The 40,732-nt window shown below is 63.0% G+C and carries 38 protein-coding genes and 1 tRNA gene (1 of these 39 only partly in view); 27 read left to right on the top strand and 12 right to left on the bottom strand.

Features of this window, described 5'->3' with window-relative positions; genetic code table 11:
- The coding region (locus ACDC66_RS12205) for a hypothetical protein (RefSeq protein ID WP_376697006.1) at positions 1-193 on the top strand (193 nt) is incomplete at its 5' end.
- On the opposite strand, the gene ACDC66_RS12200 is transcribed toward ACDC66_RS12205, so the two are convergent.
- From ACDC66_RS12200 to purM, 3 genes are read right to left on the bottom strand one after another with little or no spacing between them, the layout of a single operon-like run.
- The gene (locus tag ACDC66_RS12200; protein ID WP_376697005.1) at positions 190-876 is read right to left on the bottom strand and encodes a DUF3108 domain-containing protein; all 687 of its coding nucleotides are present in this window, start codon (positions 874-876) and stop codon (positions 190-192) included. The two genes, ACDC66_RS12205 and ACDC66_RS12200, sit on opposite strands and share 4 nt — an antisense overlap.
- Positions 866-1,564 (bottom strand): phosphoribosylglycinamide formyltransferase, encoded by a 699-nt coding sequence (gene purN, locus ACDC66_RS12195; protein ID WP_376697004.1) that lies wholly within the window; start codon positions 1,562-1,564, stop codon positions 866-868. Before purN ends, ACDC66_RS12200 begins: the two co-directional genes overlap by 11 nt.
- Before the next feature lies 1 nt (position 1,565).
- Positions 1,566-2,597 carry a phosphoribosylformylglycinamidine cyclo-ligase gene (gene purM / locus ACDC66_RS12190; protein WP_376697003.1) on the bottom strand — a complete coding sequence of 344 codons (1,032 nt, stop codon included), beginning with the start codon at positions 2,595-2,597 and terminating at the stop codon, positions 1,566-1,568.
- Positions 2,598-2,760: 163 nt separating this feature from the next.
- Here purM and ACDC66_RS12185 point away from each other — a divergent pair, with 163 nt between their 5' ends.
- The 5 genes from ACDC66_RS12185 to ACDC66_RS12165 are packed head-to-tail and all read left to right on the top strand — an operon-like array spanning position 2,761 to position 7,377.
- Positions 2,761-4,488, top strand: a complete 1,728-nt coding sequence (locus ACDC66_RS12185) for an OPT family oligopeptide transporter (protein WP_376697002.1) — start codon at positions 2,761-2,763, stop codon at positions 4,486-4,488.
- Positions 4,488-5,018 (top strand): hypothetical protein, encoded by a 531-nt coding sequence (locus ACDC66_RS12180; protein ID WP_376697001.1) that lies wholly within the window; start codon positions 4,488-4,490, stop codon positions 5,016-5,018. The genes ACDC66_RS12185 and ACDC66_RS12180 overlap by 1 nt, the downstream gene beginning before the upstream one ends.
- Positions 5,019-5,073: 55 nt before the next feature.
- Positions 5,074-6,108: a DUF2066 domain-containing protein gene (locus ACDC66_RS12175; RefSeq protein WP_376697000.1), complete on the top strand. Its 1,035-nt coding sequence runs from the start codon at positions 5,074-5,076 to the stop codon at positions 6,106-6,108.
- A complete protein-coding gene (locus ACDC66_RS12170; protein WP_376696999.1) occupies positions 6,105-6,686 on the top strand; it encodes a CDP-alcohol phosphatidyltransferase family protein in 582 nt (193 codons plus the stop codon). Before ACDC66_RS12175 ends, ACDC66_RS12170 begins: the two co-directional genes overlap by 4 nt.
- Before the next feature lie 10 nt (positions 6,687-6,696).
- Positions 6,697-7,377, top strand: coding sequence for a hypothetical protein (locus ACDC66_RS12165; protein WP_376696998.1), 681 nt, complete (start codon positions 6,697-6,699; stop codon positions 7,375-7,377).
- A gap of 67 nt (positions 7,378-7,444) precedes the next feature.
- Here ACDC66_RS12165 and ACDC66_RS12160 read toward each other — a convergent pair whose 3' ends face one another.
- The gene (locus ACDC66_RS12160) at positions 7,445-9,154 is read right to left on the bottom strand and encodes a hypothetical protein (RefSeq protein ID WP_376696997.1); all 1,710 of its coding nucleotides are present in this window, start codon (positions 9,152-9,154) and stop codon (positions 7,445-7,447) included.
- A gap of 276 nt (positions 9,155-9,430) precedes the next feature.
- Here ACDC66_RS12160 and ACDC66_RS12155 point away from each other — a divergent pair, with 276 nt between their 5' ends.
- A complete protein-coding gene (locus tag ACDC66_RS12155) occupies positions 9,431-11,014 on the top strand; it encodes an alkaline phosphatase (protein ID WP_376696996.1) in 1,584 nt (527 codons plus the stop codon).
- Here the strand turns inward: ACDC66_RS12155 and murU are convergent.
- Positions 10,987-11,658: an N-acetylmuramate alpha-1-phosphate uridylyltransferase MurU gene (gene murU, locus ACDC66_RS12150; protein ID WP_376696995.1), complete on the bottom strand. Its 672-nt coding sequence runs from the start codon at positions 11,656-11,658 to the stop codon at positions 10,987-10,989. The two genes, ACDC66_RS12155 and murU, sit on opposite strands and share 28 nt — an antisense overlap.
- 213 nt (positions 11,659-11,871) lie before the next feature.
- On the opposite strand from murU, the gene ACDC66_RS12145 reads away from it, so the two are divergent.
- Positions 11,872-13,047 (top strand): GGDEF domain-containing protein, encoded by a 1,176-nt coding sequence (locus tag ACDC66_RS12145; protein ID WP_376696994.1) that lies wholly within the window; start codon positions 11,872-11,874, stop codon positions 13,045-13,047.
- Between the two features lie 3 nt (positions 13,048-13,050).
- Here the strand turns inward: ACDC66_RS12145 and ACDC66_RS12140 are convergent, their stop codons facing one another.
- Together ACDC66_RS12140 and ACDC66_RS12135 are read right to left on the bottom strand one after the other, a co-directional pair.
- A complete protein-coding gene (locus tag ACDC66_RS12140) occupies positions 13,051-14,052 on the bottom strand; it encodes an aminoglycoside phosphotransferase family protein (RefSeq protein WP_376696993.1) in 1,002 nt (333 codons plus the stop codon).
- Positions 14,045-15,883: a glycosyltransferase family protein gene (locus ACDC66_RS12135; protein WP_376696992.1), complete on the bottom strand. Its 1,839-nt coding sequence runs from the start codon at positions 15,881-15,883 to the stop codon at positions 14,045-14,047. Before ACDC66_RS12135 ends, ACDC66_RS12140 begins: the two co-directional genes overlap by 8 nt.
- A 145-nt stretch (positions 15,884-16,028) precedes the next feature.
- On the opposite strand from ACDC66_RS12135, the gene ACDC66_RS12130 reads away from it, so the two are divergent.
- The 6 genes from ACDC66_RS12130 (at position 16,029) to sufU (ending at position 21,990) form a co-directional block, all read left to right on the top strand.
- Complete coding sequence (locus ACDC66_RS12130) at positions 16,029-16,490, top strand: SUF system Fe-S cluster assembly regulator (RefSeq protein ID WP_376696991.1); 462 nt, start codon at positions 16,029-16,031, stop codon at positions 16,488-16,490.
- Positions 16,487-17,932 (top strand): Fe-S cluster assembly protein SufB, encoded by a 1,446-nt coding sequence (sufB, locus tag ACDC66_RS12125; RefSeq protein WP_376696990.1) that lies wholly within the window; start codon positions 16,487-16,489, stop codon positions 17,930-17,932. The genes ACDC66_RS12130 and sufB overlap by 4 nt, the downstream gene beginning before the upstream one ends.
- Before the next feature lie 193 nt (positions 17,933-18,125).
- Positions 18,126-18,881 carry a Fe-S cluster assembly ATPase SufC gene (sufC, locus tag ACDC66_RS12120; RefSeq protein ID WP_376696989.1) on the top strand — a complete coding sequence of 252 codons (756 nt, stop codon included), beginning with the start codon at positions 18,126-18,128 and terminating at the stop codon, positions 18,879-18,881.
- Positions 18,882-18,885: 4 nt separating this feature from the next.
- Positions 18,886-20,088 (top strand): Fe-S cluster assembly protein SufD, encoded by a 1,203-nt coding sequence (gene sufD, locus ACDC66_RS12115; RefSeq protein ID WP_376696988.1) that lies wholly within the window; start codon positions 18,886-18,888, stop codon positions 20,086-20,088.
- A gap of 185 nt (positions 20,089-20,273) precedes the next feature.
- Positions 20,274-21,524, top strand: a complete 1,251-nt coding sequence (locus ACDC66_RS12110) for a cysteine desulfurase (RefSeq protein ID WP_376696987.1) — start codon at positions 20,274-20,276, stop codon at positions 21,522-21,524.
- A gap of 37 nt (positions 21,525-21,561) precedes the next feature.
- Complete coding sequence (sufU, locus tag ACDC66_RS12105) at positions 21,562-21,990, top strand: Fe-S cluster assembly sulfur transfer protein SufU (protein ID WP_376696986.1); 429 nt, start codon at positions 21,562-21,564, stop codon at positions 21,988-21,990.
- A 93-nt stretch (positions 21,991-22,083) separates the two neighbouring features.
- Here sufU and ACDC66_RS12100 read toward each other — a convergent pair whose 3' ends face one another.
- The 3 genes from ACDC66_RS12100 to ACDC66_RS12090 form a co-directional block, all read right to left on the bottom strand.
- Positions 22,084-23,094 carry a hypothetical protein gene (locus tag ACDC66_RS12100; protein ID WP_376696985.1) on the bottom strand — a complete coding sequence of 337 codons (1,011 nt, stop codon included), beginning with the start codon at positions 23,092-23,094 and terminating at the stop codon, positions 22,084-22,086.
- Positions 23,095-23,315: 221 nt separating this feature from the next.
- Entirely contained in the window at positions 23,316-24,029 is a 714-nt protein-coding gene (locus tag ACDC66_RS12095) for an SDR family NAD(P)-dependent oxidoreductase (RefSeq protein ID WP_376696984.1), read from the bottom strand.
- Positions 24,030-24,035: 6 nt separating this feature from the next.
- Positions 24,036-26,402 (bottom strand): S9 family peptidase, encoded by a 2,367-nt coding sequence (locus tag ACDC66_RS12090; protein ID WP_376696983.1) that lies wholly within the window; start codon positions 26,400-26,402, stop codon positions 24,036-24,038.
- A 197-nt stretch (positions 26,403-26,599) separates the two neighbouring features.
- Here ACDC66_RS12090 and ACDC66_RS12085 point away from each other — a divergent pair.
- From ACDC66_RS12085 to ACDC66_RS12050, 8 genes are all read left to right on the top strand, one after another.
- Positions 26,600-26,676 (top strand) — tRNA-Met (locus ACDC66_RS12085).
- A gap of 74 nt (positions 26,677-26,750) precedes the next feature.
- Positions 26,751-27,227 carry a ribosome maturation factor RimP gene (gene rimP / locus ACDC66_RS12080; RefSeq protein WP_376696982.1) on the top strand — a complete coding sequence of 159 codons (477 nt, stop codon included), beginning with the start codon at positions 26,751-26,753 and terminating at the stop codon, positions 27,225-27,227.
- A gap of 36 nt (positions 27,228-27,263) precedes the next feature.
- A complete protein-coding gene (gene nusA / locus ACDC66_RS12075; protein ID WP_376696981.1) occupies positions 27,264-28,772 on the top strand; it encodes a transcription termination factor NusA in 1,509 nt (502 codons plus the stop codon).
- Between the two features lie 20 nt (positions 28,773-28,792).
- Positions 28,793-31,366, top strand: coding sequence for a translation initiation factor IF-2 (infB, locus tag ACDC66_RS12070; protein WP_376696980.1), 2,574 nt, complete (start codon positions 28,793-28,795; stop codon positions 31,364-31,366).
- Between the two features lie 278 nt (positions 31,367-31,644).
- A complete protein-coding gene (gene rbfA / locus ACDC66_RS12065) occupies positions 31,645-31,989 on the top strand; it encodes a 30S ribosome-binding factor RbfA (RefSeq protein ID WP_376696979.1) in 345 nt (114 codons plus the stop codon).
- A 105-nt stretch (positions 31,990-32,094) separates the two neighbouring features.
- Positions 32,095-32,973: a tRNA pseudouridine(55) synthase TruB gene (gene truB / locus ACDC66_RS12060; protein ID WP_376696978.1), complete on the top strand. Its 879-nt coding sequence runs from the start codon at positions 32,095-32,097 to the stop codon at positions 32,971-32,973.
- A gap of 8 nt (positions 32,974-32,981) precedes the next feature.
- Entirely contained in the window at positions 32,982-34,196 is a 1,215-nt protein-coding gene (locus ACDC66_RS12055) for a BaiN/RdsA family NAD(P)/FAD-dependent oxidoreductase (protein WP_376696977.1), read from the top strand.
- Positions 34,197-34,335: 139 nt separating this feature from the next.
- Positions 34,336-35,766, top strand: coding sequence for a hypothetical protein (locus ACDC66_RS12050; protein WP_376696976.1), 1,431 nt, complete (start codon positions 34,336-34,338; stop codon positions 35,764-35,766).
- A 35-nt stretch (positions 35,767-35,801) separates the two neighbouring features.
- Here ACDC66_RS12050 and ACDC66_RS12045 read toward each other — a convergent pair whose 3' ends face one another.
- A complete protein-coding gene (locus tag ACDC66_RS12045; RefSeq protein ID WP_376696975.1) occupies positions 35,802-36,632 on the bottom strand; it encodes an inositol monophosphatase family protein in 831 nt (276 codons plus the stop codon).
- A 64-nt stretch (positions 36,633-36,696) separates the two neighbouring features.
- On the opposite strand from ACDC66_RS12045, the gene ACDC66_RS12040 reads away from it, so the two are divergent.
- Positions 36,697-37,461 carry an RNA methyltransferase gene (locus tag ACDC66_RS12040; RefSeq protein WP_376696974.1) on the top strand — a complete coding sequence of 255 codons (765 nt, stop codon included), beginning with the start codon at positions 36,697-36,699 and terminating at the stop codon, positions 37,459-37,461.
- Positions 37,433-37,813: an MGMT family protein gene (locus ACDC66_RS12035; RefSeq protein WP_376696973.1), complete on the top strand. Its 381-nt coding sequence runs from the start codon at positions 37,433-37,435 to the stop codon at positions 37,811-37,813. Before ACDC66_RS12040 ends, ACDC66_RS12035 begins: the two co-directional genes overlap by 29 nt.
- Before the next feature lie 260 nt (positions 37,814-38,073).
- Here ACDC66_RS12035 and ACDC66_RS12030 read toward each other — a convergent pair whose 3' ends face one another.
- On the bottom strand, positions 38,074-38,829 hold the full coding sequence (locus ACDC66_RS12030) for a M90 family metallopeptidase (RefSeq protein WP_376696972.1): 756 nt from the start codon (positions 38,827-38,829) through the stop codon (positions 38,074-38,076).
- A gap of 157 nt (positions 38,830-38,986) precedes the next feature.
- Here ACDC66_RS12030 and dapE point away from each other — a divergent pair, with 157 nt between their 5' ends.
- The 3 genes in view from dapE to ACDC66_RS12010 are tightly spaced (each overlapping or abutting the next) and all read left to right on the top strand, a layout consistent with a single transcriptional unit that may run on beyond the window.
- On the top strand, positions 38,987-40,165 hold the full coding sequence (gene dapE, locus ACDC66_RS12020) for a succinyl-diaminopimelate desuccinylase (RefSeq protein WP_459117386.1): 1,179 nt from the start codon (positions 38,987-38,989) through the stop codon (positions 40,163-40,165).
- Positions 40,156-40,440 carry a septum formation initiator family protein gene (locus tag ACDC66_RS12015; protein ID WP_376696971.1) on the top strand — a complete coding sequence of 95 codons (285 nt, stop codon included), beginning with the start codon at positions 40,156-40,158 and terminating at the stop codon, positions 40,438-40,440. The genes dapE and ACDC66_RS12015 overlap by 10 nt, the downstream gene beginning before the upstream one ends.
- Positions 40,440-40,732, top strand: the start of a protein-coding gene (locus tag ACDC66_RS12010) for a winged helix-turn-helix domain-containing protein (RefSeq protein ID WP_376696970.1). Its footprint extends 595 nt past the window's final position; 293 of the gene's 888 nt are visible here — the first part of the coding sequence; its start codon is at positions 40,440-40,442; its stop codon lies beyond the right edge, outside the window. Before ACDC66_RS12015 ends, ACDC66_RS12010 begins: the two co-directional genes overlap by 1 nt.

Below are 40,732 nucleotides of genomic sequence, written 5' to 3'. Positions count from 1 at the left end.
AGTGGAAGGCCGCGCTGAACCAATTTATTATCCAATTCGAAGATCGGGTCACCGATCAACTATGAAGGCGGGCGGTTACACAGAAATCGGGACAGGCTCCACGGATATCATTGGCCAACAAGCCAACAAGCCAACAAGCCAACAAGCCAACAAGCCAACAAGCCAACAAGCCAACAAGCCAACCCAGGTCTAGCAACCGTTCAGCGGCAGGTCGGTCTCCAGTAACCGGATATCGAGCTTGTCCTTGCCTTCCTCCTGGCGAAGGATTCGCACCGGCATCCAGTAAAAGTCGGCGGAATGCCAGGACAGGTTGTTCTTGTCCGAGCCCGGCTTCTCGATGCGGCGTATGCGTATGGCATCGAAGCAGCCGGCCGGTACGTCGATATTCTCCTCACCGTCGAAGCTGTATTGCTTGTGCTTGACCTCCTCGCGGTCGAGCAGAGTGAATTCATGCGTGCCCCGGCGCTTGGATTCGTCCGCCAGGTTGACCGCCAGCTGCAGGCGCAGGCTCAGCGGGTCGACCATGTTGTCGACCAGTTCGACCGTCTGGCTGCCTTCTTCGGTACGCACCCGGGTAGTGCCGGCTTCCCAGTCGGTGCGGTGCTGGAAGAACCGGTTGTTGGCCGGGGCATGCTGGGCGTGGTGATAGGTGAGCATCATGATGCGGTCGCCGCGCCAGACGAAGTGGGCCGCTTCCTCGGCGGCCATGTTCAGTGCCTTGACCCACCAGGCCGTTGCCCGGGTGTCGGAGCGGTAATGCCAGACGCCGGTCTCGAGCTGCTCCAGGCTGACCGTCAGTTCGCCCACCTTCTTGCCGTGGCGCAGGACTTCGTAGGTCGCTTCGTGGGCGGGAAGCGGGGCTTCCTCAGCTGCCATGGCGTTGATCGAGCAGGCGGCCGTCAAGACCAAGGTCGCGGCCGAGCTCCAGCGGCTGAGCAAGTGTCTGGTCATTAATCCGAATGCATTCATGGCGTAGTTCGACCCGTTGATTGAGCAAAAGTGCCAGTGTGGCTGGATAGAGGCGGTGCTCCAGCGGCAGCAGGCGATCGGCCAGCGAATTCGCATCGTCGCCGTCGCCAACGTCGATGGTCACGCGGCTGATGACGGGGCCGGCGTCGAGTGCCGGGGTAACGAAATGCACGCTCGCACCGTGCTCGCGTTCGCCCGCATCAAGCACGCGCTGGTGCGTGTTCAGCCCGCGGTGGCGCGGCAAAAGCGAAGGATGAATATTGATCAGCCGCCCCAGGTGCCGGTTGACGAAGTCTGCCCCGAGCACCCGCATGAAACCGGCGAGGACGATGTAGCTCGGCTCGAAACCCGCGATCGCTCTCGTCAGGGTCTGCTCGAACGCCGCTCGATCCGCGAAGCGGGTCGGGTCGAGGCTGACGGTGTCGATGCCGAGCTCGGCGGCGAGCGCCAGCCCCCGCGCGTTTGGGCGGTCGGAGACGACCGCGGTGATCTGCCCTGCGAGCCGCCCGGCTTCGACCGCCTCGTGGATCGCGTGAAAATTGCTGCCGCGCCCGGACAGCAGCAGCACCAGGCGCGGAAGATCGCTGGCCGCCACGTCAGAGATAGCGCACGCGATCGCCGTTGTCGTGGCGGATCACGCGGCCGATGACCGGCGCCGGCTCGCCCAGCGTTGCGGCAACGGCGTCGGCCTGGTCTGCGGGCACGATCAGGGCGAAACCGATGCCCATGTTGAAGGTGCGGCGCATTTCGGCGTCGTCGATCCCGCCCTTTTCCTGGAGCCATTCGAACACTGTGGGCGCCTGCCAGGCGCCGGTGTCGAGCTCGATGCCGAAACCGTCGGGCAGGACGCGGATGATGTTCTCGGTCAGGCCGCCGCCGGTGATGTGGGCCATGCCGCGTATCTCGTGCCGTCCGGCCAGCTTGCGCAGCTGTGGTGCGTAGATGCGGGTGGGTGCGAGCAGGGCTTTGCCGAGGCTGGTGCCATCGAAGCTGCTTTCGAGGGAGGCGCCACTGAGTTCGATGACCTTGCGAATGAGCGAATAGCCGTTGCTGTGTGGCCCGCTGGAAGCCAGGCCGAGCACGACACAGTCGGTGTCGATGTCCGAGCCGTCGATGATGTCCTGGCGCTCGATCGCGCCGACGGCAAATCCGGCCAGGTCGTATTCGCCCTCGCCATACATGCCTGGCATTTCCGCCGTCTCGCCGCCGATCAGGGCGCAACCGGCCTGCTGGCAGCCTTCGGCGATCCCGGCAACAACGTCGGCGGCGGCGTCGACATCGAGCTTGCCGCAGGCGAAGTAGTCGAGGAAGAACAGCGGCTCGGCCCCGCAGACGAGGATGTCGTTGACGCACATCGCCACCAGGTCGATGCCGATGGTGTCGTGTTTTGCCAGTTGCCGGGCCAGCAGCAACTTGGTGCCGACACCGTCGGTGCCGGAGACGAGTACGGGATCGCGGTACTTCCCGCCCAGATGAAACAGGCCGCCGAAGCCGCCAAGGCCACCCAGCACTTCCGGGCGCGAGGTGGCCGCCACCAGGGGCTTGATGCGATCGACCAGGGCGTTGCCGGCGTCGATGTCGACACCTGCATCGCGGTAGCTCAGGGACGGAGATTTGCGCTCGCTCATCGCGTGTCGCCGGGTTGCTTGAATGAAGCTGCGTATTATGACGGATCGAAACGGCGACTGATACCGTCGTTGAGCCGGGGCGCCAGATGCGCTAGTGTACTCCGGCGCCGACGGGCGGGGACTCGTCATCGATCGGCCGCATCCAGCAAGCGGAGAATAACCAGTGAATGCCAAAGCTGAACCCTTCGTTCGTCACGGGCCTTATCCCGAACTGACCGTCACAGCGGTCCTGGTGGGCTATTTTCTCGGCGCCATCATCGCGGTCAGCATCGGTTATGCCGCGCTGATTCTCGGCTTCTCGATCGAGGGGTCGGAATTGGCCGCCATTCTCGGCTTCGCCATCCTGCGCGGCCTGCTGCGGCGCAATTCAATCATCGAGAACAATATCGTCCAGACCGTCGCCAGCGCGGTCAACGGTGCCGCCTCCGGGCTGATGTTCTCCGTGCCGGCCTTCTTCATTCTGGGCGAGACGAACTTCGATCCCTACCTGCTGACTTTCGGCTGCATCGCCGGTGCTTTCCTCGGTATCGCTTTCATCATCCCGCTGAGGAAGCAGATGATCGACTACGAGCGCCTGACCTATCCGGGCGGGGTGGCCGTGGCCACCATTCTCAAGTCGCCCGGTGCCGGCATGCGCAAGGCGATGTACTTGATCGGCGCGGCGCTGTTCGCCGCGGGCATCCACAGCATCGTCCAGCTCAGCGGCACCAGCTACTACGACCTCGGCAGTCGCATTGGCATGCCCGAGTACATGAACGGTGTCTGGTACCTGTCGCTGCTGACCGTGGGCGTGGCCTACATCGCGGGCAAGGGCGGGGTGGCTTTCATCATCGGCGGCTTCCTGTGTTACTGGATTTTGTCGCCCTTCCTCGACGTCAGCGGACTGATGCCGCTCAATCCCGACACCGGCCAGGCCCTGAGTGATCCGGGAAACCTCCAGGGGCTGCTCTATCGTCCCGTCGGCATCGGTATGCTCATTGGCGGCGCGGTGGCCGGCGTGCTCATGGCGCTGCCGCTGATCGTCACGGCGGTCAAGAGCATGCAGAATGCCGCCAAGAGTGAAGCCGCGCTTGCAAAGGACGAAATGCCGATCAAGCTGCTCTATTTCGCCATCGGCGGCGCGGCCTTGCTGCTGACCTTCATGGCCGTGACCTCAACCGATCAGACCGGATGGCTGCGCGGTATCACCATGGCGATCGTGGGCACGCTGTGGATCTGGATTGCCGGGGTGATCCTGGCCGAAGCCATCGGCCGCACCAACTGGTCGCCGCTGTCGGGCATGACGTTGATCGCGGTGACGATCCTGATTTTCATTACCCGCGGCATGGACGATTCGGAAGCCATCATCGCCGCCATCATGGTCGGCGCGGCGGTGTGCGTGGCCATGAGCCAGGCCACCGACCTGATGCTCGACCTCAAGACCGGCTACCTGATCGGCGCAACGCCCCGGGTCCAGCAGATGGGACAGTTCCTGGGCGCCTGGCTCGGCCCGATCCTGATCGTGTCGCTGATCTTCATCCTGCACGAGGCCTACGGTATCGGCAGCGAGGAGTTGCCGGCACCTCAGGGCGCAGCCCTGGCCAGCATGGTGTCGGGAATTCTCGGCGGTGAAGTGCCGCTGGACAAATATATGGCCGGGGCCGGCCTGGGTGCGCTGCTCAGCGTGGCCTCTCCCGGCCTGGGTATTACTGCCGGACTGGGCTTCTACCTGCCGTTTGCCATCGTGCTGACTTATGCCATCGGCACGCTGGTCCGGGTCATTAGCGATTGGCGTCTCGGACATCGTTTTGCCGACGACGTAGGTATTCCGGTGGCCGCCGGCCTGATCGTCGGTGAGGCACTGGTCGGCGTTGGATTCGCGCTGGGCAAGATTTACCAGGGGATGGGCTGATGAAGGCTGTAGCGATCGTTCTGATTACCGCCGGCTTCGTGCTGGGCGCACTTTTCGCCGTCCTCTCGGTCGAGACCGTCGCGTGGCTGCCGTATCTGTTTGCGGTAGGGCTGGGTTTTAGCGGCATCTTCATGCTCAAGCGCACCCATCACGCCGGGGCGAGCGATGAACACCATGTCGAAGGCAATATCAGCACGCTCGAGACGGCACTGGAGAGCATCTGCCGCAATCTCGACGAACTCGTCGGCCGCCGGCGCGACATTCCGCCGCACGAGTTTCGCTTCGAGATCGACCGACATTTTCGCGATGACCTGTTCGCGTTCGCCGAGGCGCGCGAGTCGATGCAGCATGCCTTCGGGCTGCAGGCCTACGCCGACATCATGAGCACATTTGCCGCCGGCGAGCGCTACATCAACCGCGTATGGACCGCGTCGGCCGACGGCTATGTCGATGAGGTGATGGCCTACCTCGAGAAGGCGCAGCGCCAGTTCGCCGAGGCACGCGAGGCCTTCGCGGCGCAGCGCCGCTGAGCCCGCGAGCCTTCGTTCCACTCCGCGCAAATTGCTGTGCTATCTTTGCCGCGTGATGCCTCGAATACTGCCGTTTCTTGCCCTGTGTTTCCTGCTGGCCGCACCGACCGCCGGCGCCTCCCTGTATACCGGTGAGGTCGAGGTCGAAGCCGATACCCGGACGAGCGACGCCGAGCAGCTCGAAGCCCTCGACCGGGTGCTGGCGCGTCTGACCGGCCGTTTCGACGCGTCACTGGTCTCCGAGTTGGGCCTGGGGTCTGCCGATCTGGATGACCTGGTGCTGTCCCGGCAGCTCGTTCAACGGACGGTCGTCGACGAGGAGGGTGAGCCTGCCGAATCCCTCCGCCTGCAGGTGGACTTTGACGAGCCTTCCATCAATGAATTGCTCCAGGACAACGATCTGCCACGCTGGGGAAGGGAGCGCCCGGCGGTGTTGTTGTGGGCGGTCGTCGAAGACGAGATCGGTACGCGGTTCCTGGAAGATCCGAGACTGGAATACGTCATACGCAACCAGGCCGAGCGCGTGGGCCTCGAAGTGCTTCGCCCGCTGGGAGATGCCATGGATCTCACTGAAATCTCCCTGCAGGACGTGCGAGGCGGCTTTCTTGGGTCGGCCGCGGCGAGTGCGCGGCGATACGGCGCCGGCGTGATCGCCATGCTTGACCTGCGGCTACTCGAGGTCGAAGCGCCACGTTGGACGGGGCGCTGGCGCTGGCGCATCGATGGCCAGGATTCGGGGCTCAACCACAGCGGCGAGTCACCCGAGGGGCTGATCCGAAGCGGTCTCGAGCGCCTGGCTTCGGCACTTGCCGCGCGCTACGCGGTGGTGGATATGGAGGGCGAAGCGTCAACCTGGCTGGTCACGGTCCACGGTGTTGTCGACGAAGTGCAGTATGCCGAAGTGCTGCGCTACATCGCCAATCTCAGTGTGGTCGAAGACGTTCGCGTGGTTGCCGCGCAAGGCCGGCAGATCACGTTTGAAATCCAGTCCGGACGCCAGGATATCGAGACTTACCTCGGCATGGGCGGTCTGCTGGAACCGGAGCGCCGTGCAAGCGACGGGCAACTGCATTTCAGGCTGGCGCGTTGAACCTGAGCTTCATTCCCAATCTTCTGACGGTTGCCCGCATGGTGGTCGTGCCGCCGATGGTCTGGCTGCTGCTGGTCGGTCAGTTCCAGTGGGCGCTGGCACTGGCTGTGTTCGCCGGCGTGTCCGACCTGCTCGACGGCTGGCTGGCACGACGCTTTGCCTGGCAGTCTCGCTGGGGCGGCATCTTCGATCCCCTGGCCGACAAGTTTTTGATGATGGCCGGGTACCTGACCCTGGGCTGGCTGGCTGAATTGCCATGGTGGCTGATCGCACTGGTCATCCTGCGCGACCTGGTCATCGTTGTCGGCGGTTATGTCTACTACACACGCTTCGAGCGTTTCAGCGCCGAGCCGACACAGTTGTCCCGTTTCAATACTTTCTGCCAGGTTTTTCTGATGTGGTTCGTGCTGGTTCGCCTGGCCGGTTTTCCGCTGCCCAGGGAAGCGCAGATCGGGCTGGTCTGGTTTGTCGGCGTCATGGCGGTTCTGACCCTGGCCCAGTACGTCTGGATCTGGACCGGCCGAGCGCTGGAAGTGAGTCGGTCGCGCCGCGAAGGCGGTGACGACTCACCGCATTGAGGTTTTTGCCGTGAGCCGTGCCCAGCTTCCACTGGCGCTCAAGCCGCCGCGAAGACCCCGCTTCGACAACTTCATAGCCGGTTCGAACCAGGCCGTGATCGCTACGTTGTCGCGGGGCGTCGAGGCAGGCAACTGGTATTTCCTTGCGGGTCCGGCTGGTTCCGGGCGCACGCACCTGCTCTCGGCTTTCTTTTCTGATCGTTGCCGACGGGGGGAACAGGCGCATTTCATCGCCCTGGGCGTTCCGCAGCAGCGCAGGCTGCTCGAGCATGCCGGGGGCGACTGGGTGGTTATCGATGATGTCGGTGTGCTTGCCGGTGATGATCAAGGCGAGCGCGCCCTGTTCAATGCCCTCAACGCCTGGCGCGCAGAGCGAACGGGCGTCGTGATGAGCGGCGTGGGGCGCGAGGATTTCGTGCTGCCAGACCTGCGCTCGCGTTTGGGTCAGGCCACACGCCTGACGCTCAAGCCGCTCGAGGAGGCCGAATTGGCCGAATTGGTCCGAACCCTTGCGGCCGAGCACGAGGTTGTGCTGGGCCGGGGTGTGGTCGACTACATTCTCAGCCGGGCCCCCAGAAATGCCGGGCGAATTGCCGAGCTGGTCGTATCCGGCGCCCATCGGGCGCTGACCGAGCGGCGCACGCTGTCGGTGCCGCTGGTGCGCGATCTGCTCAACGATCGACCCGACTGAAAACGAGAAGAGCCCGCAGTCCTCGATGGACTGCGGGCTCTTCGGCAAACGCGAATCGAGTGATTCTCTACTCTTTCAGCGTCACCGTGCTGCGGAACTCGATGCCGCGCTCGGTCAGGTGCATGCTGGCCTCGGTGTACTCGTATAGTTCGGCCATTGCCGTCATGGCATCGGACGGATCGCTCTCGGTTGCATCCTCGCCCATGGCTTCAAGTTCCTTCTGCATGTTGTCGAGCAGGCCGCCGAGCACTTCGGCATAACGGCCAAAGTTGATGCCGTAGCTGAGGATGGCGCTACCGCCGTCGCCCGGATTCATAGCTTCTTCGAGCCGGTCCTTCTGGTTTTCGCCGACGGTCAGGCCGAGTGCGGCCTCGCCCAGGCCCATGAATACTGGCACGCCTTCGGGCAGGTTGGGAATCACGCCGGCCGGCACGGGCTGCGGCTCACCGCCGGGCTCGAGCTGCAGGGACGCGAGTTCAGGGGAGAACATCTGGGCCATGCCCAGCATCATTTGCGGATTGCGCATGAACAGCGCCAGGGAGCCTTCGGCCGACTCCACGTTCGAGCCTTCGCCCAGCGTGATGTCATCGAGATTCAGGCGCAGGCCGTGAAAGTTCGTGACTACCGGCGGGATGGGCTGGTTGAGCGCCAGCTGCCAGTCTTCGGCCTTCTCACGCACGTTCTCGAAAATCTGGCACTCGGGCGGTGTCTCAACCCAGCCGGCGACGATGTCGCGGGCAAAATCGCGGGCGCCAACGATGTTGAGCGCGAGGCCGAACTCCACGAGGCCGGCGTCGGCCTTGTCCAGGTCGACCGGCGTATCAGCGATGACCTGCATGCGCTCGGCGAAGGCCGGGTCGGCCTCGACCATCATGTTGAACGCCATGAAATTATCGTCGATGTCCGTGTAGCCGAGGCTGGCACGCGGGAAGAGGTTCACGAGAGCGCCCAGCTCCGAGCGGCAGGCTTCGCTGCCGGCAATTTCCTTGAGCGGATTGGATTCGTGCCCGGCGGCCAGCGTGGCATCGTCGCTGTCGAGCAACTGGTCGACCATGCGCCCGAAGTCGACGTAACCGCCGCCGTAGGGCATGTAATCACGCTCCTCGGAAAATTCGCGCAGGGATGAGGGGTCGTAGGCGTTGGCCGGCTGGTCCAGGTTGGCAACGCGGCGCAACAGGGCGCCGTCGTCGGGCACAAGGGCGAAGGTTACGAAATTTTCGTCGTAGGAAAGCGCCAGGCCCAGCTGTTCCATTTCAGCCCAGAGGATTTCGGCGTCGTCGACGCTACGCCAGTTCAACTCGGCCTCGGCTTCCTCAGCGATCCGATCCAGCGTCGCGCGGAAGGCTTCCGGATCGGACAGCTCCCAGTGGACGAAGGGATACAGCGAAACCGCATGGATCGCCCAGTGGCCGTTGGGCGCGAGGCCCCGCTCGATGAAGGCTTCGCGGCTGTCGATTTCGGCGAACTCGCGCAGCACGGCGGCCACGACCGGCGACTCGTCGAGTTCGTCGGCAACCGTGTTGTAGGTCTGGCGATTGAGTTCGGACATCGATGCCAGCGGTGCCCAGAGCTTCTCGTTGAGCTCTTCCGGCATCGTGTCGAGGTTGGCGACCAGCCAGGCGGTGTCGGCGTCGATGCGCTGGAACAGTGCGCTGGCGCCGTCGCTCTGGCCGGTCCCGGACTCGGCGCCGGTCTGCGATTCGGTTTCCGTCTCGTCGCGGCCGCAGCCGGCGACGAGCAGGGTACAAAAGCCGATCAAGGCAATCTTGCGGATCATGATTCAGGTCCCTCCCGGGGGTAGTCTGTCTATGTGGTACTAGTGTTATACAACACCAACACACTTGTCAAGTTTCTGGGGTCGGCTGGTTCGCCAGTTGCGCGACAGCTGTACGCCTTGGTTTCTGCCCTTTGGCGATGTGCCCTGGGCGAGTGACGCATTCCCTCGAATGACTGATGAGTTTAGCCGGTCACAAGCAACTCGTTCAATTGAGATTGGAATTCAATCGACCGAGTTGCAACCCTGGCGTCATGGGGATGAATTAAAATCAGCAGGATGAACCCGACCAATCTCTTCCGCATTTCTTTAACGCTTGCCGCCCTGCTTGTCGCCATCGACGCTGTTGCCGACGAGAGCCCGGTCCAGTGGTACCAGGACGGAGAAACCCTGATCGCCGAACGTCGTGCAGCCATGGACGACCCCGGCGAGGCACGCAACGTCATCCTTTTCGTGGGTGACGGTCTGAGCCTTGCCACGGTGGCCGCCACCCGCATCCTCGAGGGGCAGCTGCGCGGCGAAACAGGCGAGGAAAACATGCTCCATTTCGAGCGCTTCCGCCACACCGGGCTGGCCAAGACCTACAACACCAACCGTCAGACGCCCGATTCAGCCGGAACGATGACCGCGATGGTCACCGGCGTGAAGAGCTACGCGGGTGCAATTTCGGTCGACCAGGACGCCACCCGCGGGGACTGCGCCTCGATGGCTGGCAGCGAGCGTGTCTCCCTGCTTGATCTGGCCGTTGCCGGTGGGCTCAAGACCGGTATCGTGACGACGACCCGGATTACACACGCCACGCCGGCCGCGCTGTATTCGCGCTCGGTCGATCGCGACTGGGAAACAGACCGGGGCATTCCGCCGTCGCAGCGCGACGCCGGATGCCACGATATCGCGCGCCAGTTGATCGAATACCCGCTCGGGACCATCGACGTGATCTTCGGCGGTGGCCGCCGCGCCTTCCTGCCCTCCAGCGAGACCGATCCGGAAGACCCTGAGCAGCGCGGCCATCGCGGCGACGGCCGCAACCTGATCGAAGAATGGCGGGCCAGGCACGAAAACGGTCACTATGTCTGGAACCTGGACGGTTTCGAAGCCTTGCCCGAAACCAGCGAAGGCCCGGTGCTCGGCCTGTTCCAGCCCAGTCACATGCAGTACGAGCATGACCGGCCCGAGGACGTCGCCGGAGAGCCGTCCCTGGCGGAAATGACAGCCAGCTCGCTGGACCTGCTGTCCGACGAGCAACGCGGCTTCTTCCTGATGGTGGAGGGTGGCCGCATTGACCACGCCCACCATGCCAACAATGCCTGGCGCGCCCTGACGGATGCCATCGCCTTCGCCAGCGCAGTGAAAAAGGCCGATGAAATGGTCGGCGAAGATACCTTGATCATCGTCACGGCGGATCACGGCCACGCACTCACGTTCGGCGGCTACGGGAAGCGGGGCAATCCCATTCTCGGCCTGGCCGAGCGGCCGGCGGCGGGCGACAAGAAAGCCCGCCTGATGCGTGATGAAGACGGACTGCCCATGACGGTGCTCGGCTACTCGAACGGCTCGGGATATCGCGGCGGCCAACGGCCCGATTTTGACGAGGTCGATCCCCTGGATCCGGATTACCTCCAGGAAGCGGCCGTGGGTATCTGGTCGGCCACCCATTCCGGCGTGGACGTGCCCGTCTATGCCCAGGGCCCGGGCGCGGAAGTGGTCCACGGGGTGTTCGAGCAGAACGCGATTTTCCACGCCATCGTTCAGGCCCTGCCGTTTTTGAGTGAGAAGTCGCAGATGCTGGCCGGTGAGAGCGGGCTGCCCGACTTCGGGAAACTTCTCTGCAGCCTTCAGGAGTCCGGATCGGAGGACTGCTGAACGTCTGCAAGACGCTCCGGCGTGCCGATGTCGGCCCACATTCCGGCGTAGTGCTCTCCGCCGACCCGGCCGGCAGCGATGGCTTGCTCCAGCACCGGCCTCAGTGGCCGACGGCCCGGCGACAAGCCCGCGAACAGTGATGGTTCGAAGACCGCGATACCGCTGAACGTCAGGCGCTTGCCATTGCCGGCATAGACCCGTCCGCTTTCCAGCCCGAAGTCACCGACCCGGTGGTGCGGCGGGTTGTCCACCAGCACCAGGTGCGCCTGCCCGGCCAGTTCGATTTCGCGAAGCCGTCCGAAGGGATAGTCGGTCATTACGTCGGCGCTGACGACCAGAAATGGTTTCTCGCCCAGCAGCGGAAGCGCCTCGACAATGCCGCCGGCAGTCTCCAGCGCGCCCGGCGGCTCCTGCGAGTAGCGAATCTGCAGCCCGAGTATCCGGCCATCCTCCAGGCGCTCGGCGATCTGCCCGCCCAGCCAGCCGAGGTTGATCACCACGTCTTCGAAGCCGGCCGCCGCCAGGCGTTCCAGATGGTGGACGATCAAGGGCTTGCCGCCGACCTCGATCAGCGGTTTGGGCGTGTTGTCGGTCAAGGGTCGCAGCCGCTCGCCGCGACCGGCCGCCAGGATCATGGCTCTCATCGGGATTTCTCCGTCGCTTTCCGTCGACATTGGACAACGGATACTGAACTTTGCGGCCGTGACGGGAGATGCCGTCGGCCTGCCGGCCACGCTTTCGCCTCGTATTTTGCCAAATTGTTGGTGTGCGGTCTTGAATGGCCGGCATCTTGCATGGTGATTGGCGTGTCCATAGTGGAAAATAGGAATCCCTGACGTTGAGGGAAGACGGGCAATATGACTGAATTACTGCTTCTGGATGTGCGCACGCTGGCTTTCGCGTCCAGCGTCAGCGGCTTTCTCATGGCGGCCACGATGATCGGGATCTACCTGGCCGGCATGCGCTCGCGGGCACTCGTCGACTGGACCGTCGCCGGCCTGGGCTTCGGTCTGGGTTACCTGCTCGGTCATATTCTGCAGACGCTGGAGGTTCCGGTACCGACCTGGGTCGCGGCGTCACTGGCCAATTCCCTGATCGGATTGGGGCATGGCATGGTATTGGTCGGTATCCAGCGTTACCTGGGGCGCGGCAGCTGGTTCTGGCCGGTGCTGGTCGTGATGATCTTCATGTTCCTGTCCGTCTTCGTGCTGCCCGAGTTGCGCGAGAGCTTGCGCTGGCGGGTCATCCTGCAGTCCGGCCTGTACATCGTACTGGGCTTTTATGCCGGCGGGCTGCTTTGGCGCGCACGTCGACCCGGCATGAGGCGCTTTCATCGCGCCGTCGCCCTGATCATCATGTCCTTTGCCGCGTTGCTGGCGTTGCGATTCGGCTACGCGCTGATCAGCCCAGCCCTGACCACTTCCTTCGTCAGCGATCCGTTCCAGATCGGTATTTTCGTCGTTTCGATGATCTACGGCTATGCGCTGACCATGGCGCTGGTCCTGGTTCTGTTCCGGGAAAAGCAGGTGGAGCTGTCCGACCTCGCCGAGCAGGATGCGTTGACCGGCTTGTACAACCGTCTGTCGCTGGACGCCATTGCAGAGCGTGAGATGCAGCGAGCGCGTGAGCGCGAATTGCCCCTGTCGGTCGTGCTCATCGATCTGGACCACTTCAAGGACGTCAACGATCGGTTCGGCCACCAGGTGGGAGACCGGGCGCTTTGCCGTGCCGCCGAGCTGATCCAGGGCGTGATCCGGGACAGCGACTATGCCTTCCGCTACGGCGGCGAGGAGTTCATGGTGTTGCTGCCGGGCGCCGACAGACAGCAGGCCGAGCAGGTCGCCGAGCGACTTCGCTCGGAGATGGGTCATGGGGACTTGCGTCTGGACGATCGCAAGGTCGATCTTCGCGCCAGTTTCGGTGTGGTGGAGTGCCGTCCCGAGCGCATGACTTGGGTTGAGTGCGTTGGCCAGGCCGACCGGGCGCTCTACCGCGCCAAGCGCGGTGGTCGCGATCGAGTCGAGGTGGCCTGAAATTCAATCAGCCGCGGCGCCGTTAGCCCGGCTGCGCCAGGCGTTCAGCAACCGCTGTAAGTCGGCCAGTTCCGGATTGCGGTCGATCGCCTGGTCGAGGTAAGCGAAAAACCGCGGAGCGTCCTCGAGATACTTCGGCTTGCCGTCGCGGTAGCGGATCCTGGCGAAGATGCCGATGACCTTGAGGTGGCGCTGCACGCCCATGAAGTCGCACGTTCTGCGCCAGAGATCCGGGTCCTGTGGAACCGGCAGCCCGGCGTCGCTCGCCCGCTGGCGGTACCTCTCCAGCCAGGCGTCGACGCGCTCGACCGGCCAGCTCAGGAACGCGTCACGGAAAAGGCAGACGGGGTCGTAACTGATCGGGCCGCGAACGGCGTCCTGGAAATCGATGATGCCGGGGTTGGGATCGGCCACCATCAGGTTGCGCGGCATGTAGTCGCGATGGCAGAACACCTGCGGTTGATCCAGCGCCCAGCGCAGGAGCGTGGCGCAGGCCATGTCCCAGCCATCGAGCTCGCCGTCGGTCGGTTCGACCTGCCAGTGGCGGGCGAGAAACCAGTCCGGGAACAGCGCCAGTTCGCGCATCAGAAGCGCCGGATCGTAGTCCGGCAGGCCGTCGACATCGGCCCCATGCTGGAAGCGGATCAGGGCCTCGACTGCATCTCCGAAGAGCCAGTCGGCGTTTTCCTCGTCGAGTACATGGTGATAGGGGCGAGTGCCCAGGTCTTCGAGCAATACCAGGCCCTGTTCGGAATCGTGGGCCAGGACTTCGGGTACGTGCACACCGCTTTGCGCCAGGCGCGCGGCCACATCGACGAATGCATCAGTGTCCTCGTGCTCGGGCGGCGCGTCCATGACCACGCTCGAGTCACCGTCACGGCTCAGGCGAAAATAACGCCGGAAGCTGGCGTCGCTGGAGATGGATTCGCTTTCCCAGGCCCCCCAGCCGAGTTCGGCGGCCGCCCAGGCTTCGGCCAGCTGCCGGCGGGCGTCGACTTCACTCACCGGCGGTCTCCAGAAGGCGTTCGATACCGGTGTCGCTGCAGTGGCGCCAGGCCCGGCACCAGTCGGGCAGCTTGTCGGCGTAATTGGCCGCGAAACGCTGGGTCGATGCGGCGATGCGATCGAGGCGGTCCGGCTCGTCCGCGGGAATCGTGGCGCAGGCCTCCATCACGCGGCGGAAATCGGCCCTCAGCCAGTCGGGTGGCTTGAGTTCGTCGCAACTTCGTTGAATGCGCTGGACCAGGTTGGAGCGCAGTTCCGTCTGGAGCCTTTCGACGGCTGCTTTCAGCGAGTCCCGGTCCTGTTGGGCGAGGTCGCGCAGGGCCGCGATGAGCATATCGGTTCGCGCCTGCGGATCGCGGGTGTGGCACTGCGGCGCCAGGTCTTCGAGCCAGGCGCAGAGATAGCGGGCCCGGCCGGGGCGTCGCACCCGATCCAGATCGTCGGCCGACCACTCCTGCGGTTTCGGGCGCATGTGGTAGAGGGCATGGGGCAAGGTAAGGTGCAGTGCCCTGGGATAGAGAAAGGCGATCAGGGCCCCCAGCAGCATGTCCTCGTTGCGTTCCCGCGCGGCGGTGGGCAGCAGTAACTCGCGATTGTCCACGCCGGTCAGCGTGGTCGTCATCAAACCGTAGGCCGGTGTGGCCACCGCGCGTTGGGGGCAGCGCAGCACACGCCGCTGAAAGACGCGGCGCCGATAGGCATCTTCGCTCGAACACAGAACGCGCAAGTCTTCGGCCGGCATGCCGTAGATCCACTGCACATCTTCGGTGCCGGGGTCTCCGAGTACACCGCTGCAGGTCAGCCTGATGCGCGGCTGTTTGGTTAATTGATGCAGCAGGTCGGGCGTGAGTTGTCCCAGCGTCTCGCTGCGGTCGGGATCGTCGGCATCGAGCAGGTCGCCCGGGCGGCGTCCGAGATAGCGCGCGTGAGCGCTCAAGGGGTTCTCGTCAAGCTGGCCGAGGTCGGAACCGGGCACTTCGGCATCGGGATCGGGAAGCCAAAGCCGATCATCCGGTTCGGGCGAAAAGATCGGTCGGTTTCGGGAGCCCTCGGGCACAAAGGCATCGAGGGTGGCGTCGTCATCCATCAAGGCGAAGCGGGAGCCGGCGCCAAGCAGCAGCGACAGGTTGGGGCCAGCGCCGTAGGTGAGCGCTTTCTCGTCGGCTTCACCTTCAAGGAACCATTCCAGCGACGCGGACTCGCAGCCCACGGCATGCGCGATCGTTTTCAGCAACGCCCGGCGCCGCGCGTGATCGACCAGGTGCAGGCCGATGCCGAACATCGAACGGGCGGCTTCGACGGCTTCGCGGGTCGCCTGGCGGTCCGAGGCTTCCTTCGAGTCGTCGATGATGACGCAGCGCTTCAGTCCGCCCTCCGGCTGTCGTGCCAGGCTTTCGAGCAGTCGGCGAAGGGTTTCCGGGCGTGCGCAGGTGCGGATGAACAGGGTCTCGATGGGGTGTTCGTCGTCGTTTGCGTCATCCCCGGCCGCCAGGTTCTCGAAAAGATCACGCTCGCTTGTCAGAAGCTTCGCGTCGATCAATTGCTGCAGTGGCTGCTTCAGGCCGGCGACCTGTTGGTGGGGCAGGCGCATCGCGCCGGCGGCGTGCCGGGCATGCTCCGCGATGGTTCGAAGCCCGGTGCAACAGCTCAGTAAATGGGCGAGCTGCACGGGGAGACGTCTTGTTTCGGTGCTCCCGGCCACCATGAGCAGCACCTGGCCGTCATGGATCGAGTGGGCCTGGAAGGGCAGGGCGATATAGCGGGTCGGGTCGCCACTGTCTTGCTGTCCCATCGACCAATTCATGTTGATGCTGAAATTTTCGTTGATCATGCGCGCAAGTCGAAATCCGATAGGCGGCGGTAGTTTAGCAGTCGGTCAGCGTGGGTTGTTCCGGCGAAACAATACCAATTCGGTCTTGTTTCGCCGGCTTCGGGCCTCCATAATTGAAGAACGGACGGATACGGGCGCGAACATCATGCTTCGAATCAGCAAATTGACCGACTACGCCACGGTGCTTCTGGCCGCCCTTGCGAACCGGCGTGATGAATGCGTACCGGCAAGCCGGCTGGCCGAGGTGACCCGGCTGGAACCGCCGACGGTGGCCAAGGTGCTCAAGACCCTGGCGCGCGCCGGCCTTGTCACTTCGATTCGCGGCGTCAACGGTGGCTACGAGCTGGCCGAGCCGCCGGAGGATATTTCGATCGCCGGCATCGTCAGCGCCATGGAAGGGCCGATTGCCCTGACCGAATGCGGGCTGGAACCGGGGCTGTGTTCGCACGAATCCGACTGCAGCCTGCGGGGTAATTGGCAGAAGATCGGACAGGCCGTCGAGAGCGCCCTGGCGGGCCTGAGCCTGGCCGACCTGGCCGAGCCGTCATCGCGCCGTATCGCCATCCGTGCCGAAGTCGAGGCCTCATCTCAACGGGAAGTTTCATGAGTCAGACCACCGAACAGGTCCAGAATTACATACAGCAGCGCTACAAGGCTGGGTTCTATACCGATATCGAATCCGATCGCGTCCCGGCCGGGCTGAACGAAGAAATCATCGCCATGATCTCGGCCAAGAAAAGCGAGCCGGAGTGGCTGCTGGAGTGGCGCCTGAAGGCGTTTCACCAGTGGCAGAAGATGGTCGGCCCCGACTGGGCGCATTTGAAGCTGCCGGCCATCGATTTCCAGAAGATCCACTACTACGCGGCTCCGAAGCAGGAGAACCGGCCCAAGAGCCTCGACGAGGTCGACCCCAAGCTACTTGAGACCTTCGACAAGCTGGGCGTGCCGTTGCACGAGCGCGAGCGCCTGGCCGGGGTGGCCGTCGACGCCGTGTTCGATTCGGTTTCGGTCGGCACCACCTTTCAGAAGGAACTCAAGGAAGCCGGCGTCATCTTCTGCAGCTTCTCCGAAGCCGTACAGGAATACCCCGAGCTGGTACGCGAGTACCTGGGATCGGTCGTGCCGCACACGGACAACTATTTTGCCGCGCTCAACTCGGCGGTGTTCACCGACGGATCCTTCGTCTACATCCCGAAGGACACGCGCTGCCCGATGGAACTGTCGACCTACTTCCGCATCAACGCCCGCGACACGGGGCAGTTCGAGCGCACGCTGATCATTGCCGAACCGGGCAGCCATGTCAGCTATCTGGAAGGCTGCACCGCGCCCATGCGCGACGAAAACCAGCTACATGCCGCTGTGGTGGAACTGGTCGCCAAGGAAAAGGCTCATATCAAGTACTCGACCGTCCAGAACTGGTACCCGGGCGACGAGAACGGCAAGGGCGGTATCTACAATTTCGTCACCAAGCGTGGCGACTGCCGCGAGGACGACGCGCGCATCACCTGGACACAGGTCGAGACGGGTTCGGCCATCACCTGGAAGTACCCGTCCTGCATTCTCCGCGGCGATCGTTCCTCCGGCGAGTTCTACTCGGTGGCGCTGACGCGGAACTATCAGCAGGCCGATACCGGCACCAAGATGATTCACCTGGGCAAGAACACCACCAGCAAGATCATTGCCAAGGGCATATCGGCCGGCCACAGCAACAACAGTTACCGCGGCCTGGTCCGTATGGCCGGGCGTGCCGAGAACGCACGCAACTATACCCAGTGCGACAGCCTGCTCATCGGCAATCAGTGCGGGGCGCATACCTTCCCGTACATCGAATCGTTCAATCCCAGCGCCAAGGTCGAGCATGAAGCCACTACCTCGCGCATTGGAGAAGACCAGCTCTTCTATTGCCGCTCGCGCGGCCTTGACGAAGAAGACGCGGTCGCCCTGATCGTCGACGGCTTCTGCAAGGAAGTCTTCAAGGAACTGCCGATGGAATTTGCCGTTGAAGCCAAGGCGCTTCTGGAAATTTCACTGGAGGGCGCCGTCGGCTAACGGTGCGACGAACTTGCTATTGGTGCTGTTAGTGGATCGCTAGAAAATAGTGAATAGTAAAAAGTAAATAGAGACGGGCGCTCATGAATTTGTTTTCCTATTTTCTATTTTCGTTTTTCTATTCACTAAGTCCCTAACGAAGCCACCACGAACCGAACAACCGAATCGAACTGAACAGAGATCACTCCCAATCATGTTGAAGATAACGAACCTCCACGCATCCATCGACGGCAAGGAAATCCTCAAGGGCCTGAACCTCGAGGTCGGCCCCGGTGAGCTGCACGCCATTATGGGCCCGAACGGCTCAGGCAAGTCGACGCTGGGCCATGTGCTGGCCGGACGCGACGGTTACGAAGTCACCCAGGGTACGATCGAATTCGAAGGCAAGGATCTTGCCGAGATGGAGCCCGAGGAGCGTGCCGCCGCGGGTCTGTTCCTGGCCTTCCAGTACCCGGTCGAGATTCCGGGCGTGAACAACGCTTACTTCCTGCGCTCGGCGCTCAACGCACAGCGCAAGGCGCGCGGCGAAGAGGAAATGGATTCGATGAATTTCCTCAAGGCCGTTCGCGAAACGCTGGGGCAACTGAAGATGGACGATTCCCTGCTCAAGCGCGCCGTCAACGAAGGCTTTTCCGGCGGCGAGAAAAAGCGCAACGAGATCGTGCAGATGGCGATCCTGCAGCCGAAACTGGCGGTTCTCGACGAGACCGATTCCGGCCTGGACATCGATGCCCTCAAGCTGGTGGCCGAAGGCATCAATCGCCTGCGGAACCCCGAGCGTTCGTTCATTGTGATCACGCACTACCAGCGCCTGCTCGAGCATGTCACACCCGACCGGGTACACGTGCTGTCCGACGGTCGCATCGTCGAGTCCGGCGGCAAGGAACTGGCGCACCGGCTCGAGGCGGAAGGCTACGCCCACCTGGAAGCGGAAGCGACCGAGGCTTAAAAACATGCGTGATCTGGCCGAAAAACTCGCCCCGGAATCGGCGCTGGCCGCCGACGACTTCAGCGACCTGCGTCAGGCTGCACAGCGTGCGCTGATGCAGCACGGCTTCCCGGACCTCAAGACCGAGGCCTGGAAATACACGCCGATCAAGCTGCTCGAAAAACGCGAGTTCCAGCCGGAACCCGCTTCTGCGTCTGTAGCTCCCGAGATTCCGTTCGAAGCGTATGTGCTGCACTTTGACAACGGCATCCTGAACGCCGATGCGGCCGATTTGCCCAAGGGAGTCACGCTGGCCCCGGCTACGCTCGAGGATTTCGAAGGTGTCGAGTATGGTGGGCGCGAGGACGCTTTTGCCTGGCTCAACCTGGCCCGCTTTGGACAGGCCTGGCGGGTCACGATCGAAGCCGAGCTGGATCGTCCGCTGGTATTGGCGACTACCACGTCCGATGATTTTGGCGGGGCGGTGCATCCCCGGCTGTTCATCGAACTTGCGGATAACGCCCGCGCTACCCTGGTCGAGGTTCAGACCGGCGGCGGCGAAGGCATGATCAATGCCGTCACTGACATCAAGGTAGGGCAGGGCGCCGCCTTGAACCATGTCATGTGCCGTTCCGGCGGCGACACCGTGCGGGTAGCCCGCACCTGCGTGGACGTCGTGCGCGATGCCGAGTATCGAAGCTTTGTGCTTGATACGGGCGCGAGGCTGGGCCGCCAGGATCTGAACGTCTTCCTGAATGAGGCCGGCTCGCTTGGCGAAATCGACGGTACGGTCGTGCTCGACTCGAAGCAGCACGTCGACTATCACACCTCGATCGACCACTGCACCGGGCACACCAACAGCCGGGAGTCCTTCCGCATCCTGGCCGACGGCACCGGCGTCGGTGTATTCAACGGCCGCATCCATATTCACGAGGATTCAGACGACAGCCACTCCGACCTGAATACGGCCAACCTGCTGCTCGGCGAGCAGGCGCGCATCAACGCCAAGCCGGAACTGGAGATCTATTCCGAGGACGTTACCGCCAGCCACGGCGCGACCATCGGCCAGCTCGACGACGAGGCGCTGTTCTACCTGCGCTCGCGCGGCCTGCCCACCGAGGAAGCCAACCGCCTGCTGAAATACGGCTTCGCCGCCGCCCCGCTGGAAGGCCTTGCCGATGAGACGCTGCGGAGCTGGTTGTTGCGTGAACTGGAATTGGTTCTTTGAAAATCTTACAAACGCAAAGACGCGAAGCAGCAAAGAGCGCAAAGGGAACCATATCTGGAAGAAGACCCAAACATTGATGCGATTGAGTGAAGTTAAAGAGAGTTTCTAAGCCAATTCATTCATTTCTTTGCGTTCTTCGCTGCTTTGCGTCTTTGCGTTAATAAGATTTTTTGGAAGCTACGACAATGGAAACAGTCGAATCGAAAGTCAAAGACCAGCTCGATGTGTTCGCCCTGCGCGATCAGTTTCCCGTGCTCGCACGCCAGGTGCACGACGACAAGCCGCTGGTCTACTTCGACAATGCCGCCACGGCCCAGCGCCCGCTGAAGGTCATAGAGGCGATGGATGATTTCTATCGCCGCTACAACGCCAACGTGCACCGCGGCGTCCACCAGCTTTCGGTCGAGGCCTCTGAACAGTTCGAGGGTGCGCGCGAATCCGTGCGCCGCCTGCTCAATGCCGATTCCATCCGTGAAGTCGTGTTTACCCGCGGGACGACCGAAGCAATCAACCTCGTCGCCCAGGCCTACCTGCGCCCGCGCCTGGCCGAAGGCGACGAAATCCTGATCACGCACATGGAACACCATTCCAATATCGTGCCGTGGCAGATGTTGTGCGAGCAGACCGGCGCGTGGCTCAAGGTCGCGCCCATCAACCACAAGGGTGAGCTGCTGGTCGACGAGCTGGCGGCGATGGTCAATGAGCGAACGAAGCTTATCGGCATGGTGCACGTATCCAACGCCCTGGGCACGATCAATCCGGTCGAGGACGTCTGCCGGATCGCAAAGAAGCATGATGTGCCGGTGCTGGTCGACGGAGCACAGGCCACGCCGCACATGGACGTTGATGTCCAGGCACTGGGTTGCGATTTCTACTGCATCTCCGCCCACAAGATGTACGGGCCGACCGGTATCGGCGCGCTGTGGGCGCGCGAGGCCATTCTCGAGGACATGCCGCCGTGGCAGGGTGGGGGCGAGATGATCAAGCGCGTCAGTTTCGAAGGCACCACCTACAACGACCTGCCGCACAAGTTCGAGGCGGGCACACCCAATATCTCCGGCGCCATCGGTTTCGGCAAGGCGGTGGAGTTTCTGGAGGAAACCGGCCTGGAGGGCATCGTCTGGCAGGAGGAACGCCTGCTCGATTACGCCACCGAGAAGATGCAGGCCGTCGACGGGCTAACCGTCATCGGCACGGCCGAGCACAAGGGCCCGGTCGTCTCCTTCACCCTGGATGGCGCCCATCCCAACGATATCGGCACGATCGTTGATCATTTCGGGGTCGCCATCCGCACCGGCCACCATTGCGCCATGCCTGTGATGCAGTTCTTCGACGTGCCGGCCACCGCGCGTGTCTCCTTTGCCCCCTACAATCTCCGCAACGAAATCGATATCTTCATCGAGGCTCTGGGCAAGGCCCGGGAAATGCTGACCTGAGGCATTTGATTCGGCTCCCGGGGTAGAATTCCCGGCCATGGCGCTCGACCAGCTTTATCAACGGGTCATCCTCGACCACAACCGCTCTCCGCATCACTACGGTCGCCTGGATGGTGTCACCCATAGTGCGCGCGGTCAGGACGCGTTGTGCGGTGACGATATTCTCATCGAACTCAGGGTGGTCGACGGGCGGATCGAGCAAGCCGCTTTCTCCGGCGAAGCCTGCGCAATTACAACGGCGAGCGCGTCGATGCTGATGCAATGGCTGCCCGGGCGCACCCACGCCGAGATTGTTGCCGCATATGAACGGTTTGCCGGAATGTTGAGGGACTCCGGGCTGCCGGATGATCCCGCACTGGGCGATATCAAGCATCTTCGGGCCGTCAGTGGTTTTCCCGCCCGTGTTCGCAACGCACTGCTGCCCTGGCGAACGACGATCGAGGCAATCGAGGGGCGAACTAACTGAAAAAAGCCCCGCAACCGGTGGCTGCGGGGCAGTTCGATTTCTTGTTGTGGCAGGGCTGAAACCCCGCGGGTACATCGCTTTTGTAGTTCGTGATCAGCTCTGTTCTGGCTGCGGCGCCTCGCCCTGTGGCGGTTCGTTGGAGGCTTGAGGTTTTGTGCCCTTCTCACGATCCCAGTCCAGGGCCTTGGTCTTGATTTCGCCGAACTTCTTGGAGACGCTGCTCAGCTTGTCGTCCCACTCGGGGTTCGGCTCCTGGCCCTCGGTAACGTTGAAGTAGACCTGCATCAGGGCGGTCATGCCGATGGGCTCGATGACGGCCTGCTTGATGCCCCAGGCGAAGACCAGGGCGATGACCAGGGTCAGGATGCCGGCAGTTCCCGGGAACAGGGAGACCAGGCCGGCGACGGGCAGCAGCACCACCAGGAAGACGAGGAAAGTCATGGCCCAGATGAAGAAGGCCAGCCAGAAGGCATTCTTCAGGAAGGTCTTGTAGTTCTGTGCGTACAGAACCAGCGCGGTCTGGCCCGAGCGCCAGGGGTTGTCGGCCTTGGTGCGCATGTTGTGTGCCAGGATCACCTCGTCGAGATAGGTCAGCGACAGGTTGATGACGGTATTGATGAATTTCACCAGGCCCTGCACGCCCGGGATGGGCAGAAAGGCGGTGATGGTGAAAAACGCGCGATTGAAAGCCTTGAGCACGCCCTTGATCAGCTGGTCGATGCCGAACAGGACGGAGGATTCCACGAAGCGCTCGCGAACGATGCCCTGGGCGTAGTCGATCTGGCCCTTGCCCTCGGGAAGCTCCCGTCCCTCGAGCAGTTCGACCAGCACGGCGATATGGCCGGCCTTGACCATGTAGAGCAGGTACTCGCGCAGGAAGTAGAGGATGGCCGAGGTGATGCCGAAGCCGACCATGCCGCCCCAGACGCTGAACGAGCCGGGATCGTCGCCGATGTGGCCGATAAAGTACCCGACGCCCGCACCGACGCCCGTGACCAGCACGTAGGCGAGCGTGATGCCGAAATAGATCAGGAAGCGGAAGATCAGAAACGGCAACGTTTTGGCCATCAAGCCAAGTACTTCACCGATCTTGAAGTCCATCATAAGGAAATCCCTCATTTAACCCAGTTGGTTGTGCCTGATATTACGGGAAAACGGGCCGGATCGTGACAGGGGGAGGTGGCTTTTTAGTGCTTTGGTGAGTTGGTGATTTGGTTGGGGGCGGCAACTATCCGGGCTGGGGTTGCTGGGGGCTGTGGGGCGGGCCGTCCCCCGCATCGTCCCGGAAGTGCCGGGACGATGCGGGGCCGGCGCATGAGCGTCCGCTAAAGGTTGCGGATATCGACGAAGTCGCCCGATTCGTGGTTTTCTTTCAGGTCGTCGAGCAGGTCGAGGATGCTGTCGGCCGCCTCGCGGGGGCTGGGCATCTTCTCGGTGCCGCGAGCGTCCTTGAGTTTTTGCACCGAGGGAAATTCCTCGCTGTCGACCTCGTCGCGGATGTAGTCCTGCATGCCGGTCTCGATCAGGCCGGGGGCCAGGCTGATCATGTGCGTGTCCGGCATTTCGGGCGCATAGAGCTTGACCAGGTTGTTGAGTGCGGCCTTGGACAGTGAGTAGCCACCCCAGCCGTAGTTCATGTTGACCGACGCCCCGGATGAGATGGCGACCACCTGGTCGATGGGTATCTGGCGCTCGATGAACCAGTCCAGGATCAGTTTGTTGGCCCACACGTTGACGCGCATCATGTGTTCGAGGTCGTGCACGTCGGTGTGTGCGATCTCCTGGATGCGGCCCAGCATGCCGGCATTGAGCACAACCAGGTCGAGGCGCTGACAGTCGGACAATAGCGCGTCCAGGCCCTCCTCGAGGTGGTTGAGATTGCCGATATCCTGCTTGCGGTCGCGGATGCCGTCGTCGTGGTGCTCGGCAAGCGGACAGCCTCGCCGGCTCATGCCCCAGATGAGGGCGTCGCGGTCGAGCAGCGCTTCGGTCAGCCCCAGTCCCAGGCCGCTGCTGTTACCCGTGATAAACACGTTCATTGTGATTTACTCCCTCCCGATAGTGCGTTCGAACAGGTTCAGGATACGCCAGTATTCATCGCGCCAGCTATCCGGGCGGGTAAATCCGTGCCCCTCCATCGGATAAGATGCCATTTCCCAGTGGTTCTTTTCGAGCTCGATCAGGCGTTGCGCCAGGCGCACCGAGTCCTGGTAGAAGACGTTGTCGTCGAGCATGCCGTGGGCGATCAGAAGGTGACCTTCCAGGCCTTCGGCGAACTCGATCGGCGAGCTGCGCTTGTAAGCCTGAGGGTCGACCTCGGGCGTGTTGAGGATGTTCGAGGTGTAGAAGTGGTTGTAGTGGGCCCAGTCGGTGACGGGTCTCAGCGCCGCCCCGGCATGGAATACCTCGGGTGCCTTGAACATCGCCATGAAGGCCATGAATCCGCCGTAGGAACCGCCGTAGACGCCGACGCGATCGGGGTCGGCATCGTGGTTTTCGACCAGCCAGTCGACGCCGTCGATCAGGTCTTCCAGCTCGGGCGTGCCCATCTTCCGGTAGATGGCGGTGCGCCAGTCGCGGCCATACCCGGCGCTGGCCCGGAAATCCATGTCGAGCACGTGGTAGCCGCGTTCGGTCAGCAGGTTGTGGAACATCTGCTCGCGGAAGTAGTTGGGGTAGCGCAACCAGGTGTTCTGCAGGTAGCCGGCGCCGTGGACGAACAGCACCACCGGGTGCTTGTCGCCGCCGTGCGCAGGCTCGCCGCGGGCCGGGTAAAACTTGGCCCAGACGGGGCGCTCGACATGGCTCGAGGGCACGGGCATGATCTCGGGCTGTTGCCATTCCACGGCTTTGAACTGCTCGGTGCGTGTGTCGGTGAGCGGCTCGAGTTCGCCGGATTCGAGATTCGCCAGCGCGGCCTGCGGCGGCAGGTAAGACTCGGAGTAGCGCAGCAGCACATGCTCGTCATCGCCCGGGCGGACGGTGAACGATTCGATACCGTTGTGCTCGGTGATGCGCTCGAGGTCATTGCCGTCCAGATGCAGACGATAAAGATCGTATTCGCTCGGGTGGCTGCGGTTGGTGAGCATCAGCACCGATTCGCCGTCCTGGCGGATGACCGGGTCGAACACCTCGAAATCACCACTCGTGTGCTGCTCGGTCTCACCCGAGTGTGCATCGATCGTGTAGAAGTGACTGTAGCCGGACTCTTCCGATAACAACCAGAGCGTTTCGGAATCGGGCATCCAGCCGAAGTCGTTGAAGTACCAGTTGATCCAGGCCTCGTCGGTGAGGCGATGGCGGTTGTTCAGGGCCGGTTCTTCTGTGGCGGTGTCGACCACGGCCAGCCAGCGGTCCTTGTTGTCGATGGCGCGAAGCTGCACGGCGGCCAGTTCGCCGCCCGGATGCCATTCCAGCCCGTTGACGCTGACCTCGCGCAGTTCATCCTCGCCCAGGGGGGCGATGTCCTGTTCGGACTTGAGTTCGGCTAGGGGGTCGGTGTCGATACCCGGCAGGCCCTCGAAATCCAGCTCATGCTTCTTGCGATTCTCGAGATCGAGCAGCCAGAGTTCGCTCGGCGCCGGCACATCACGGCCCACGCGTGTTCGCACGTCCTCGACGTCGATGTAGCCTGATTGGGTGACGTAACGCGGCATCTGGCCGGTCTGGCCGCTTTCGTGATCGGCGGGCCGGACGGCCAGCAGCAGCCAGCGGCCATCGGGCGAGAGGCTCGAGGTGACCGGTTCGAGGCCCTCACCCAGGTACCAGGGCGCGACCGAGCGGCTCGGATCCTCCGCAGCGGCCTTCTCGGCTTCGGTGCGTGCTTCCCGCTGGTCCTTGCGCTGGTCGCGCAGGCTTTCGAACAGGCGGAGCTGCATTTCGGCCAGGTCGTCTTCCGGCTCGGCGTCGGGCTTGTCTTCAAAATGCAGGTCGGTCACTGCCCAGTTCAGGCGATCGACCAGGTCGTGCACCCACCATTGGCTGCCCCTGCGAAAGATCACGCGGTCGCCTTCGGGGCTGAAGGCTGGGTCGGCGTCGGTGTCCGTGCTGCGTGTGAGCTGCAACAGCCCATCGCGACCGGGCATGCGGGCAAACAAGTTGCCGTCGCGTACGAACACGATGCGACCGGTGCCCGGGTGAACGACGGGGTCGACGCCGTCGATGCCGGCCTGCCCGGCATACTCGACCACTTCGTCGGCACCGCTGGCCAGATCGATGCGATGAATGGCGTGGAGTTCGCTATCCTTGCGCTCGACACGATAGTAGACCGCCTCGCCGTCGAGCTGCCACCAGGCCTCTTCCACCGGCGGGCCGATCCACTGCGGGTCGGCCATGATCTGTTTGAGGTCGGGCGTCTGGGCCAGTGCGCTGCCGGCCAGCAGCGCGCTTGCTGCAATGAAAAATCGCTTCATCGGATCTCTTGTGGTGTGTTGGTTTACGAGTCCGGATTCTACACGGGATGAAGCCGGCAGCAGCCCGAACGGCCGGGAGGTGCGCGTGCCGGGACATTGCCGCTTTCAGGAGCGTCGGCCCGAGGGGGGGGAATGTCGCGGATTCGGGAATCGGGCTTGCATTCGATTCGGGTCGATCTTATAATTGCGAATTCGATTGCGGGGTGGAGCAGTCTGGCAGCTCGTCGGGCTCATAACCCGAAGGTCGCAGGTTCGAATCCTGCCCCCGCTACCAGGTTTTTGGATAAGAAAAAAGCCCCTGGTCAAAGGGGCTTTTTTTGTTACAGGGCCGGAGCGTCAGTCGTGGCAGTGAGCGACAAGTTGGAATCGTTGCTGGCACCTCTGGTCGAGGATCTCGGATACGAGTTCGTCGGCATCGAGTACCAGTCCAATCCCAAGAATCGGCTGATCCGGCTCTACATCGATCAGCCGGATGTCGGTATCGGGATCGAGGATTGCGAGCGCGTCAGCCGAGAGGTATCGGCTCTGCTGGATGTCGAAGACCCGGTCAGCGGTCAGTACACGCTGGAAGTCTCTTCGCCGGGGATCGAGCGGCCGCTGTTCACCGGTGCGCATTTCGCCCGGTTCACCGGCGAGATGGCCCGGGTCATGATGGCCATACCGATCGAAGGGCGCCGCAAGTTCAAGGGTGTGATCGTCAGCGCCGACGATGAACAGGTGGTGCTCGAGGTCGACGGCGAGCAGCACACACTGACTGTGGCCGATATCCAGCGTGCCAATCTGGCCCCGGACGTGGACGCCCTTTTGGCGGAAAAGCGACACTAGAAACGGATTTGTGATGATCTTTTGCGGAACTTGGCAATGATGAACAAGGGCAAGGAAATTCTGCAGGTGGTTGAGGCCGTCTCGAACGAGAAGGGCCTGCCGCGCGAGACGATCTTCGAGGCCATCGAGGCTGCGTTGGCTTCGGCCGCGCGCCGCCGTAACCCCGAGGACATCGAGGTGCGCGTTTCCATCGACCGCGACACCGGCGATTACGAGGCTTTTCGCCGCTGGGAAGTGCTCTCCGACGATGAGGAAGAGGCGGAGCTGGAGTCCGAGGACCGGCAAATCCGCCTGAGCGAGGCGCATAAACACGATCCTGACCTGGAAGTCGGCGATTACATCGAAGAACCGATGGAGCCGCCCGAGTTCGGGCGCATTGCCGCCCAGGCCGCCAAGCAGGTTATCGTGCAGCGCGTTCGCCAGGCTGAGCGCGCCAAGGTCGTGGAAGCGTATGAAGAGCGAGTTGGTGAGCTGATCAGCGGCCAGATCAAGCGAATGGAAAAGGGCGGCATCATGCTCGATCTGGGTGAGAATGCCGAAGCCTTCATTCCGTCTCGTCACACCATCCCGGGCGAGACCGCGCGCATCAATGATCGCGTACGCGGCTACCTCTACGAAGTGCGTCCGGAAGTTCGCGGCCCGCAGCTGTTCGTCAGCCGCAGCATGAACGAATTTCTGATCGAGCTGTTCAAGCTCGAAGTGCCCGAGATCGGGCAGGGCCTGCTCGAGTTGAAGGGGGCGGCCCGAGATCCGGGCCGCCGCGCCAAGATTTCCGTCAACGCGCTTGACGACCGTACCGACCCGATCGGTGCCTGCGTGGGCATGCGCGGTTCGCGTGTTCAGGCCGTCTCCAATGAGCTGGCCGGTGAGCGTATCGACATCATCCTGTGGGATGAGAATCCGGCCCAGTTCGTGATCAACGCCATGGCACCGGCCGAAGTGCACTCGATCGTGGTCGACGAAGACACCAACAGCATGGATATTGCCGTCGAGGAGGAAAATCTCTCGCAGGCAATCGGTCGTGGCGGCCAGAACGTGCGGCTTGCGTCCGAACTGACCGGCTGGAACCTCAATGTCATGACCATCGAGGAAGCCGAGCAGAAGAGCGAGTCGGAAGCCCGGACTCTCCTCGAGGCGTTCAAGACCAAGCTCGATGTCGACGAGGAAGTCGCCACGATCCTGGTGCAGGAAGGCTTTACCAACATCGAGGAAGTCGCCTACGTGCCGGAAAGCGAACTGCTCGAGATCGAGGAGTTCGACGAGAACGTGGTCGGCGAGCTGCGTCAACGTGCCCGCGATGCCCTGTTGACGCAGATGATCGCTTCCGAAGAACAGCTCGAGGAGCACAAGCCGGAGCAGGATCTGCTTGATCTGGAGGGCATGACCGATACCATTGCCTACCGCCTGGCTGAGAAGGGCATCCGTACACGCGACGATCTGGCCGAGTGCGCGGTCGACGAGCTCGAGGAAATCGAGGAACTTGATCCCGAGTTGGCCGCCACGCTGATCATGAACGCGCGTGCGCACTGGTTTGCCGAGGAATAAACGAGGTTCGAGGAATATACATGTCTCAGGTCACTGTTACACAGCTTGCGGATGTATTGGGCGTCGACGTCGATCGCCTGATTACCCAGCTCAACGACGCCGGTATCGAGGTCAGCGAACCCGATGCCGCTGTGACCAATGAAGACAAGATCAAGCTGCTCACTTATCTGCGGTCGAGTCACGGCAAGGACGAAACCGAGGATACGACGCAGCCGAGAAGGGTCACGCTGACACGCAAGAGTGTGAGCGAGCTGAAGGTGCCCACAGGTGGCGCCGGCCGCACCCGCTCGCGCGGTGCCGCACCGTCGCGCACGGTCAACGTCGAGGTGCGCAAGCGCCGCACCTACGTCAAGCGCGGCGAGATCGCCGAACAGGATCAGGCCGATCCCGAGCGCGAAGCCGCACAGCAGGCGCTGGAGGAAGCAAAGCGCGAGCGCGAGGAAGCCGAGCGGGCCGAGCGCGAAGAAGCCGAGCGCCGCCAGCAAGAAGCCGAGGAACTGGCGCGCGTCGAAGAAGAAGAGCGCAAGAAGCGTGAGGCCGAGGAAGAAGAGCAGCGCAAGGAAGCGGATCGGCAGCGCGCCGAGGCCGAAGCACTAAAGAAGGTCGAAGAAAAGGTGGCCCGTCAGGCCGCCCAGAAGGAAGCCGAACGCAAGGCATCCAAGGGCAAGGCCGATGCCAGCACGCGCTATGGTCGCGAGGAACTGCATATCGCGCCGAAGTCCAAGCGTCGCAAGCCCAAGCGCAAGGGCGGCGCCCGGGCGGCTCGCGTGGCGAGCAGCGCCAGCAGTGAGCACGGTTTTCAGAAGCCGACCGCGCCGGTCAAGCGCGAGATCGAAGTGCCCGAGACGATCACCGTCGGTGAGCTGGCCAAGCTGATGGCCGTCAAGGCCGGTGAATTGATCAAGGTGCTGATGAACATGGGCACGATGGTCACCATCAATCAGCCGCTGGACCAGGACACGGCCATTCTCGTGGTCGAGGAAATGGGGCATGAGGCCAAGGCGGCCGAGGAAAAGGACATCGAGCAGGAACTGGCGGCCCAGGAAGAAGAGGCCGCTGTCGAGGGCGAACAGGTCACGCGTCCACCGGTGGTCACCGTGATGGGCCACGTCGACCACGGCAAGACATCGCTGCTCGACTACATCCGCCGCGCCAAGGTTGCCTCCGGCGAACAGGGCGGCATTACCCAGCACATCGGTGCTTACCATGTGGAGACAGAAAACGGCGTGGTCACCTTCCTGGATACTCCGGGCCATGCGGCGTTCACCTCCATGCGTGCCCGTGGCGCCCAGGCGACCGATATCGTCATCCTGGTCGTTGCCGCAGACGACGGCGTGATGCCGCAGACCAAGGAAGCCATCCAGCACGCGCGCGCAGCCGGTGTTCCGCTGATCGTGGCTGTCAACAAGATGGACAAGCCCGAGGCCGACCCCGACCGCGTCAAGTCTGAACTGGCCGCCGAGGAGGTCGTTCCCGAGGATTGGGGCGGCCAGGAAATCTTCGTTCCCGTATCGGCGATTACCGGTGACGGCATCGACAATCTGCTCGAATCGGTGTTGCTGCAGTCCGAAGTGCTCGAGCTCAAGGCCAACCCGGAACGTCGCTGCCGCGGCGTGGTGGTCGAGTCCTCGCTCGACAAGGGCCGCGGCCCGCTTGCCACGATCCTGGTCCAGGACGGCACGCTGCGACGAGGTGACATCATTCTCGCCGGCGAAGAATTCGGCCGCGTGCGCGCAATGTTCAATGAAGCCGGCCAGGCGATTGAAGAGGCCGGCCCATCGATACCGGCTGAGGTTCTGGGTCTGTCGGGTGTGCCCAATGCGGGTGACGATGTGCTCGCCGTTGCTGACGAAAAGAAGGCTCGCGAGGCCGCCGAGCAGCGCAAGCAGTCGGCGCGCGAAGGCCGCCTGGCCGAAAAGCAGGCCGCCAAGCTGCAGAACCTGTTCGACCAGATGGGCGAGGACAGCGAAGAGCAGCAGAACGTCAACCTGGTCATCAAGGCCGACGTTCAGGGTTCGGTCGAGGCGCTGCGCGACTCCCTCACGCGCCTGTCCAACGACGAGGTCAAGGTCAACGTCATCGCTTCCGGTGTGGGCGGCATTACCGAGTCCGACGCCAGCCTGGCGCAGGCCTCGAGTGCGATCATCATCGGCTTCAACGTGCGTGCCGACGCCTCGGCGCGCAAGATTATCCAGGAAGCCGACCTGGACCTGAACTACTACAGCGTCATCTACGAAGCCATCGACGATGTCAAGAAGGCCATCTCCGGCCTGCTCGGCACCGATACCAAGGAAGAGATCATCGGCCTGGCCGAGGTCAAGGACGTGTTCCGCTCCTCCAAGCTGGGTGCGGTTGCCGGGTGCCTGGTCGTCGAGGGCGTGGTCAAGCGTGCCAATCCGATTCGCGTGCTGCGCGACAACGTGGTCATCTTCGAAGGTGAACTCGAGTCACTGCGTCGCTTCAAGGACGATGCCAAGGAAGTGCAGGCGGGTACGGAGTGCGGTATCGGCGTCAAGCAGTACAACGACGTCAAGCCGGGCGACCAGATCGAGTGCTTCGAGCGCATTGAAGTACAGCGAACCCTGGACGATTAAGGAACCTCCGATTGATTATGAACGGAGCGCGTTTCAGTCAGAAAAGCCGCAGATCGTGTGGTGCGACCCGAGTGACAGTACTGATTGTTACGGCCGAGGGACGCAACGCGCGAGATGCGGCTTTTCTGGCGAAACCCTACGGGACAGGCCTTTGCGGGCGACCCGCTGCGTTCCGGCTCGCTCATTTGGAATCACCAAACCACGTTCGCCGAAGCCACACCGGGTCATCGCGCAAAGGCTCCGTCGCGCCCGTGCATAATCGATCGGAGGTTCCTTAGATGGGAACAGGCCGAGCCGAACGCGTCGCCGGACTCTTGCGGCGTGAAGTGGCCGACATTCTCCACGGCCAGTTCGAGTACGAGATTCCGCGCGGCCTGATCAGCGTGACCGACGTCGAGGTCGCGCACGACCTCTCACACGCAAAGGTTTATATCGCCGTACTCGAGATCGAGCAGGCGCCGGAGATCATGGCGTTCCTGAACGAGCGTGCAGGCCAGGTTCGCCACGAGTTGGGCAAGCGCGTGCGACTGCGCCATACACCCGAACTGAAGTTTCTGCACGACACCTCCTCGGAAACCGGCGACCGCATCGAGAAGCTGCTTGCGGCTGCGAGAAAAAAGTAAATAGTGAATAGTAAATAGAAAATAGTAGGAAGGTCGGGAGATTGCTCCCAGCGTGCATCAGTTCTATTTTCTATTTTCTTTTCTCTATTTTCTTTCCCTACCCCAATGACTAACGGCATCCTCCTCCTCGACAAGCCCAAAGGCATCACATCCAATGCCGCGCTCGGCCGTGCAAAGCGCATCATCGGCATCAAGAAAGCCGGGCACGCCGGCACGCTCGATCCGATGGCTTCCGGGCTGCTGGTGCTTTGCTTCGGCCAGGCCACCAAGGTCGCCGCCTTTCTGCTCGATGCCGACAAGCGTTACGAAGCCGAGGTCTGCCTGGGTACGACCACCGACAGCGAGGATGCCGAGGGCGAAGTGCTCGAGCGCAAACCGGTCCCATCGCTCGACCAGGCACAGATCGAAGCCGTCCTCGAACGCTTCCGCGGACCCATCGAGCAGATTCCCCCCATGCATTCGGCCCTCAAGCACAAGGGGGAGCGGCTGTACGATCTGGCGCGCAGGGGCGAGACGATCGAGCGCCCGCCTCGGTCGGTGGTCATCCATGCGCTCGAACTGATCGAAAATGAGGGCGATACCCTGCACCTGAAGGTTACCTGCTCGAAGGGGACCTACATCCGTTCTCTCGCCCGAGACATCGGCGAGGCGCTGGATTGTGGTGCCCACCTGGCCGGGTTGCGCCGGATCGCCAGCGCGCCCTTCGATATCGATGATGCAGTGGGGCTCGAAGCCCTGGAGTCGCTAACGCGCGACCAGGCGCAAGCCCTACTGGTGCCCCCGGACCGCGCCCTCGAACATCTTCCGGCTGTCGAACTGGATGCGCAGGCGTCACAACGCATCTTGCAGGGCCAGCGCTTGGCCGGCCTGCGTCAGACGCACGCGGGCCAGGTTCGCGTCTACGGCCCGGACGCCTTCCTGGGCGTCGGTGAAATGGACGGCGCGGGTCATCTCAAGCCCGTGCGTCTGTTCGCCACCGCCTGATGCCGGCGGTGCAGCAGGCTGCCGCGGTGCCGGACTTCCCAAGACCGACCGAGTACGTGGACGTGGTCATCATCGGTGCCGGTGCGGCCGGGCTGTTGTGTGCGATCACGGCCGGTCGACGAGGGCGTTCGATACTGGTGCTCGATCACGCCAACAAGGTGGGCAAGAAAATCCTGATGTCGGGCGGCGGGCGCTGCAATTTCACCAACATGGACTCCACGCCCGACAACTTCCTGTCAGCCAACCCGCACTTCTGCAAGTCGGCGTTGAGCCGCTACACGCCCTGGGACTTCGTCGCCCTGGTCGAAGCCCACGGCGTACCGTACCACCAGAAAAAACTGGGTCAGCTCTTCTGTGACCGGTCCTCGAAGGATATCGTGCGCCTGCTCCTGGACGAGTGCGAAGCCGCGGGTGTCGAGGTGAGGACACACGCGCCGGTGACGATCGAACAGGTCGGGCCGCCGCATAAGCTGGCCGGTCCGAACGGGGTGATCTGCTGTGAGTCTTTGGTGATTGCCACCGGCGGCTATTCCATCCCGCGCATGGGCGCGACCGGTTTCGGCTTCGATTTCGCACGTCAATTGGGCCTGCACGTCCAGCCGACACGGGCCGCACTCGTACCTTTCGTCTTCGAGGGCCGCAAGCTCGATCAAATCCAGGGCCTGGCCGGTGTCTCCGTCGACACCTACAGCGAGGCCGATGGCACGGGGTTCCGCGAGAACATCCTGTTTACCCACCAGGGCCTGAGCGGACCGGCCATGCTGCAGACCTCGTCCTATTGGCGCCCGGGAGAGCCGGTTCGGGTCGATTTGCTGCCCGATATCGACCTTGCCGGCCACCTTCGAGAACTGCGGAGCACCCGCCCCAGGCTCAGCTTCAAGAATGCCCTGGCCGAGCTTCTGCCGCGCCGGGTGGCCGAACGCTGGTGCGAGTTGTGGCTGGTCGACAAAACCATGGCCGAGGTTTCCGATGCCGACATCGAGCAGGCCGAGGGCCGCCTGAAGCCCTGGCAGGTGTGGCCGGCCGGCACCGAGGGCTATCGAACGGCCGAAGTCACCATCGGCGGAGTAGACACCGCCGCACTATCGTCGAAGACGATGGAATGCCGCGATCACCCCGGCCTTTACTTCATCGGCGAAGTGGTCGATGTCACCGGCCACCTTGGCGGTCATAATTTCCAGTGGGCCTGGGCATCAGGGCATGCGGCGGGATCTGCGCTGTAAAAACCGGCTGTCCTCGGGACGAGCTTTCGATCACTCGCTAAAGCTCCCAGCCATTTTCGCGATCCGCACTCGTTGGCTGTCGTGATTTGCGGTTCGAATGCGTTAATAGATTTACTATCGTCTTGCGAGGGATCCACCCATGAAGCGACTCATCACCTTTTTCCTGTTCCTGGCGGCTTTTCAGTCGGCGTCGGCGGATCTGATCGATGACTTTTCAGTGGGTCAGGGACCATTCACCGTTGGGCCCGGCGAGGAAATTACCGAGGAACAGGGCGTTCTTCGAACCGACAGCGTGCTCGGCGGGTTCCGGATCATGGCGCCGGGCCTGGATGAGGAAGCGCCTGCCGGATCGACCGTGACCGTCGGCGTGGTCGGCGGTGAGTTTCGTTGCGAAATCAATCTGACGGGCTCCTTCGAGGAAACCGGCGGCGGCTGTGGTACGGGGTGGTCTCGAGGCGACGGCCCACTTTTTGACCTGTCCGGATCCAGCGCATTCGAGATGGACATTACCTCGGTTGGAGGCGCCGCTGCCATGGCAGTGCTGGTGTTCGGTCCGAACGAGGAGGCTGCGGCTGCTTTCATCGAGTCGCCAACAGTCGGTGCCACATCCCTGTCATTCAATCAGTTCGTGCCACTGGTTGCCGAGGCGCCTGACTGGGACGAGATCGATACCATCATCATAAGCGCCGCCCCGCTCGACGGAAACAGCGGCCATGTGGCGCTCAGCCGTATTGCGACGGACGGTGCAATTGCCGGCGGGGCTAACGTGCCCAGTGGATCCAATGGCGATCAGGAGCCGGATCCCGACAACATCCTGCGTGACGAGATATCGGGTAATTACTTCAATCCGTCGAGGGACGGCGAAGGCATTCAGCTGACACTCGAGAATGACGGTGAGACCTTCATCCTGACCTACTACACCTATCTTGACGGCGAGCAGGTCTGGTTGATCGGCGCCGGCGAGCTGTCAAATGGGCGCATCGTCTTCGACCAAATGTCGATTACCGAGGGTGCCGACTACGGCAGCGACTTCGATCCCGAGGATGCCGAATTCTCGTTCTGGGGAGAAATCGAGATGAACTTCCTGAGCTGCAACGGGGCCGTGTTGAGCATTTCTCCCGAACAGGCGGGCTTCGATCCCTTCTTTGTCGAAATGCAGCGCATCATCCCGACCGATTGCGGTGCCGGCGCGCCCCCTGTAAATGACCAGGTGATAACCGGAAACTGGTTCGATCCGGCCCGCGACGGCGAAGGCTTCCAGCTCGCCTACGAGGAGGGCCAATATATCCTGACGTTCTACACCTACCAGGACGGCAAGCAGGTCTGGATGATCGGTGCCGGCGACCGGGTCGGCGATACGCTCACGTTCTCAAACGTCAGCATTACTCGCGGCGCCGACTTCGCCGGCCGGTTCCGCGCCGAGGACGTGGAGAGCGAATTCTTCGGCGAGATCGAGATGGTGCTGGACGACTGCAACACGGCCACGATCGCAGTGGACGCCAGTCTTGCCGGTTTCGGTGACCAGACTCTGGCGGTTCAGAAGATCGTTCCGGGTAGCTGCAACGGCTGATCTTGCAGGGCGCCCGGCCCTTAAAGGGTCGGGCGCTACTCTTCGGCGGGCGTCTGCCTGGCGACGCGGGCCTTGATGCCCTCGGTAACGTGCGGCTCGATGGCCGCGCGCATTGGGGTGATCAGCTTGAAGGGGGCTGCCAGTATGTGGCCGGACTGCAGCCACTGATCGCCGCCGGTGACGTCCATGACCACGCCGCCGGCTTCCTGGACGAGCAGGGCGCCCGCGGCAATGTCCCAGGGCTTGAGGTTGAGTTCCCAGTAGCCGTCCAGGCGTCCGCAGGCGACATACGCCAGGTCCAGTGAGGCGGTGCCGGCACGCCGGAAGTCTTCCACCTTGTCGAACATGGCATCGAACATGCCCCGGTAGGCCTCCATCAGGCGGCGCTGGCGAAACGGGAATGCCGTGGCTACGACTGCGGTGGCCAGTTCCTTCCGGCCGGATACACGCATGCGCTGGCTGTTGAGGAAGGCGCCCTGGCCGCGGCTGGCTGTAAACATTTCCTCGCGCATCGGATCGTAGACCACGCCGGCCTCGATGCGGCCCCGGACCTGCAGGGCGATGGAAATGGCGAAATGCGGGATACCCCGAAGGTAGTTGCTGGTGCCGTCGATGGGATCGACGATCCACACGTGGTCGCTGTCCCCGGTCTGCCCGCCTTCCTCGCCCAGGATGGCGTGGTCCCGGTGGTGTTTGAGGATGTGCTCGCGGATGGCCTGTTCGCAGCCGCGGTCGACGTCGCTGACGTAATCGTGCCGGGCCTTGCGCTCGACCGGGATTCCTTCCAGGCGAGAGCGGTAGCGAAGGGCGATATCACCGGCACGGCGCGCGGCCTCGACGGCGATGTTGAGATGAGCGTTGGACATTGCGGGGGCTGTCTGAGGGACCAAACCCGTAAGGATAAAGGATTATCAGGGTAAAATCGCCTGCATGACGAATCCAGCGAGCAATATCCGGGTCGTGCTGGTCGGCACGACGCACCCGGGCAACATCGGCGCGACAGCGCGGGCGATGAAGGTGATGGGGCTCGAGCGACTCTACCTGGTTTCGCCGACGAAATTTCCCTCCGGCGAGGCGACCGCCATGGCTTCCAGCGCCGACGATATCCTGGCCAATGCGGTGGTCGTCGACGATTTCATGGAGGCGATCGCCGGGTGTCCGCTGGTGCTCGGCACCACGGCACGCCTGCGTTCCCTGCCGCAACCGCTGTTCGACCCGCGAACAGCCGCGGAGAAAGCGGTTGCCGAGGCCGGCAAGCACGAGGTGGCGCTGGTGTTCGGGCGCGAGAAGAGCGGTCTCAACAACGAGGAGGTCCGCCACTGCCACTGGCTGGTCAATATCCCGACCAGCGAGCAGTATTCCTCGCTCAACCTGGCCCAGGCGGTGCAGATCCTGGCCTACGAAGTTCACCTGGCCTCGCTCGACGGCGGGCCGGGCGAGACGCTGCCGCCGGACTGGGAACCGGTCGAGCCCGAGCGCCTGGAATTCTTCTTCCAGCGCCTGGAGGAATCCTTGCTGGCTATCCGGTTCCTGAATCCGCGCCAACCCAAACGCCTGATGCAGCGCCTGCGGCGCCTGTACCTGCGCGCGAGGCCGGACGAGAACGAACTCAACATCCTCAACGGCATCGTCTCGTACACACTCGGAATGATTCGAGAGCGTTCAAATGAACGACCAGAAGAAAAAAACGACTGATCCGGTCTCCGATGTCGATCGCTACCAGCGCATCTGGGAGGCGGTTGCCGGCATTCCCCGGGGCTGTGTGCTCAACTACGGGTCGGTCGCCCGCCTGGCCGGCCTACCGGGCCGTGCGCGCCTGGTCGGCATGGCGCTGGGCCGCGCTCCCAGGAAAATGGCGCTGCCCTGGCACCGCGTCGTCAACGCCCAGGGAATGATCAGCTTCCCCGAGGGCAGCCGCAAATGCGCCGAGCAACGTCGGCTCCTGGAAGAAGAGGGCGTCGAATTCCAAGACAACAAGATCGACCTGGAGCGCTTTAGCCCGGAGCGGGCGCTGGATCGGATGCTTTGGGGGCCTGGGAGGGAGTGAACAAACCTGAAACGTTGCCATGTTTCACGCCAAGGCGCGAAGGCGCAGAGGTCGCCAAGAAGGATCAAACCCAAGAATTTCTCCCATCCTGCATTGCCCCAGACTTCAAGCGATGCGATAAATTGAAGCTTTTGCTCTCTTCGCGTCCTTGGTGCCTTTGCGCCTTGGCGTGAGGCCAGACGAGATATCGGTATTGAACCAATCTGGCTACACCAAATCGACGCCTGATTGCCGTTAGTCTTGGGTTTCGATCAGGGTCGTCACCTGCCTCCATCGCCGTAGAACGCACGCAGAAGCCTGGCCACCTCCGGCTCATGTTGCTCCAGCCAATCGGGGGCATCGAAGAAGTACTCGCTGGTGACGGCGAAATATTCGGCAGGCGACTCGGAGGCATAAGGGTCGATGGGCGGCTCTTCGTCGCGGTCTAGTGCGTCGTTGAGGCGGCTGAAGGCGTCGGAAAAAGTGCGGCTCCAATCTGCGGAATCCATATTCCGACGCAGCGGCGGGAAGCCGTCCATGTCGCCGTTGAGCTGGTCGATCTGGTGGGCGAGTTCGTGGACGACCACATCGAAGCCCTGGCCCTGGGCAGAATCCATCACGTCGGCCATGGACAACACGACCGGTCCGCGCGCCCAGGCCTCGCCGGCGCGCAGGTCGCGGCCGTGGCTGACCACGCCGGCTTCGTCCTCGAACTCCTCTTCGGCGATGAATTCGTCCGGGTAGAGAATGAAGGTGTGGAAGTCGGCGTAGGCGTCGATGCCCAGATTGAGGATCGGGCGGGCGGCGAGCACGGCGATGGTGAGGCAGTCGAGGTATTCCGGCTCCATGCCGCCGGCGCCGAGGAATGCCTTGCTAGCGAGGATTTCGGCGCAGCGGCGGCGCAGGCGCCTGGCCGATTCCTCGTCCAACGTGGCAAGGATCGGGAAATGCTTGGCCACCGCCGCGATGTCTTCGTGCGACGGCATGGCTGCATCGACCTTGCGCTGCCAACGTTGTTGGCGCCACTTCTTGAGCATGGGGATGGCGTATTGCGGGTATTTGCCGGATTATCGGTCATCCCGCATCATTGGCCAACCAGCCAACCAGCCAACCAGCCAACCAGCCAACCAGCCAACCAGCCAACCAGCCAACCAGCCAACCAGCCAACCAGCCAATACGGTAAGCTTCACCCCCATGGCGACTGCTCCCTCCCAAGCCGAAAGCGATGCCGTGCTGGACCTGGCCCGCGAGCTGATTGCGCGCGAATCGGTCACGCCCGACGACGGCGGCTGCCAGCCGCTGATTGCCGACCGGCTCGCTGCGGCCGGGATGTCGGTCGAGTCGATCGACGTCGAAGATGTGCGCAATCTCTTCGCTCGTCACGGCGGCGGCTCGCCGCACCTGATGCTGGTGGGTCACACCGACGTGGTTCCGCCGGGACCGGAAGGGAACTGGAGCTCGCCGCCGTTCGAGCCCGAGATCCGCAATGGCACGCTCTACGGTCGCGGTGCGGCGGACATGAAGTCCTCCGTGGCGGCATTCGTGGTTGCGCTCGAGGAGTTCCTGGCCCGGCATCCCGAGCACGAGGGTACGATTTCGGTGTTGCTGACCTCCGACGAGGAAGGGCCGGCCCGCCACGGTGTCCGGGCCGTGGTGCCCGTGCTCGAAGAGCGAGCGCTGCTGCCTGACGCCTGCCTGGTCGGTGAGCCCTCCAGTCGCCAGCGCCTTGGCGACGTCATCCGGATCGGCCGGCGCGGCTCCATCCAGGGTCGCTTGCACGTCTACGGTAGGCAGGGCCATACGGCCTACGCCGATCCGCTCGACAATCCGGTGCATCGCGCCGGGCCGCTGCTGGCCGAGCTCGGGCGAATGACCTTCGACGACGGCGATGAATACTTCCCGCCCACCCGTTTGCAGATTTCCAACGTCCGCGCCGGTACCGGGGCGGACAACGTCACGCCGGGAGAGCTCGAGGTCTGGTTCAATCTGCGCAACAACCCCAACAGCCGGTCGGAAGTATTGCAAACGCAGCTGCGTGAGCTTGTCGAGCGCTTCGATCCGGGCCGCTGGGAACTGGAGTGGCGCGTGTCCGGCGAGCCTTTCGGGCCGGCGACCGGGCCGTTGCCGGGCGTGGTGCAGGCGGCCTGTCGTGAGCTGCTGGGGATCGAGGTACGGCCGGATACCGGTGGCGGCACTTCCGACGGACGCTTCTTTGGCCCGCGCGGGATTCCGGTCGTCGAACTCGGCCCGGTCAATGCCACCATTCACCAGATCGACGAGTGCATCGCCGTGGAGGACCTGGCCTTGCTGCCCGTGCTTTATCGGCGCATCATCGAGCTGATGCTCGGTCCCGAAGGTGCGAAATGCGCGTAATCCTGACCGCCCTGCTGGTGATTCTCGTTCTGCTGCAGGTGCAGCTCTGGCGCCAGTACAGTGAAATGCAGACTCTGCACGAGTTGGTCGAACAGCAGCAGTCGGAGAATGAGGAACTCCAGAAGCGCAACGAAGCCCTGGCGGCCGAAGTCGAGGATCTGCGTGCGGGTCTGGATGCCGTCGAAGAGCGCGCTCGCTCGGAGCTGGGCCTGATCCGCGAAGGAGAGGAATTCTTCCTGATCGTCGATCCGGAAGACGCCGAGCCCAACGGCTAATGCAGGCTTATCGTTTCGCCAACCTGATCTTCACGCCGGAGGACGGCCGGCTCCGCCACGAGCGCGCCGATCTCGAATCCAGGCTGCGACCGCAGGCGGCGCGTCTTCTTCGGTATCTGCTCGACAACGCCGGCGAGGTCGTGCCTCGAGAGCGCCTGTTCGCCGAGATCTGGGGCGACGATACCGTGGTCGATTTCGAATCGGGCCTGGCAGCACTATTGCGCGAAATGCGCCAGGCCATAAGTGCCGTCGACGGTCCGCAGGACCTGATCGAGACCGTGCCGCGTCGGGG

The organism is Wenzhouxiangella psychrophila (genome assembly GCF_042310375.1).
Classification (GTDB): Bacteria; Pseudomonadota; Gammaproteobacteria; order Xanthomonadales; family Wenzhouxiangellaceae; genus Wenzhouxiangella.
The sequence above is the reverse complement of the archived record's forward strand: the minus strand, read 5'-3'. Positions and strand labels throughout refer to the sequence as shown.

What these genes read in the sequence shown, in the direction of transcription:
- ACDC66_RS12200 (WP_376697005.1), bottom strand. Translation starts at nt 876, where the DNA reads ATGGCAGCTGAGGAAGCCCCGCTTCCCGCCCACGAAGCGACCTACGAA.
- purM (WP_376697003.1), bottom strand. Translation starts at nt 2,597, where the DNA reads ATGAGCGAGCGCAAATCTCCGTCCCTGAGCTACCGCGATGCAGGTGTC.
- ACDC66_RS12180 (WP_376697001.1), top strand. Translation starts at nt 4,488, where the DNA reads ATGAAGGCTGTAGCGATCGTTCTGATTACCGCCGGCTTCGTGCTGGGC.
- ACDC66_RS12175 (WP_376697000.1), top strand. Translation starts at nt 5,074, where the DNA reads ATGCCTCGAATACTGCCGTTTCTTGCCCTGTGTTTCCTGCTGGCCGCA.
- ACDC66_RS12160 (WP_376696997.1), bottom strand. Translation starts at nt 9,154, where the DNA reads ATGATCCGCAAGATTGCCTTGATCGGCTTTTGTACCCTGCTCGTCGCC.
- ACDC66_RS12155 (WP_376696996.1), top strand. Translation starts at nt 9,431, where the DNA reads ATGAACCCGACCAATCTCTTCCGCATTTCTTTAACGCTTGCCGCCCTG.
- murU (WP_376696995.1), bottom strand. Translation starts at nt 11,658, where the DNA reads ATGAGAGCCATGATCCTGGCGGCCGGTCGCGGCGAGCGGCTGCGACCC.
- ACDC66_RS12145 (WP_376696994.1), top strand. Translation starts at nt 11,872, where the DNA reads ATGACTGAATTACTGCTTCTGGATGTGCGCACGCTGGCTTTCGCGTCC.
- ACDC66_RS12135 (WP_376696992.1), bottom strand. Translation starts at nt 15,883, where the DNA reads ATGATCAACGAAAATTTCAGCATCAACATGAATTGGTCGATGGGACAG.
- ACDC66_RS12130 (WP_376696991.1), top strand. Translation starts at nt 16,029, where the DNA reads ATGCTTCGAATCAGCAAATTGACCGACTACGCCACGGTGCTTCTGGCC.
- sufB (WP_376696990.1), top strand. Translation starts at nt 16,487, where the DNA reads ATGAGTCAGACCACCGAACAGGTCCAGAATTACATACAGCAGCGCTAC.
- sufC (WP_376696989.1), top strand. Translation starts at nt 18,126, where the DNA reads ATGTTGAAGATAACGAACCTCCACGCATCCATCGACGGCAAGGAAATC.
- sufD (WP_376696988.1), top strand. Translation starts at nt 18,886, where the DNA reads ATGCGTGATCTGGCCGAAAAACTCGCCCCGGAATCGGCGCTGGCCGCC.
- ACDC66_RS12110 (WP_376696987.1), top strand. Translation starts at nt 20,274, where the DNA reads ATGGAAACAGTCGAATCGAAAGTCAAAGACCAGCTCGATGTGTTCGCC.
- sufU (WP_376696986.1), top strand. Translation starts at nt 21,562, where the DNA reads ATGGCGCTCGACCAGCTTTATCAACGGGTCATCCTCGACCACAACCGC.
- ACDC66_RS12100 (WP_376696985.1), bottom strand. Translation starts at nt 23,094, where the DNA reads ATGATGGACTTCAAGATCGGTGAAGTACTTGGCTTGATGGCCAAAACG.
- ACDC66_RS12095 (WP_376696984.1), bottom strand. Translation starts at nt 24,029, where the DNA reads ATGAACGTGTTTATCACGGGTAACAGCAGCGGCCTGGGACTGGGGCTG.
- ACDC66_RS12090 (WP_376696983.1), bottom strand. Translation starts at nt 26,402, where the DNA reads ATGAAGCGATTTTTCATTGCAGCAAGCGCGCTGCTGGCCGGCAGCGCA.
- nusA (WP_376696981.1), top strand. Translation starts at nt 27,264, where the DNA reads ATGATGAACAAGGGCAAGGAAATTCTGCAGGTGGTTGAGGCCGTCTCG.
- infB (WP_376696980.1), top strand. Translation starts at nt 28,793, where the DNA reads ATGTCTCAGGTCACTGTTACACAGCTTGCGGATGTATTGGGCGTCGAC.
- rbfA (WP_376696979.1), top strand. Translation starts at nt 31,645, where the DNA reads ATGGGAACAGGCCGAGCCGAACGCGTCGCCGGACTCTTGCGGCGTGAA.
- truB (WP_376696978.1), top strand. Translation starts at nt 32,095, where the DNA reads ATGACTAACGGCATCCTCCTCCTCGACAAGCCCAAAGGCATCACATCC.
- ACDC66_RS12050 (WP_376696976.1), top strand. Translation starts at nt 34,336, where the DNA reads ATGAAGCGACTCATCACCTTTTTCCTGTTCCTGGCGGCTTTTCAGTCG.
- ACDC66_RS12045 (WP_376696975.1), bottom strand. Translation starts at nt 36,632, where the DNA reads ATGTCCAACGCTCATCTCAACATCGCCGTCGAGGCCGCGCGCCGTGCC.
- ACDC66_RS12040 (WP_376696974.1), top strand. Translation starts at nt 36,697, where the DNA reads ATGACGAATCCAGCGAGCAATATCCGGGTCGTGCTGGTCGGCACGACG.
- ACDC66_RS12035 (WP_376696973.1), top strand. Translation starts at nt 37,433, where the DNA reads ATGAACGACCAGAAGAAAAAAACGACTGATCCGGTCTCCGATGTCGAT.
- ACDC66_RS12030 (WP_376696972.1), bottom strand. Translation starts at nt 38,829, where the DNA reads ATGCTCAAGAAGTGGCGCCAACAACGTTGGCAGCGCAAGGTCGATGCA.
- dapE (WP_459117386.1), top strand. Translation starts at nt 38,987, where the DNA reads ATGGCGACTGCTCCCTCCCAAGCCGAAAGCGATGCCGTGCTGGACCTG.
- ACDC66_RS12015 (WP_376696971.1), top strand. Translation starts at nt 40,156, where the DNA reads ATGCGCGTAATCCTGACCGCCCTGCTGGTGATTCTCGTTCTGCTGCAG.